The following is a 43,463-nucleotide window of genomic DNA, read 5'->3' on the forward strand; positions in this document are numbered from 1 at the left end:
AAAATAATAAAAGGAAAGAGCTGGCACCTCATCTCATTACCGCAATAACGCAAATGGATCTCCTTTGGTCTTTTCTCTTGTTTTCTCTCTATTTCCCTGCTTTTCCTCATTTCTTGCAGCGGTGCTTCCGAGGGTTTACTTTTGCACTCGATAAGTACGGCAATGGACTGCATAACAGTTTGTTTGCCGAGTAACAATAAAGTAATCAAAACAAAATCAAGGCAATGAAACTCATTATCATCGACCGCAAAGCGTGGGAGCGGCACTGCTCCGAATTTGCAGACTTTATCCACAGTATTGAACAGCTTATCGGCAATCCGCCCGAAACGGACGAATGGCTCGACAATGAAGCCGTATGCCGCAGGCTCGGCATCAGCAAACGTACCCTGCAATCATACAGAGATACGGGAAAAATCCCTTTCTCAATGATTGGACACAAGTGCTATTATAAGGAGAGCGACATCGCAGAGTTACTGAATGCAAACAATGAATGAAATCAAACACAGAATGAACTATGGAAGAGAAAGAAATCATTACACAGCAAGACCCTCAAATGCAGATGTTTGCACAGTTGATGGAGGGAATATTGAAGAAACTGAAGCGTTATTGTTTTACAGCCCGTCCAATGTTAGGCGGAGAGGTTTACCTCACTGGCGAGGAGGTTTGTAGCCAATTACGGCTCAGTACACGCACGCTCCAAGAGTACAGAAACTTAGGAACGCTTCCTTTCTACAAAATCGGAGGGAAGATACTATACAAGCAGAGTGACATACAGACAATGCTTGAAAGGCATTATAATCCAATACCGCAAACAGGTAAGTTATGAGTTAAGTTAAGACATCAGTCGCGACTTAAGTCAAATGGTCAGTTGTGACTTTGGTCAAGAAATTAGTTTCGACCTAAGTTAAAATTAACTTTAGTCAAAAATATGTCAGCTCATAAAGTCAGTAAGTCAAGAGATTAGTCTAAACTTATCTCTTGATTTACTTCTTGAACTTTGAACTCTCGTCTATCAAAAGCGCCCCAGAAAAGTTACTTTATGGAACATAACAAACTATCTCTTTCTTTATACTGGCAAGGTGTGTCTTTGTACCACAAATTGCCATTTGTACCACAAATACCCTTGCCCCGAGGGGAGGGCAATCACTCCAAAGTCGTGATTAGGATGCAATGAAAAAGACGAAACAAAAGAAGCCTGATGGCAGATGTGCCACCTATCCACGATGGGACAGATGGCACATCAGGATACCTAATTCCGAAGACCAGCAGACACTTATCAGGCTCTATCAAAAATCGGGAGCAAAGACGAAGAGCGACTTTGTCCGAGCAAGACTTTTGGGTGAAGCCTTTAAGGTCATCACGGAAGATCCTTCAAAGAAGCCTTACTTGGATAAACTCTCCGAAATCGTCGCCATGATGAATAAGATAGGTGTGCTGTACAACGAAGCCGTGAAAGCCCTCAATACTTATCATTCTGTTGCCACTGCTCAACGAATGCTCGGCAAACTTGAAACCTATTCCCAAGTTCTCATCAGACTGCAACAGCAAGCTGAGCTGCTAACAAAATCCCTTAAGAGAAGGTGAAAATGAATACTAATAAATCATAATACCCGATATTCGTTCCGTACTGCAAATATTCAATCCCTTTTTGGACGGTTGTCAATGTTAGGAGTATAGGCTTTATATGTGTAATCGATAATAAAACGCTTCTAGCAATTCTTATAACAGTTGCGTTGTTTACCTCTTTTGAGAATATTGTTTGATTGCAATAGTGTCCTAAACGTTTTTGGCGGGCGAAGGGTGTAAGATAGCTGTCAAGCGGGTCAATCGCCCCTTGCTATTGCTCATACAGACGAACTCAGGCAGAAGTGTCTCCAAATCAAGCACTGTGTGCATCTTGACAGCTCCTTTAGTATGAGTATAAAGAGCCCAGTCGTACATACTTAGACAGAGGGACATTAGGGTTGAGTCTAGAAGACAAACCTTCGCCTTTAGTCGTTTCTTCATCTGCTTGAGCTCTCCGTGCTATCCCAAATACTGGAAGAGGGCATAAAAGACATCTTCGAAGAATAGGGAAGTCCTATTGGCGTTTTGGTAACTGATATTGGATTTGGAGGAGGCTCGTGAGAGTCCTAAGTGATTGAGATTGCCCGTAGCAGATTGTAGACCCTCTGAGATTTGACGTAGGGACACACTACCCGAGAACTGGCTGAAGAACATAGTCACCAAATGGCTCCACGAGTTGAAGCCCTTTGCATGCTTGTCTGTATCATGCTTCTTGACTAATCGTTGGATGATTTCTCGAGGTATGAGTCGGATTACTTGTGCGAATAGTTTTATATTTGCCATTGAAAAGGGTGGTTTGTGACAGCTTTCACTAGCTGTGCTTTGTTTCAATTACAAACCTTCCCTTTTCTCTTTACCCTGCAAAACGTTTAGGACACTATTGCTTTTTAATCGTATTGATGTGTAGTTCGAGTTAAAAGACACTTTATAATTCATTATTCTGCATTATTATGAGTAACTTTGCGAGTTTAATAATCAAAAAAACAAATACCCGAAAGATATATGTCTCGGTTACCCATCCATAGAAGTTCACAACTCTCAGATTTCGGAGTCTATCTGAAGACTGTCATCTCTCGGACATCGGCATCTTCGGAAAAATACGCTTTTTCTCATACCGACGATTATTATTTCTTTGGCTTCATAGAGGGTGGGCAATGCTGTCTGAATATTGATTTCGAGGAATACACTTTCGGGAAAGGAAGTCTGGCTATCATTCTACCCGGGCAGGTGCATCGTATCATCAACGCTTCCAATCTTTCTGCAAAATTTCTGGTTATCGACTCTGTATTGGTGGATAAGGAGGAAAAACGAACGCTTGAGAGATACGGTCGCCCTCAAATACAACTATCCGACATGTCAGAACAAAAACTATTATTATCATTTCTTGACTGCAAGCTGAGTGGTATGGAAAATCCTTCTGCCAAAGCAGTCGTTCAGCGACTGACCACCGTCATTGTAGGGTTAGTCGTGGAGAACATTGTAAATGTAACGATAGCTCAATCCAAATTGCTGGGGACAGTGACCAGACACAAGGAAATAGTATGGGAATTTCGGGATTTGTTGGAAAGCAATATCCGAAACAACCGTTCGCCATCATTCTATGCCGGGCGGCTGAACATTACCGTTGCCTACCTGAATGAAGCTGTAAATTCTGTTCTGGGGACAAGTGTGAGCCACCATATCCAAAACGAGATTATTTTGTTAGCTAAACGTCAATTGGTCTATACTACAGATTCCATCAAAGAGATTGCACATAGTTTAGGCTTTAACGATTACTCCTACTTCACACGGCTGTTTACCAAGGTTGCAGGCGTTTCTCCCACGCTCTTCAGGAGGACTTACCACGAATAGTGCTATCATTACCATTGTCCGTCTATTGTGACAGCCTGTATCCCACCGTACCTTTGCAGCGAACTTTATTCAATTAAAAAGATACGGATTATAAGGATGAACAACGCTGTAAATATTTTGCGAGAAGGAAGTATGATGAAAGCCCTGACAAAATTGGGGATACCTATTGTCATCGCAATGCTGATTATGGCAATATACAATGTGGTAGATACTTTTTGGGTTGCACGTCTTGGAACTCTTCCTGTCGCCGCGGTATCGGTTGTTTTCCCTATATCGTTGTTATTTCTTGGGATAGGACTGATGTTCGGGGTCGGAGGCGGAGTGTATATATCCCGTCTGTTGGGAGCGAAACAGGTTGTCAAGGCAAGCCAGGTCGCTTCCGTCTCAGTGATTACCTCTGTGATGTTGTCAGCTCTCATTGCCCTTGTGTGCAATGCGTTCCTGCCGGACATCCTACTTTTCATGGGAGCAAACGAGGAGATGATGAGTTTGGCAGAATCCTACGGCAGGCTTTTTATCATCAGTTGTGTCATAGGAACATTGAATGTGTCCATGTCCAATATCATTGTTTCACAAGGTGCGTCGAAGACTTCTGCGTCGGCAATGATCATCGGCTCTATCGCTAATGTTGCATTAGACCCCTTGTTTATCTACACTTTCAATTGGGGTGTGGAAGGTGCTGCATGGGCTACTATTCTTTCAAGAATCGTCACGACAGCTATTTACATCCGTTTCCTTACGAAAGCAGATGTAAAAGTATCTCTTGCCTTGTTCGCTCCCACGATAAGAATATACGCAGACATCATTAAGATTGGTATCTCTATGCTCTTTTTGCAACTGCTCCAGACCCTTTCCATCAGTTTGTTGCAGAAAGCCGCTGTGAAATATGGGGCAGAGGCTGTTGCGGCTGTGGGTATCGTCCTGAAAAACGTCACATTGGGAACAAACGTGGTCTTCGGATTTGTAAAAGGACTCCAACCTATGGCAGGCTATAACTACGGGGCAGGCAATTTTCAAAGATTAAGGGAAGCGGTGTGCTGTTCTCTGATACTCACAACCTCGTTTTGTGTGCTCTGGAGTATTCTTATAGTCATTTTTACCTCTCCTATCATCAGGTGTTTCGGTAAAGACGAAACAATGCAGGAAATAGCAGGAATTGCACTTAGAGCCAATACGATTATGTTCTTCACTTTCGGATTCCAATTTGTGTATTCCACACTATATATGGCAATCGGAAGAGCAAGGCAAAGTCTTCTGCTAAACATCGGACGGCAAGGTTTGTTTTTTATCCCTATAATATTGCTGCTTCCATCGTATTGGGAACTAAATGGAGTGCTTTATGCACAGCCTATTGCCGACGTCTTTGCAACTTTAATGACACTGTTCTTTGCTGTCCGAATTCATAAGGAGATAGGTCATAAATCACATCTCACAACAGAGAATCTGCAATGTTGAACCATAAAAGTTATGGTTCATCCCAATAGTGTCCTAAACATTTTTGGTGGGCGAAGGGTGTGAGATCGCTGTCAAGCGGGTCAATCGCCCCTTGGCATTTGCGGTAAAAACGTTTAGGACACTATTGGTCTAAAATCGCTCTCTTCTTTGTCGACAAAAAGAAGGAAAAGAGTGGCAAAAGGCTAATCACTCAGTTTCGTACCAACGCCACCCTGAAACCATCAGAGCTACTATCTATGAAGCTATGAGCCCATTCCCCAAAAACGTCAGCCATGACAACACGGCTAATTCCTACTGATTTTCATAAGAGAATCATTATCTTTGCAACATAGAACGACGTGATCTTTGAAGCACTGCAGAATGAAGAGAGGTAAAGAAACTTGCTCGTTTCCAACTCGTAACCCTTTTGCCCTACACTCTTTCCTACTCTATTGATTATCTGAAAGATACAAGCTTCTTGAATCTTTTGCGGGCTTTAGATTTCATTAGCCATTCAAAAAGAATAGGACCAAAAACAGGCGTTAGAGGAACATTAAGGATATAATAAATTTGATATTATTCGCCTGCCTTATTGGCAACGTTTAATCTTATGACGAGACAAAATAAGCTTCGTTTAATCGCAAACGTGACTTTTAAAACAAATTCAGATGCTTTAACCATTTTACTGCAATAGCTCGGCAATATCGCTGTTTGGCCTTGGCAGCAATGCTGACTCGACTTAATAGCAATCTTGCCACAGCTCTGCAGAAAATCGATTGTGTACGAAAATAAATGTTATAAATACGTTAAAGAATCATAAAAATCAAGATTTTGAAGGGGGATTTTCGGACTTTCCGCGTTTTAAAAACATATATATAACTCATAAAGATACGGCTTAATTCGTTAAAAAACTTATGAAACAAGTAATCGCCCAACTCTCTCAGGTATTAGAAACTTATCAAGAACGTCCGGCATTCTGTATAGAACACATTTACTATTCGTATCAACAACTAGCAGAAACTATTGCTGCCATTCGCTGGGAATTACAAAGTAGGCCAGAAAAAAACGTCGGTTTAGTGGCCAACGACGACTTACAGACTTACGCATCTATCCTCGCTTTGTGGATGGAAGGCAAGTGTTATATTCCTTTGCATCCCGGGCAACCGCTCGAACGATGCCTTGATATCATTGAACAAATGGACATGACGCTCGTCTTGGATTCAAGTTCTGAGACGCGTTATCAACATGTTGATGTCATCATGACGGCTCAGTTAGATGGTGCGAATGCTACGTTAGAGCAGCCGGTAGCATGCGATGACAGCGAATTGGCCTATATCTTATTCACTTCGGGAAGCACTGGTCGCCCCAAAGGTGTACCTCTTACGCGTGGCAATCTACAGGCGTTTGTCGATGCTTTCTTCGCCATGGGCATCACATTGACACCCGAAGACAAGGGCATGCAGATGTTCGACCTCACTTTCGACCTCTCCGTCATGTCGTATCTGCTGCCGCTTCTAGCCGGTGGATGTGTGTACACAGTGTCTTATAAGCACGTGAAATACATGGCAGCATTTGAACTTCTCGACACCTACCCTATTACTTTCTTCATGATGGTGCCCTCGGTGATACACTATCTACGGCCATACGTTGACGAGCTTAACTTGCCTCAGTTGCGTTATGCCATGTTTGCCGGTGAGGCTTTGATGGACGATGATCTCGCAGCATGGGCTGCCTGTGTGCCTAACGCACGCATCATGAACACCTACGGACCTACCGAAGACACCATCCTTTGCACTTATTACGACTACCATCCCGGCCAGCCCAATAAGACGGTAAACGGTATTGTCAGCATCGGGCGCGGTATGCAAGGGGTTGATACATTCATAGCCGACGACGCAGGCCGGCCAGTTGCAACAGGCGAAAAAGGTGAACTGTGCTTGGCCGGTGCCCAACTGACACCGGGCTATTGGCGTAATGAGGAAAAGAACCGTGAAGCCTTCTTCATGAAAGACGGCAAAAGATATTATCGTACAGGCGATATTTGCGTAGCCGATGAGGATGGCGACATCATGTACTATGGTCGTAAAGACTCTCAAATCAAGATACAAGGATTTCGTATCGAACTCAGCGAGATAGAATGTGTAGCTCGTGACTACTTCGATAACAGCACGGCCGTGGTGGCATTGCCTATGGGTGACGAGCGTGGGGTAAACAGAATAGAACTCGTAGTAGAGTCGGCCGACACGTCGACAGAGCAAGGTCTCATGGAAAGGGTGAAGAAGAAGTTACCCGTCTACATGGTTCCGGCCAAGATACATTATCGCCATAAGTTCCCACTCAATGTGAATAACAAGATTGATAGGAAGAAGTTAAAAGAAGAAATATAAGAGAATCGACAACTCGGAAGTTATCGGGAGTTAAACATCTCTTCGAGACGTTGGAATAATAAACGGAGTTAACAGACACATGTCCGTTTACTTCAAGCAGCTAAGCAGCTTTAACTCCCGACAACTCCTATACATATCTTAAAAAAATCAAGCAACATTATATAAAAATAGACATCAAAATGGAAAGAAACGAGGTATTAGAACAATTACAAGGTATTTTCAGAAGCGTACTGAACGAACCGGAGTTACAACTCAATTTCGACATGTCGACCAATGATATTGACAACTGGGACTCTATTACCAACATGACTATCATCAGCGAAATAGAATCGCGTTACGGCATACATTTTAAGATGCGCGACATCATCAAGTCGAAGAACGTAGGTGATATGTGCGACGTCATCATCCACAACAGCTAAGATAGGTCTATGGAATTTCTTTCGATACCGTTTTTCTGCTGTATGTTTCTGGCCTTCATCTTGTTTTATGCGAAGGCCGAACGACAGTGGCAGAGGGGCGTATTGCTCCTTTCGAGCTGTGTTTTCATAGGTTATTACCACATCGTTTACTTGATTTTTGCCGTTGCTATGAGCCTCGTCACCTTCGTATGGGGACGTTGGTTACATCGCAAAGCAGAGACCAAGCAAGCCCCATACATCTTTATGGGCGGACTGGCAGTACTTGCCGGTACGTGGCTCGTGAGTCGTTATTGGCTACCGGTGTTTCCTTTGGGCATCTCGTTCTATACTTTTCAAGCCATTTCTTACCTCATAGAAATCTATTGGGGAGAAGATGATGAAGAAGATTTATTGGACTTTACGCTGTACATGCTGCTCTTCATGAAATTCTTGTCGGGTCCTATCGAGCGGGCACAAGAATTCATGCCACAATTCAAGAAGGCTCATACGTTCTGCTACGACAAAGTGGTAGCAGGGACAAAGTTGCTTGCATGGGGTGCTTTCATGAAACTAGTGGTGGCCGATCGTGTCGCAACACCACTCAGTACAGTCTTCGATAGCGTGCGCGAAGCATCAGGTATGCAGATTCTACAGGCCACACTCATCTACCCTATCCAACTCTATGCCGACTTTGCAGGATATACCAACATGGCCATCGGACTCGCTCTAATGTTGGGATTCACCCTGTCTCCCAACTTCAACCGACCATTTGCATCTACCTCTACGGGCGAATTATGGCGCCGTTGGCACATGTCTCTCTCTTTTTGGGTGCGCGATTATATCTACATGCCCCTCTCTGCCAGCTGCCGACAATGGGGAAAAACGGGCATTTACTTTGCTCTCTTGGTTACCTTTATCACTATCGGCGTATGGCATGGAGCCGGTTGGACGTTTGCACTCTACGGACTTTTCCAAGGCGTTATCATCATCTATGAGACCGCAGCCCACAATATGCGTGAGCGCGTTAGACAGTGGTTGCCCTCTTGGTTGTGGACAACCATCATGATAGCGCGTACCTATATTCTGTTCGCTCTATCACTCTTGCTATTCCGTATCGCCACGCTGAGCGATACGCTGTATGCTTATCGCCACATGTTCGACGGTATTAACTACTCCATAAAAGAACTTCAACTAGGCATGGCCGACCGCTATTGGATTTATTTTGGAATCGCTACGGTAGTCATGTTGGTTGTAGAATATATCCATCACGAGCGTTGTAACCTCATCGATTGGACCGCTCGTCAACGCCCTTTGGTACGTTGGGCATGCTATTATGTACTGCTGTTGCTCATATTCATATATGGGGCATTCGGTGTAGACAACTTTATCTATATTCAATTTTGATTCATCATGCAGAGAAAATTCTATATTAAGAGCCTGCTGATAGCCCTGCCGTTCTTGCTATTAGTAGGTTATTACGTAGCAGCCGATCCCTTTATGGTACTACGTTCGTACACCGATTACGATCATTCAAGGGTCTACCAAAGCGAAGGAACTATTAGTTGGCTGAAGTACAAACGCTTTCGTGCATTGCGACATTATGACTCTTTCGTCATGGGAACATCGACTACCATGTCGTTCCAGACCACTTACTGGAGTAAATATATACAGGGAAGTCCGTTCAGAATGTTCGGTAACAACGAGACTATAGGTGATATAGCATTGAAATTAGAAGCACTCGACCGACAAGAAGGACAGAAAATTAAGAATATACTCATCGTACTCGAAGCCAATAGTCTGGCTAAACCGCAGCCACAATCGGGTATCATGCACGCTGTTCCACCCGAAGTTTCGGGGCAAAGCGAGTGTGTTTTTCAGGCTATGTTCTTACAATCGTTCTTCACACCGAAATTTTTATTTCCCTATTTGCAGTATCAATTCACTCACCAATATACGTACAAGATGAAAGGAGTGATTGAGCCGACACTGCCAACTCGTGCCACTTACACCAACGACGCCGTCATAGATGCCGACAATCAGATAAAGGCTACCGGCGAGAAGTATTGGACCGACGGACCGGGAAAGCCATTGAAAGAACATACTTACACCGTCCGCACAGCACCACAATATATATATAGTCAACAAAGAGAGTGTCTGCAACGCATCTATGAAATTTGTCGGCGCCATCAAACTAAGTTTAAAATTATTATATCTCCACGTTTAGACAAAGTATTAACCAATCCTTCTGACGTAAAGATACTGGAAGAAATCTTCGGTAAAGAGCATGTATTCAACTTTGCTTCACGCCCTTATTTGGCATGGAGCGACTATCATAACTTCTATGATGACACTCATTTCAGCATCGCTTTGGGCTGCCGGATATTAGATATTATCTATGACAAGAAGATAACTTCTATCAAATAACCCCATAAAAAATACCCATGCAGTAGCTTCTAGCAGCCACTGACATGGGTAAAACTTGAATAAATATATCTAACAGATTTTATGTTGGTCGATCAAGAATGATTCTTAGATTTTACCTACAAGGTCGATTCCGGGCTTCAAGGTTTTGTCACCCTTCATCCAACGAGCCGGACAAACCTCGCCATCGTGGGTAGCTACAAACTGAGCAGCCTCTATCTTGCGAACCAATTCAGCTGCGTTACGACCGATATTGTTATCCTGTACCTCGGCAACCTTGATGAGTCCTTCCGGATTTACAACGAATGTAGCGCGGTAAGCCACTCCTTCATCCTCCTTATAAACACCGAAACCGCGTGTCAAAACGCCACGAGGGTCGCCCAACATAGGATATTCAATGGCCTTAATACTAGGAGATTCATCGTGCCAAGCCTTATGTACGAAGTGAGTATCGGTACTTACAGAGTAAACTTCCACCCCTATTGACTTGAGGTATTGATACTTTTCCTGCAAATCTTCAAGTTCTGTAGGACATACGAAAGTAAAGTCAGCGGGATAAAAGAAGAATACTGCCCACTTGCCTTTGATATCTTCGTTTGATACACTCTTGAAGCTACCGTTGTGATAGGCCTCTACTTTGAACTCAGGAACCTGTGTATTGATAATTGGTGTCATACTTTTGATTTTTATTTTTGTGTTAATTGTGTTGGTTTTGTTTCTTTGTGATGCAAAGATAATCAATCTATCAAGCGATTCAAACAGATAAAATCTATCGGTCGATAGATAAAAACTATCACCAATGATAACACGGTCATTATCAATCGATTATATTTTTAGTCTTCCGATACCATTACTTAAAATTTAATACGTAACTTTGTAAACAACCAACACAGACATAAATATAATATGACACTACAACAACTAGAATACGTGATAGCCGTCTATCGGCACAAACACTTTGCCAAAGCAGCCGATGCCTGCAACGTTACGCAACCTACTCTCAGCTCGATGATTCAGAAACTAGAGGAAGAATTAGGGCTAAAAATATTCGAACGACGCAAGCAACCCATCGTTCCGACGGTACAGGGGATGCCCGTTATTGAGCAAGCATGGCAGGTTTTAGTACAGGCACGACGCCTCAAAGAAACCGTAGAAGAGGAGCGTAACTCACTATTAGGCACTTTCAACATCGGCATATTGCCCACTATCGCCCCTTACTTGATACCTCGTTTCTTCCCACAACTCATGAATGAGCATCCCGATATGGATGTCCGCATCACAGAGATGAAGACAGAAGAACTGAAGAAAGCTTTATTACATGAAGAGATCGATGCCGGTATCGTGGCGCAACTTGATGGCATGGACGATGTCGATGTGACTCCGTTGTTCTACGAAAAGTTCTTCTCTTATGTGGCTAAAGGCGATAAACTCTTCGAAAACAAACTTATCAAGACCGTCGACTTGACTGGTGAATACCTTTGGTTGCTTGATGAAGGCCACTGTTTCCGCGACCAATTGGTGAAATTCTGCGAACTTAAAGAGGCCAATCGTAGCAAGAAAGCCTACAGCCTAGGCAGCATTGAGACCTTCATGCGAATGGTAGAGAGCGGCAAAGGGGTTACTTTTATCCCCGAACTAGCTCTGCCTCAGCTCACGTCGGAGCAAAAAGAACTTGTCCGTCCGTTCGCTCTTCCGGTACCAACGCGCCACATCGTAATGATAACAGGTAAAGACTTTATCCGCAAAACACTTCGCGATACCTTGGCAGAACACATCAAAAAAGCAGTTCCAACAGAGATGTTGAAACTGCGTATAGGCATGCAGACCGTCTAATCGGTCTGTATTTTTGTTTATCTTCTGCTCAATTTACGACCTATCCAACCATCTATTGAGAGTTGTCCGGGACCGGTCAAAAACAACAATAAGTAGACCATGAGGTAAACGAAAGCCAGTTCGCCCTCTGAAATAGAGAAGTGATGAACCGTTGCAAAGGCTACCAACAGTGTGAAAGCCATCGGGATAACGACCAAACGTGACAAGAAACCGAACACAAAAGCAACAGAACAAACCAATTCACCAAAGATAGCAAGTGCCAAAGAGAACTCACTTCCCACACCAATCGGGTCGGGGAACTGAGCCGACATCGCACTGAATGCCATCAATTTCTGCCATCCATGACTAGCCAACAAGAGGCCGAAGATAACTCGCGCCAATAATAATACCAATGACATTTGTGGTGTTTCCTTTGCAGAAGGAAACAAAAAATGCATCAACTTTTTTATTTTTATCTCTCTTTAATTTTATGGTTGAGAAAGGATATACCTCTTAAAAGGCTTCCCTATATTTATTCTCATCTTTATCTTCCAACATACTGAGATAGCTCTGATACCTGCTTGCCGCAATATAATGGTCTTCCACAGCTTTCAACACCGCACATCCGGGCTCATGGGTATGCGTACAATTAGAGAACCGACAGTCTTTCGAGAAGTGGAATATCTCCTTGAAATAACTTGTCAACTCTTCTTTTTCCACGTCAAACGTACCGAATCCTTTTACCCCCGGTGTGTCTATCACATAGCCACCACTGGGCACTTCGAGCATCTCACTGAATGTTGTAGTGTGCATTCCGGTGTTATGGGCATCGCTGATTTCGGCAGTCCGCTGTTTGGCTCCGGGTATTAACCGATTGATAAGTGTCGATTTTCCCACTCCACTGTTACCGCTCAACAGAGTCACCTTGCTTTGCAACAGGGGTAACAAGGTATCTATTCCCTCTCCGGTCTCGGCAGATACGGCTACACACTGGTAGCCAATGGTATCATAAAGTGTCATCATCATCTCCTGATAATGTCGTTCTTCTTCACTCAAAAGGTCATTTTTGTTGAATACAAGCACCACCGGCACGCGGTAAGCTTCTGCTACAGCGAGGAAACGGTCAATAAATGTGGTGGAAGTAGTGGGATAATTAACAGTCACAATAAGCATAGCCAAATCTAGATTGGCTGCGATTATCTGACTTTGTTTCGATAAATTGGGCGATTTTCGGATAATATAGTTACGCCGATCATCAATAGCCGAGATGAAAGCCGTACCCTCTTGATTGGTAATTAACTCCACATAGTCGCCCACGGCTATAGGGTTTGTGGTTCGGATACCCTTTAGTCGGAAGTTTCCTTTAATCTTACTGTCGATGATTTTCCCATCATCAGTCTTCACGGTGTACCAACTACCCGTGTTTTTTATGACTAGTCCGTGCATGCAAATAATAAGAAGTGAGAAATAATAGATGAAAGATTATAAACTCTAATCCACCACTTATTATCCCTCACCCATTCAAATTACACCGTCATAATCTCTTTGGTCTTCTCGGCCAAAGCATCGTCGATGCGCTTGATATACTTGTCGTGAACCTTTTGCAAGTCAGCTTCGGCGTCCTTCTCGTTATCTTCGGACAACCCGTCTTTGATAGCTTTCTTCAGTTTGTCCTTAAATTCAGAACGCACATTACGTACTTCGACTTTCGTCTTCTCGCCAATTTTGTTGCATTGCTTCACTAATTCCTTACGACGTTCGCCTGTTGGCTGAGGTATTCCCAATCGAATAATCTCGCCATTGTTCTCAGGTGTAATGCCCACTTCGGAATCCATAATAGCCTTTTCGATGTCTCTGATGGCCTTACGATCCCAAGGCTTAATCGCAATAGTACGTGCATCGGGGGTAGAGATGTTAGCCACTTGATTCAAAGGGACACGTTGTCCGTAAGACTCTACGCGTATTCCGTCGAGAATTGCCACGTTGGCTCTACCTGCACGAATGTGTGAGAGTTGGTCTTCGAGATACATTGCTGCCATCTCCATGCGCTCTCCCGCATCTTTTAATGTTGCTTGTACGTCAATCATATTATCGTATTGTAAAATTTCTGTTTCACAAAATTAGGTATTAATTCGGATATTCACAAGTGTTAGGTGCTTATTTTTTTCACATCAAGTCGCCTATCTCGTCCATCACCAAAGCCACAATAGCCTCCAATCCCTCTTGATCTTGCTCATCAAAATCGGCAAGAGCGGTACTGTCAATATCCAAGACACCCCAAAATTGGTGGGCAGAATCGTACATCGGTACTACTATTTCGCTGCGCGACAGACTGCTACAAGCAATGTGTCCGGGAAACGCTTCCACGTCGGGAACCACGAGTGTGCGCCCTTCTTTCCATGCCGTGCCACACACGCCTTTACCATACGGGATATTGTAACAGGCCACCGAACCTTGGAACGGTCCCAACTTCAACATGCCATCACCTACTTTTAGATAAAACCCTACCCAAAAGAAACGCTCCGGGAAAGCCTCTCGTAAGGCAGCGGCAACATTGGCTAGCACACCAACTACGTTGGTTTCATTGGCTATCAAACTCTTAATCTGTTGGTAAAGGGTTGTATATTGTGGGGTCATAAATTAATTATATTCGAATAACCGATTATTCGAGACATCGATTAAAACTGTTATAATGCCAACTTACTCAGCTGATTAGTCAGTTCTACAAATTCTGCTATGCTCAATTGTTCTGGACGTTTGGTCATAATATCTTGCTCGAAGAAGGCCTGTTCAGGCTTCTCGGCACCAAACATCTGCTTGATACTTACACGCAACATCTTACGACGCTGGTTGAACACAGTCTTCACCAATCGCTTGAAAAGTTTCTCGTCGCATCCCAAATCGGTCACTTTGTTGCGCGTCATTCTGATAACGGCACTCTTCACTTTAGGAGGCGGATTGAACACATGCTCATCAACGGTGAACAAATATTCCACATTGTACCACGCTTGTATCAACACCGACAAGATGCCATAGGCTTTACTACCCGGTGCCGAAGCCATACGTAGCGCCACTTCTCGCTGTATCATACCCGTACAACAGGGTATTAAATCCTTGTAATCAAGCATCTTGAAGAATATCTGCGAGGATATATCGTAAGGGTAATTGCCCGTCAACACGAACTGACGGCCACCGAATATATCGTTCAAATCCATGCGTAAGAAGTCTTCACCTATGATATTCTCGTGCAACGAGGGGAACTTCTCGTACAAGAAAGCCACCGACTCGCTGTCTATCTCCACAGCTTTTACTTCGCGAGGCTTCTCTACCAGATACTGCGTAAGGACACCCATACCCGGTCCGATTTCCAATACGGGAATATCCGGACACGCATCTACGGTGTCGGCAATGCGCTTCGCGATATTCAAATCGGTCAAGAAATGCTGTCCCAGATTCTTCTTTGGTTTGACTAGTTTCATCTGTCTATGGATTGATGTGTCTGCAAAAATACAAAAACTATGCGATAATCTGCACTGAATCGATATTTATTAGTCCGTTTACTCTTTACCGGTATGCCGACAACAGACATTTGTCTGGTAACTCCTGCTAACTCCTTTTAACTCCCGATTACTCCAAAGTAGAGCATCCATGCGAAACTTTTATCATTTATTTGCCTTACCTTTGCAGCCAAATATAATCTCAGAACGATGAGCAACAACGTAAAAGGATTCTTGGCAGCAACCATGGCTGCCATCTGTTATGGCACTAATCCACTCGGCGCATTACCTTTGTATGCCGATGGCATCAACTCCTATTCGGTCGTGATGTATCGCTATGGGCTAGCCATAGTCATCTTTGCCGTCATCATGTTGGTACGCCGAGAGAACTTCCGTATTAAACTTGGCCATGCCATCCGACTGGCTTTACTGGGCAGCATTTTCGCTTTGTCGTCTATGACGCTCTTCCTGAGCTTCCATTACATGGCTGCCGGCATCGCTTCCACACTGCTTTTCGTCTACCCTATCATGACAGCTATGCTCATGACCTTACTCTTTCACGAGCGCATAACGTGGGGGGCGTCCCTGGCAATCCTATTGGCGTTAAGCGGTGTAGTGCTACTCTACCATGGTGAGGGAGACAGCAAACTCAGCACAGCCGGTTTCCTGCTCGTCATGTTCTCGTCGTTGCTCTATGCCGTGTACATTGTCTCCGTAAACCGGTGGAGCGTGGATATTCCACCATTGAAATACACCTTTTGGGTTGTCTTCTTCGGATTTATCGCCGTCTACCTATTCAGTTTGCTGGCCGGTGCGCCCATTCAGATGCTTCATACAGCCAAAGACTGGGCTTTCGCATTCCAATTGGCCTTGCTGCCCACGGTACTTTCGCTCTTCTTTATGAATATAGCTATTGCCAAAATTGGTTCCACTCCCTCTGCCATCATGGGCGCCTTAGAACCCGTTACAGCCGTTATTATCGGTGTATGCTTGTTCCATGAAACGATAACCCTGCGCCTCTGCCTCGGCATTTTGCTGATTCTAAGCGGTGTCACCGTCATCGTTAAGCAGAAAGTATAGTCCAACTCATCACTCAAAACTCCTCATTTCTCACTCCCAACTCATTTAGTTGTCTACTCGTTAACTCGTCTATTAGCAAATTGCAATCCCATGGCAGTATTGCTGTTTGGCTTTTGCAGCAATGCTGAAAAGATGTGGCAGTAATGCTGCCTAGCCTTTGCAACAAATTAAGAGTTATCTGTCTAGTACGAAAAGACACATACTAAAAGAGCAAATACAATTCGTTCCTATTATGTATAAGTCTGTTTTAGGCGGTAAATATAAGCCGACTTGGGATGCAACACTCCCTCCCTTACCCCATTATCACCTCTCATCGACGATTTAAGGAAATTAGAATGGTATTTTCTTTGTATTTAGACTGAATTCTCTTAACTTTGTGGCTAATAGCAACTAAGAAAACGCAACCAGCTTGAAAAAGACAATAGGAGATATTTCTAAAGTAGCACTGTCGCTGATATTAGGCGGAGCCATCCTTTATTGGATGTATCGTGGATTCGATTTCCACGCCGTGCAAGACGTGTTGTTCCACCAAATGAACTGGGGATGGATGTTACTCTCCTTCCCTTTCGGTGTCTTGGCTCAGGCTTTCAGAGGTTGGCGTTGGCGCCAAACATTGGAACCGGTGGACGAGCATCCGCGCATGTCGACACTCGTCAATTCCGTATTTTTATCCTACGCCGTAAGCCTTGTGGTGCCTCGCGTAGGCGAATTTGCCCGTTGCGGTGTGCTCCATCGCTACGACGGCACATCATTTCCAAAAGCCTTGGGTACCGTGGTGACCGAACGAGCCATTGACTCTTTACTCGTATTGTTGATTACAGCACTTACCCTTATCTTCCAACTCCGAACGTTCGACACGTTCTTCTTGAAGACCGGCACGAGTCTCGACCACCTCATACACAGCTTTACAAGTACGGGATGGATGGTTACAGGTATCTGCTTGGTGGCTGTCATAGCATTGGGAGGGGTCATACTGAAGAAGCTTAGTATATTTAATAAGGTGAAAGAGACAGTAGACGGCATCAAACAAGGTATCATGTCGCTGCGCAAAGTGCGCAATCAGCCACGCTTCATCTTCTTCACGCTGGCCATTTGGGGGAGCTACTTCCTGCACTACTATCTCACGTTCTTTTGCTTTGAGAGCACGGCCGGGCTTGGCATGTCATGCGCATTGGTGACATTTATCGTAGGAAGCATCGCCGTCATCGTACCCACTCCCAACGGTGCAGGGTCTTGGCATTTTGCCGTAAAGACCATGTTGATACTCTATGGTGTGCAAGCTGTCGACGCACTGAACTTCGTTCTCATCGTGCACTCCATACAAACGTTGCTCGTCGTAGCACTGGGTATATATGCATGGTTGGTACTATCGTTCACCAAGAAACATCATGTTGCAAAATAAGCATTATTCATTTAAAAACATAAAGACTATGAGCGAAATCAGAAATCTAGACCCTAAATGTATCTGGGAAAACTTTTATGCACTGACACAAGTACCTCGTCCATCGGGACATTTGGAAAAAATCCAAGCTTTCTTGCTCGACTTTGCTAAGCGTGTAGGTGTAGAGGCATTCCAAGACGAGGCCGGAAATATCATCATGCGTAAGCCCGCTACCCCCGGAATGGAAGACCGTAAAGGCATCATCTTGCAGGCTCATATGGACATGGTACCCCAAAAAGCACCCGAAAGCAATCATAACTTTGAAACCGATCCCATCGAAACACGCATCGTAGACGGATGGGTATATGCCAATAACACCACACTTGGTTCTGACAACGGTATGGGCGTGGCTACCATCATGGCCGTGATGGAGGCGAAAGACTTACAGCACGGACCGGTAGAAGGACTCATCACTGCCGACGAAGAAACCGGTATGTTCGGAGCGAACGACTTGAAACCGGGCGTACTGAAGGGTGATATCCTGCTGAATCTAGACTCTGAATCATGGGGAAAATTCGTTATCGGTAGTGCCGGTGGTATCGATGTGACAGCAGATATGGGCTATCAGGAAGTGGTTACAGACAAGAACGATGCTGCCGTGAAAGTGACTTTGAGTGGTTTGCGTGGCGGTCACTCCGGTTTGGAGATACACGAAGGTCGCGGTAATGCGAACAAACTTATGGTTCGTTTCGTACGTTCGGCCATCAGCGAGTGCGATGCTCACTTGGCTACATGGCAAGGTGGCAACATGCGTAACGCCATCCCATTCAAGGCCGAAGTAGTATTGACATTGCCAAAGGAGAATGTCGAAGCACTGAAAGAACTTGTAGCCGACTGGTGCGAAGAGTTTAATGAAGAATACAAGGGCATTGAGAAAGACATTATGCTTGTTGCCGAAGATGTAGAAACACCCGAAAAGGAAGTGCCTGTAGAGATTAGCGATAACCTTGTGAATGCCATCTACGCGTGCCACAATGGTGTGATGCGTATGATTCCGGCTATCCCAGAAGTGGTAGAGACATCGTCCAACCTCGCTATTATCAATATCGGTGGCGGCAATGCTTCGTTCAAAATTTTGGCTCGCAGTTCTAACGACGAGATGAAGGAGTGCATAGCTGAGACTTTAGAGAGCTGCTTCAATATGGCCGGCATGAAGGTTACAATGAGTGGAAGCTACAGTGGATGGAATCCAAATCCCGATAGCGAGACACTGAACACATTGCTGGACATCTACAAAGAGCAGAATAAGACAGACGGAATCGTACAAGTAGACCACGCTGGATTGGAGTGTTCTATCATTCTCGGCAAATATCCACATTTGGATGTTGTTAGTCTTGGACCTACGATTCGCAGTCCTCACACCGCTACCGAGCGTTGCGAGATTGCCACCGTGGCTCCTTTCTGGAACCTACTGAAAGAAGCTTTGAAGCAAGTAGGAAAGAAAAAATGAGATTATAAATTACAATAAACCTATTAAATAATAAAGACCGGGAAGAAGCAGAAGCCTCTTCCCGGTCTTTATTATAGCAAAATTGCTACAATCTAGCTATAAAAAATAGAGAGACCTGCACAAACACTAGATGTCTATACAGGCTCTGCTAAACAGTCATAGTGGAAAAACAGGGTAAATAATTTCGCATATATATAAATCTCTCCACTTAATGTATACAAAAGTAAAGACTTAAATACAATTTTAATTTACTAATTCGTGTCTATTTTTTTATAATTCGGTCAAAACAAAGGAATTCCATCAAGGTATAGAATTATATTTTTGCAAAATCATTACAAACCATGCCAAAAATTCAAAAAAAAAATAAGTCCGAAAAATAAAGTAATTTAGAGATAGCTGAGAGACTCCACTTCTCCTCGCAACAAAGTATGTCGACGTTTTGTAAGCTCCATTTGCATGGCACACCCACTCAAGTGAGAAACGGTGAAATACATATGCCCGACAAAAAATGAACTCTACCAATATCCACACCACCACTTCTATTAATTATATTTTTCTAATTCAAAGCATCATCTAAGAACTACAAGATTCGTAACATCCTTTTCGTATATTTCACACAGTTTCGTATTCGTAAAGAAAACGAGACTGCCTAAATCGCTATGGAGAAAAAATCATGGGGTTTCCTTGGAAATGCGGACGTTTTAATGTATCTTTGCAAAGTTAAATCAAACTATTAATTCCTATGGACGATTATCACGCGGAAAACTTTAATTCGTTGGCGTGAGGATTTAGCTAGATGCGAATCCCCACACCGGTTATTATTTAATGTGGAGATTGGCAGACATGAGAACCTACTGGAATATTACAGATAACTTGACCGCCATTAAAGAATGGCAACCCAATTGCTGGATACAAGTAACGTGTCCAACAGATGAAGACCAACAATTGTTGGAAGAAGAATTTAACATACCCGACTATTTTCTATCAGATATCAGCGATACCGACGAGCGTGCCCGCTATGAATACGACGACGGGTGGATGCTCATTATCTTGCGTATACCGTATGTGAAGGAGATTCGTTCGCGTACGCCATACACCACTGTGCCCTTAGGTATCATCCATAAGAAAGACGTTACCATCACTGTTTGCTTCTACGAGACCAACATGATGATTGACTTCGTAAGCTATCAGCAGAAACGTAGTGAAGGCTTTACGGACTATGTTGACATGATTTTCAGGCTATTCCTTTCTTCAGCCGTGTGGTATCTGAAACGTCTAAAGCAAATTAATGCACTCATAGAAAAGGCTAAACATAATCTAGACCAAGGAGTGAACAACGAAAGTTTGATAGGTTTGAGCAGATTACAGGATTCACTTACCTATTTCACCACTTCTATTCGAGGAAACGAAAACCTGCTGTCAAAGTTGAAATTCAAGCTACAAGTGGACGAATTAGACGCCGACCTTATCGAAGACGTCAACATTGAGATGACACAGGCACGCGAGACCACGGCCATCTACTCAGATATTTTAGAGTCAACGATGGATACTTATTCCAGCATCATCAACAACAACATGAACACCACGATGCGTACACTGACATCCGTATCTATCATCATGATGTTCCCGACACTCATCGCATCACTCTTCGGAATGAACCTTATCAATGGTATGGAGACCAGTCGATGGGGCTTCTGTATAGCACTTTTTATTTCAATCTTCGTATCAGGGCTCTCTTGGTGGATTCTCCGCTTCAAGCGTTTGCTGTGAGATTGTAGTTAAAAAATATCAATTCTACTAGGAATTTACAATTATTTTATTTAAGTTTGCATGAGATATGTCTTATTAGAAGACATTGTATTAACTGTATCTCATCAACTTAATAGCGACATGATGGACTCTCAAGAAAATGCCCTTGAAGTGGGAAAACAAGAAGAAAAAGTTGCAACGAAGGCCTATACCACCAAACAAGAAGTGATAGAACGGCTGAAAGAAATCGTCGGCAACAACGAAAATCCTACCAAGGACGAACTGGATCACCTGAAAACAACGTTCTATAAACTGCACATTGCTGAGCGCGATGCACAGCAAAAAGCATATTTGGAAGAAGGAGGAGACCCGGAGAAATATCAGGTTTTGCCCGATGAAGCCGAAGAAATATTCAAGGCTGAGATGAGTGTCATCAAAGAACGGAGAGCCGAACTCTTCAAACAACAGGAAGAAGAGAAGCAAGCTAACCTAGAGAAAAAGCTCGCAATCATTGAGAAGATAAAGAATATGGCCACATCACCCGATGAAGCCAATAAGTCATATCAAGAATTCAAAGAGATACAACAACAGTGGAAAGAAATCAAAGCTGTACCAACTGACAAAGCAAATGAGTTGTGGCGAAACTACCAACTCTATGTAGAGCAGTTCTATGATTTACTGAAACTGAACATCGAAGCACGCGAATACGATTTCAAGAAAAACTTGGAATTGAAGACAAAGTTATGTGAAGCTGCCGAGAAATTGGCTGAAGAAACAGACATTGTAAGCGCCTTTCACCAGCTACAAGAGCTACATCAGGAGTATAGAGAGATTGGTCCGGTGGCTAAAGAACTACGCGAAGAGATTTGGACTCGCTTCAAAGCCGCATCAACCGTCATTAATAAGCGCCATCAACAGCACTTCGAAGAGTTGCGTTCTAAGGAAGAAGAGAACCTAAACAAGAAGACTGCACTCTGCGAAAGAACCGAAGAGATATGCAAACAAGAGAATAAGAACGCTGCCGATTGGGAGACACATACCAAGGAAATCATAGCCATTCAAGCCGAATGGAAGACCATTGGATTTGCTCCACAAAAGATGAATGTGAAGATATTCGAGCGTTTCCGTACTGCTTGTGATACATTCTTCAATGCCAAGGCAGAGTATTTCAAGACGATGAAATCACAATTTGCTGAGAATGCAGAGAAGAAAAAAGCACTCGTAGAAAAAGCAAAAGCATTACAAGACAGCACAGAATGGAAGTCTACCAGCGATAAACTGATTGCTCTACAGAAAGAGTGGAAAACCATAGGAATGGTTTCTAGAAAGCTAGGCGACCAACTATGGGAAGAGTTTCTCGGTGCATGTAACAAGTTCTTTGAAGCTCGTAACGCAGCCAATTCGGGTACTCGAAACGAAGAGCATGCCAATCTTGAAAAGAAACATAGCATCATTGAGCAGCTCAAAACCCTGTGCGAAGAGGCCTCCGACAACATCCAAGAGAAGGTACAAAGCCTTGTTGACGAGTATAATAAGGTTGGTCACGTGCCTTTCAAAGACAAAGATAAAGTCTATAAGGAATATCACGACGTGCTGGATAAGCTCTATAAGGAGTTGAATATCACTACTGCCCGCAAACGATTAGACAACTTCCGCAACAACATCAAGAACATAGCGAAGCGCGGAGAAGACGCTTTGGGCAACGAACGTGGCCGACTGATGCATCGCTATGAGGCTCTGAAACAAGAGATTATCACTTATGAGAACAATCTAGGATTCCTCAATAGCACCAGTAAAAAGGGCAATAGTCTCATCGATGAGATGAATCGAAAGGTACAAAAACTGAAAGATGACCTCGAATTGGTGAAGCAAAAAATCAAAGCTATTGATGCTGAAAACAAGGAATAATACTATTCATACAAGCAAAAGCCGAGTCTACAGCAGTACGACTCGGCTTTTTTAGAACCATTATAGAATAACATCTATCAAGTATAAACCTATATCTCATGAAAAAATTATCATTTATTACGTTTTTATTATTGCTAAGCCTGTTGTCTATGCAAGCCGAGCAAAAGTATGTACCTACACCGGAGAACCTCGAAGCAAGAAAGGAATTTGAAGGTTTCCGCTTCGGTATTTTCCTCCATTGGGGGATCTATAGTGAATTCGCACAAGGCGAATGGTACCTCAATAGTCACATCAATAAAGACGAATATGCCAAGGCTGCCTCTTGCTTTTACCCCATTCAGTTCGATGCAAATGCTTGGGTAAAAGCCATCAAGGAGTCTGGTGCCAAGTATATTACATTCACCTCACGCCACCACGACAGCTTCTCTATGTTCCATACAGACGAGACCAAATACAATATTGTGGATGCAACACCTTTCAAACGAGATGTATTGAAAGAGCTATCTACCGCTTGCCAACAGCAAGGAGTGCGTCTTCACGTCTATTATTCTATCCTCGACTGGATTCGCGAAGACTATCCTATCGGTCGAACCGGACTTTATACCGGTCGCAAACTGGCTCCCAACTACGATACTTACTTCACTTTCATGAAGAATCAAATACGCGAAATCCTTACCAACTATGGCAAAGTAGGTGCCATTTGGCTCGATGGTTATTGGGATCATGATAGCGATAGTATTCCTTTTAATTGGCGTATGGAAGAGTTTTATCGCTACATCCATAACATCCAACCGGCTTGCCTCGTAGGCAACAACCACCATATTACCCCGATTGACGGTGAAGATTTCCAAATGTTTGAGCGCGACCTGCCCGGTGAAAACAAAGCCGGACTATCGGGACAAGACATCAGTAAGTTGCCATTAGAGACCTGCGAGACCATGAATGGCATGTGGGGTTACAAGGTATCTGACCTCAATTACAAGACCACCGACCAACTCATAGAACTCTTAGCACGCTCTGCCGGCAAGGGAGCCAACCTTCTTATGAACATAGGCCCGCAACCTAACGGTGAACTTCCGGCTGTCGCGCTCGACCGTCTACAAGGTTTGGGCAAATGGATGAAGCAATATGGCGAAACCATCTATGGCACCAAGGCTAGTGAAGTAGGCGAAGCTAAATGGGGAACAAGCACAGCTAAAGACAATAAGATTTATCTACACGTGTTCGATAAGACGCTGTCAAAACTCACATTCACGATTGATAAAAAGCCCAGAAAGGTCATCGACTTCGTAACACGTCGCCCATTGGCTTGCCAATACAACAAAAAGACCAAGCAAGCTACAGTTACATTCACAGCCGACACAACCCCTGATTACGTCATAGAACTAACAAAATGAACCAAAATTATACTTTAGAAGTCTGCACAGGCAGTCTTCAAAGCGTCATCAATGCCGTCAAAGGCGGTGCCAAGCGAATAGAACTTTGCTCAGCACTCAGCCTTGATGGTCTCACTCCATCGCTGGGACTAGTACAAACCGTACGCACATTATTCCCGCAACTCACCATCCACGCCCTCATTCGTTCGCGCGAAGGCGACTTCATTTACAGCGAAGAAGAGGTACAAGTGATGGAACATGACATTACAGCATTGTTCCCTTATGTAGATGCAATCGTCAGTGGAGCACTCACACCTGAGGGAGATATAGATGTAGAAACCACTCGCCGACTCATCGTGGCAGCCCAAGGTAAGCCGTTCACCTATCACCGTGCATTCGATGTATGCAGGAATCCGATGCAAGCACTCGACCAATTAATGACATTAGGATGCGCCCGTGTGCTTACTTCCGGCCAACAATCTACAGCCGAAAAGGGCATTCCACAATTGCGCGAATACATCCATCACACCGCCGGCAGAATGATTATCCTTCCCGGCGGAGGCGTTAATCCCGGCAATGTACATCGCATTATCGACGAAACAGGAGCCATCGAGATACATGGTTCTGCTTCCGGAATTTCGCCAAATGGCCGAAAAGAAACGCAGGCAGAGATTGTTAGGCAACTGATTTAATCCTCTTCCCCATCAAAAGGAAAGGAATCTGACTATAAGAATAGAAAAGAGGGATTATGGAAATTGCAATCATGCAACCATCCATAATCCCTCTTTTTTTATGCCAACTCGCGACAGGGAAAGCCTTTACAACTTCCCTATCACCTTCAATATTTGCTCACCTATATTAATGGTATATCCCTGTTGAACATATACCACGCGGTTAAAGCTATCGCATATCACGAAGATTGGTAACGAAGATGTTCGTAGTTTCAACTGTTCGCATACTTCTTTCAAAATCTTACCATCTACATCTGTTCCCCAAACAACGGTAGAAGGCAGACGGTCGAACTCCTTAAAGTTGAAACGTTCCATGTGTTCGGCGTCTTGGAACAGCAATACCATCTTTCTTCCCCACTTTTCAAACTGCTCTTTGTAAGCACTGATGTCGCGCAAAGTATGGTTTGTCGGTTCCTGATTCGGAGCTACAATACCTACCATATAATATCCGCGCCCAACGGTAGAAAGCAGACTCTTATCTGTATTCGTAGCCTTATCGTGGTAAATATCCTCCGCATTCAAGCTACCAATCACCTGTATATCATCGCTACTTTCGCGCAGAGCGAAACTTAATTTTGTAGTTTCTCCCTTCTTGACACGGAATACTTCCGTATGAGCCAACACCGCACCACTAGCCATTCTCGAACCGGTGGTCAACATATACTCGCCTTCATCCAAGTCCACACCATTGGCAAAATCACCTTTCCATGTCGCTTCTTCCGGATAAGTGAGCAACTGTGCTTGTCCGTTTTCTATCCGACTCAGCGTGAAGTGGATGTAATATTTGGGATTATCATTAAACTTCGAAGCCTGATAATCAAGCACCAATCGACCTTTCGGAGCCACCACAGCCTCAGTCTTACCACCAAATTCCACATCTACCCAATTGTTTCCGGCATAATATTGCAACTTACCATTTACCTCGTTGATACGAGCCGGCCAGCCTAAACTGCGTGCCACCGACACGAAGAAGATATCACGCCCTAGCTTATCTGTTATCTTATCGCGCCACACACTCATCGGTTGCATGCGCAATCCTTGTGGATTGTGTACCTCATCGATACGGATATTCTTCTCACACCACGCCACCAACTGTGCCACACTCTTCACGCTGGCCATCTTCTCGCGCAAGAAATGCTTGTAAGGCGTAAGCCATTCACTCTCCACACGAGGATTCATCACGTAGCAACAATATATGTCCGACGTATCGGTCTGCTCTACGGCATGGTCACGCAACACATCCAATGGCACGTCGCGCAAATCCTTTTTTGAAATCACCTGCAACAGTTTCTGTGCCATCACCTTGTTCTTTGCACCGGCAAAAAAAGCATCTATCGTAGCATGATTGCCGCGCGACTCGTCTTTCATCGTTGCTTCGTAAGCCTGACGAATAGCGTCTTCCTCAGCCATACGCCGTGTATTCTCTGCCCGCTGAGCCGCTGTCACATCGGGCAACTGTCCACTTGTTGGTGGCGGAACAATATCCAAATCCATCTTTTCGGTCAGTTCCGCGTGTTCCAACACCACTTTGACCTCCGGAGTCTTACCGAACGAAATCTTCTGTACGGCCACCTTACCATCTTTCGACACCCACAAGAGCATGTCACCCTTGCCGGCTGTGAGCGACGCCCTACCCTGCCCATCGGTATGTTTGGTTGCCACCGTGTAGAATTCGGCATAGTTATACACCTTAAATTCCACTTTCGCATTAGCTACACGATTACCTTTAGCATCCACCACGTCTACTTTTACTTCAGCCGTGGGGGCATAGTGGTCTATCACATTGATTTCCGTGTAGTTCGGAGTACGACTCATAACCTCTTCCGGACCGTCGTAATCGCCGAACACTTTGGTATGCATCAACATACCACGCGAGGCACTCTCGTTGAACCACCCCAAGTTTAATACCGGTTCAGGTTCGCATGCACCTAGGAAATACCACTTACCATCGGCCCACGCTTCTACCCATGCATGGTTGTCATCAGTATGTGCCCAACGCGGCGTATAGACCTGTCGAGCCGGTATCCCCACTGCCCTCAAGGCAGCAACAAGAAACGTGCTCTCCTCGCCACAACGTCCATAAGCTGTACAAACCGATGCCAACGGACTACTCGTGCGCGAATCCGACGGTCTATAAGTCACCTTCTCATGGCACCAGTGATTCACTTCTAGAATGGCATTCTTCATTGATAAACCTTTCACACGGTCTTTTAATTCACCATAAAACACCTTGCGACTATGATCCAAATTTTCATTGTTCACACGCACAGGAATCACAAAGTGCTTAAATTCTCGTTCGGGAACAGTCTTTCCCCACGGCATATCGCGCTGTGCCTGCAGCGACATCTCTACATTTTCGCGATAGAAATCGCGCGTATAGTCGGTTTTATCAGGCAACGACATGTAGCGATATAAAAAGTCCATGTACTTTGCCTCTGCTTGTGTGTCGGCTTGGACTGCTACCAAAGGCTTTGCTTGGCAGTCCACAGCTCGCATGCTTCCAGCCGTTGCGGCCGTGGCCATAGCCAATAAGATGAATGTTTTCCTGTCCATATGATAAGATTGTTTTGCGCAAAGATACACAACTTTCCGAGCTTATGCAAACCAAATCATTATAAAAAACAGCCTACCTGCCAACTCGTCTGTTTGTTTACTTATCAACTGCAAAGGCTGGGCAATCTTGCTGCCTCGACCATGCAGCGTCGCTGTTCGGGCTTTGCAGTATTGCTGTTATGTGTTTGCAGCGACCTCACCTCAACCCTCTTCTTGAGAAAGGAAGATTATATAGAGTTATCAAGTAAACGAGATGAATCTTAAACACCATTGTTTCCGATAGGCCGTAAAGGATGAAAGGAGGCTAAAAGGCAAACTCCGACGATAATAACATAGAGCAAAAAAACTCGCAAACCGCCAATATGAATATGCTCAATACTTGCTCCGGGCCACCGAGCAATAACACTTACAACCGCATTCATCACTCCAGCTATCAGCCCGACAGCCCATTCCAACACTTGAGCACAAAGCGGTAGCCAACCGATGAGCAACAACAAACAAGCCATATAGAGCAACAACGTGGCACAAGGAATCACAATGAGATTGGATAACAGGAAATAACACGAGAATCGACCGAAGTAATAAGCCACCAATGGAGCCGTACCCACTTGGGCAGCAACCGATGTACACATCATCGCTCCCACCCAACGCAGCACTGAATTCGCAGGGTTGAGCCAATCGAAGAGTGGCCTATACAGACAGAGGATGGCTGCTACGGAACAGAACGAGAGCTGAAAGCCTACATCCCAAAGGCAAAGTGGATTGGCGGCAAGCATGATGATGGCAGCCAATGCCAGCGTGTTGAGCGAGATGTTGTTACGATGTAACAGCGTCACCAGCGAATAAACGGTCATCATCGTGGCTGCACGTGTCACCGACGGTGGAAGTCCTACTAGCATGGCATACGCCCAAATAGCCACGAGGGCAGCCAGTCTGCCTATCAAAGAACGACCGAACAGCAGTGTCAACACCATGAAAATGATAGACAGATGGAGCCCAGATAGGGCAAGGATGTGTGATGTTCCCGCTACCGAATACTCATGTTTCGTCTGCCTACTGAGCATCGACTTGTCACCAAGGGTCATAGCTACCACTACGGCCAAGACGTCTTGCTGCATGCCAGAAGCCATATATCGGTCGGCTAACAATCGCCTCCATTGCAACAAAAGATTTCTGAAACTTCCCGCTTCATGCCCCGACAGCACATGCAATTGACTCATCTGTACGAAAGCCGTGGCTACATAACCATGCACTCGCATCCATCGCTCGTAATCAAAATGCCCGGTAGAAAGAAAATTTTGCGGCCTCTCCAATCGCGATACGAACTCCACTCGATTACCAACTGCCAACCGCATACTACGCACATTGTCGCCATAGAGCGACGCTCGTACCTTGAGCGACCGCTTGAGTGAATGCCGTTGTATCGTCTGAACATCCATATCGCACATCACTACACGCCTATGAACGGTCGGATTACCTATAACTACAGCCTCTATGTGGCATTTCTCATCAGGCAAAGTCGGATGAAGCCGATGGTTATGGAAAGTTATGAGCCAAATGCCGACGACCATGGTCACCAACACTATCATGACGGTTTGCCACACACGGTAGCGTATCCACCATGCCAACAACACAAATAACAGTCCCACGCTCGTCCATATACGCAGCGAAAAAGTATCGCCCCAATGGTTGCCAATGAGAATACCGAAAATAAAAACGGCTGCTATGCGAACTAAAGGTATAGATTGTAGGTTGGACAAATGGTTCATGTGGTTGTGTTGTTCAGGCTAGTGTGTATCCCTTTTATTCCTATATCCCTGTGGTGTAAGACCCGACTTGGCTTTGAAGAAATTAGTAAAAGCCGACTGGTCGTTGAAATGTAAGGTTTCTGAAATCTCCCCTATCGTAAGCCCAGAACTACGCAAAAGGTTACAAGCTTCCCTGTAAGTGAGTTGCGATAGATGCTCGCTGACCGTCGCACCTGATATTTCTCGCACCGTACGAGAGAGGTAGGTAGGCGTCATATTCAACTTATCGGCATAGAAAACCACCTGCCGTTCCTGTCTAAAATTCATATTAGCAAGATGCATAAAGATTTTAAAAATATTCTCTTTGTGCTTGAAATCGTGCGTGAAGAGTTTGTCATCGTATGGTAATTCGACGATAAACAACAGACAAACATGTACCAACGAGCGAATTATCTCTACTTTATAGAGATGCGAATACCTAATGGCTGTACGGATTTGATGAAACAATCTGCTTAGATCAGCAACTTTCTGGTCATCTAGATGATATACCGGTGCTTGTGTCAAAAAGGTTTCCGGCATCATCACATCAGAGTCGTTGCTCACCGAACGCATGCCAGCGTAGAACGCACTATCAATCATCAAGCCCTCTAAAACGGTGTCTGAATCGTTGGAAAGGCAGTGTACCAATTGGAAAGGAGCCACAACTAACAGGTCGCCGGCATGCAATTCCACACTGTTATCGCCTATCTCTACCGACAGACTCCCCGACCTCAACAACAATAATAGGTAGAAACTGATTCTTCCTTCAAAGAAAGCCATCGTACAATCGGGCGTGGCAGCCGTAGAAAAAGCGGCTACATCCTCGCCATAAACATCGGAAATATGGTATTGTTCGGCTATTTCCGACAAGCCAAAAAGATGCTTCAAAACCATGACAGTCCTATGATGTGTACATCACAAAGTTACAAATTGTTTCGATATTCACAAAAAACAAGCAGAAATTTATAAAGACCGATACTGCATTTCGAGCTAACTTTGTATAAGATAAACTGCACTCGGCAATTTAAGAATAAATTCTTATTGCACTCGTTTGCACTATCTTTGTGATAGATTACTACTTGACAAAAACATTAAGGATTTAAAAACGAACAATCTATGATAACAACAATGGTACTCATACAGCTTGCTATCGTATTGGCACTGATATTTATCGGTGCACGAGTTGGCAGCATCGGACTCGGTATCTATGGCATGGTGGGCGTATTTATACTCGTCTTCATTTTCGGACTCAAGCCGGGTAAACTACCTATTGACGTGATGCTCATCATCGTTTCGGTCATTACGGCTGCTGCATCATTGCAAGCTGCCGGTGGATTAGACTATCTCGTGGGCGTGGCAGCACGCTTTCTACGCCGTCATCCACAACAGATTACGTACTACGGACCACTCACTACATGGCTCTTCTGCCTTGTTGCCGGCACAGCACACACATCTTATTCGCTGCTACCTATCATCTCTGAAATAGCCAAGAATTCCAAAATTCGTCCTGAACGCCCGTTAAGTGTGGCCACCATCGCGGCTTCACTAGGTATCACTGGAAGCCCTGTCTCGGCCGCAACAGCAGCCATTATCAGTACCGACTTGCTGGGTGGGCGTGGCATCGAACTCAAAGATATACTCATCATCTGTATTCCTGCATCGCTCATTGCCATTCTTGTATCGGCCTTTGTACAAAACTTTGTGGGTAAAGAGTTGGAAGACGATCCCGAATATCAGCGCCGAGTGCGCGAGGGAATCATCAATCCCGAAGCCGATTTACGCAAGATGGAAGAGATGGAAAGCCATCCGTCGAAATATGCACGACGTTCTGTATGGGCTTTCCTTTTAGGAGTTGTGCTCGTCGTCATATTCGGTTCAGCTCCTTCATTGCGCCCCTCGTTCATGGTAGACGGTGTGAAGAACACACTCGGCATGCCCGAAACTATTGAGATTATCATGATGTCTGTGGCCGCACTCATCCTGCTCTTCGGCAAAGCCAACATTAAAAAAGCTGTAGAAGGTAACGTTTTTGCGGCCGGAATGAATGCCATGGTATCTATATTTGGTATTGCATGGATGGGCGATACTTTCTTCAATGGCAATCTAGAGTTCTTCAAATCTCACATCGCAGAGGTGGTTACGCAGTATCCTTTCCTCTTTGCCATCGCCTTATTCTTCATGTCTATCATGTTATTCTCGCAGGCAGCAACCGTCAGAACGCTTTATCCGCTCGGCATCGGACTCGGTATCAGTCCGCTGGCGTTGGTAGCTATGTTCCCAGCGGTAAATGGTTACTTCTTCATTCCCAACTATCCTACTGAGGTAGCAGCCATCAATTTCGATCAAACAGGAACTACCCGCATCGGTAAGTATGTGCTTAATCACTCGTTCCAGTTATCGGGTTTCATCACTACTTTCGTATCCATAGGCGTAGGTTATCTCATTATGCAAATGCTATAATGCTATCTTTTAACTTTATAAACCCGGCGTCAAGCCACAATCTCTAATCATTATGACAAAGAAAATTTATTCATTGGTAGTGCTATTTGCACTGTTTATCAGTTTATCAATGGCTGCCAAGCCTAAGATTCGTATCATTGCTACGGGCGGAACGATTGCCGGTGTCAGCGCTTCGGCAACTTCTTCGGCTTACAGTGCAGGCCAAGTAGGCGTTCAAACTCTTATACAAGCCGTTCCACAAATGCTAGATTTGGCCGATGTCAGTGGTGAGCAATTGGTCAATATCGGTTCACAAGACATGAACGATGAGGTTTGGCTGAAACTCGCCAAACGCATCAATCAATTACTAAACAACGAAGGTTACGACGGCGTTGTGGTGACTCACGGCACAGATACGATGGAAGAGACGGCTTATTTTTTGAATCTTACTGTGCATAGCGACAAACCTGTCATCCTCGTAGGATCTATGCGACCCTCCACAGGCATCAGTGCCGACGGCCCGGGTAATCTCTATGCCGGTGTAGCTGCGGCAGCAAGTGCCAATTCAAAAGGCCGTGGTGTAATGTGTTGTATGAACAATCTGCTGCTCGATGCAAAAGAAGTCATCAAGACACATACCACGGATGTAGCCACATTCCAAGCTGCCAACTACGGCAAAGTGGGATATGTATATAATGGTGAAGCCATTTACAACAGCTCGGTAGACAACATCCACACCACCAAGAGCGAATTTTCGGTAGACAATCTCGACAAGTTACCGCAGGTAGGTATCGTCTATGGCTATGCCAACTGTTCTCCGCTACCCATGCAGGCATTCGTAGATGCCAACTTCGATGGTATCGTTTTGGCCGGTGTAGGCGATGGAAACTTCTATAAAGACGTGTTTGATGTAGCATTGAAAGCACGTGCTAAAGGTATCAACGTCGTACGTTCATCTCGTGTTCCTACCGGTCCTACCTGCCTAAATGGTGAGGTTGACGACTCCAAATACCATTTCATAGCTTCTCTAACGCTCAATCCTCAGAAGGCACGTGTACTCTTGATGCTGGCTTTGACCAAGACCAAAGACTGGCAGAAGATTCAGGAATACTTCCAAAAGTATTAATCTCAAACTGCACAAACTTAGGAGTTAGAAGGAGTCAATAGGAGTTTAAATCTCTTGGAGACTTGAAGTCAACCGACAAATATCTATTAATTTTCCTCTGTTACTCCAACGCCTAGCAGGCGCTTAAACTTCGATAACTCCTAAGTTGAGTTTCTTTGAAAAATTTAAAACACAAATTTAGCACCTTATGAAACAATATCTATCAATTGTAGCTGCACTATGTATCTCGATGGGTGCGGCAGCACAAGGCAGCAATACAGGCATGGGCGGACAAGACGGGAATTATCAATCCTTGGCCGAACGAGTACTGAAACTGGAAAAGAAGACCGATGCTTTCAACGTATACTTCAACTATGCGGCTTCAGGAAGCGCCACAGAGACAAACGGTGTATGGGGAACGGGATTCGCCAACAAGCAGTTACGCTTGGAAATCAAGGGTAATATCACCGACAAACTGTTCTATCGCTTCCGCCATCGCTTGAATAAAAGCGATGCAGCCAAGAGCAAAGACAACTTTGCCAAAGCCACCGACATTATGATGGTAGGCTATAGTTTCAACGACAAACTGACCGTTCAAGCCGGTAAGATGTGCCAGATATGGGGGGGATTTGAATTTGATGAGAACCCTATGTACATCTATCAGTACTCTGATATGGTTGATAACATGGACAACTTCACCGCCGGAGTGGTGTTATCTTATAAACCTGTACCCACACAAGAGATTGCCGTAGAAGTCTCTGATGCCGATAACGACAAGTTTGCCGACTACTATGGCGGTAATGTTGTAGCTACTGCGGGTCCTTCATTACGCGAATTAAAGGCCGTTACAGGCAGCAATAATCCCCTTACCTACATTGTCAACTGGAACGGAAGTTTCTTAAACGACGTGCTACAGACTCGTTGGGCGTGGGGTATTCAGACGCAGGCACGCCATAAATATTCGCGCATGATAACCTTGGGACAGAAGTTGAATCTCCCCAAATTCCAATGGTACTTCGACTATATGGGCGCGTTCGACGGCCTAGACCGACTTCGTATCGCCAGTGGAGAACTGGGTAGTCTGCTCCAAACTGGCTCCGAACAGTCCGGATACTTCAGCGATGTGCACTATAACTCGTTCATCAGCAAAATCAATTGGCAGTTTGCTCCACAGTGGAACCTCATGCTCAAGGGTATGTACGAGACTGCTAGCGTCTCTAAGATAGAAGAGTATAAGAACTATCGCAAATCGTTTGGATACATGGGCTCAATCGAATATTACCCCGTACACCAGCAAGATTTCCGCCTGTTCTTAGCTTATATAGGGCGTAAGTTCAATTATAGTGAGAAGTCAGGTTTGGCCGACTACAACACCAACCGCATCGAACTAGGCTTCATGTACAGAATTAAATGTTTCTAATGAGAAAGAGATAACTGGAGTAAATAGAAGATAACTGGAGACAACAGAAGTTAGCAGACAATAGTAAATAGACTCTAACAAATATACATTTGTCTGCTAACTCCATACAACGATAAGTTGTTTAACTCCCGATAACTTTATTCTTACTCCTACAAAAAACAATAATATGGAAGAAAAATTCAGAGTAGAGTCCGACCTTTTAGGCGAACTGAAGGTTCCGGCAGACGCTTATTATGGCGTACAAACACAACGTGGTATCAACAACTATCATATCTCACGCAAAAAAATGCGCGACTATCCCGACTACGTCATCGCCATCGCGTACGTTAAACTGGCTGCCGTGCAGACCAACCATAGCCTCGGTGTCATCAACGACGAGATTGCCGGAGCCATCTCACAGGCTTGTCGAGAGATTATAGACGGAAAGTTACACGAGAACTTCCCCATTGATATGATGCAGGGAGGAGCTGGAACATCGGTCAACATGAATGCTAACGAGGTAATAGCCAATCGTGCATTGGAGATTATGGGGCACAAGAAAGGGGAATACCAATACTGTTATCCCAACGACCATTGCAACTGTGGACAGTCTACCAACGACGTTTATCCCACCACAATTCGCCTTGCCATCATTCGCATGAATAAGAGTTTGGTAGCCAGCCTCACCGGTCTTATCAGCGCATTGCGCTACAAGGGCGACGAATACAAGGATACCATCAAGATGGGACGCACGCAGTTGCAAGACGCTGTACCTATGACGGCAGGGCAAGAATTCAATGCTTACGCCAACAACTTGGAAGAAGAAATACTGAACCTAGAGCGTAATGTGAAGCTATTACACGAAATTAACATGGGCGGTACGGCCATCGGAACCGGTCTGAATGCTGTTCCGGGCTTCGCAAAGCTATGCGCAGCCAATCTAAGCAAGCTCACTGGCGAGACATTCATCTCTGCATCCGACCTCGTAGAAGCCACTCCTGATACAGGAGCATACGTTAGTTACTCATCGGCATTGAAGCGGTTGGCCGTGAAACTGTCTAAGATATGCAACGACTTCCGCCTCATGGCATCGGGACCCCGATGTGGTTTGCACGAAATCAACCTACCTGCGAAGGCTCCCGGTTCTTCTATCATGCCCGGAAAGGTGAACCCCGTCATCCCCGAAGTGACCAACCAAGTATGCTTTAAGGTCATCGGTAACGATACAACCATCTCGTTTGCAGCCGAAGCAGGCCAGTTAGAACTCAACGTCATGGAGCCTGTGATTACCGAATGTATGTTTGAAAGCCTCTGGTGGTTGCGTAATGCCATCGATACATTGACCGAAGAGTGCGTGCTCGGCATCACTGTGAACCGCGAACGTTGCTACGAAATGGTGAAAAACAGCATCGGTATCGTTACTGCTTTAAATCCTTACATCGGTTATAAAACCAGTACCAAGGTGGCCAAAGAGGCACTCGAAACCAATCGTTCAGTCTACGACATCGTATTAGAGCAAGGCATTATGACCAAAGAACAACTCGATTTGGCTCTCGATCCCAAAGAAATGCTCAAACCACATAAATTTGAATTGCCTAAAAAATAGAATATAAGTTGAAAATAAAACGATTTCCCAGTGAAGTCACCCCCGATAAAGAAGATGGTAAAAGCTCCTTTATCGGGGAATTTTAATATATATGTCTCGTCGCCAAGTGAATTACCGGCAACATGCTACTTACTTTATCAACTTGTTGATTTTGCACTTCTATTTTAAGAGGACTGTTACATATAGATACAAAAATCCCCATGCAAACAGACTCATCTCATTGCATGGGGACTTATAGAAGGAATTGCTCTCTTACTTATGCTGCTTGTAATAATCCAAGCCAAGCTGTACATTCTTCTTCAAAGCATTGGAAGAGTAAGTAGCACCAGACACTCCATCAACGTCCATCTTAGCTGCTTTGCTGACAGTCTTGCCTGTATAAGATGCCAACAGAGCCTTGGCACGATTGAAATACTTGGGAGTCTCGTGGTTGGGAAGGGCTTCTATCTTCACCACTTTATTCTTACGAATATAGATTTTAAGGGGCGTCATACTCCTAAACCCTTTCACATTCTTGCCCAACAATTGCGTATTGACTACGGCTGTATCCTTATCTTGGGTGATAATATCGTTACCCGGAATGGCACTTATCAACAATATGATCGCCAAAACCGCCAATGCAGAGGTTATCCAAGTTATCTTTTGATTCTTCATTACCTATAATTTTTAATACCTATTTTTGTTAAATCTAGATTGCAAAGTTAACGGAATATATCCAAAGAATCGCAACAAAACACGTCGGTTTATGTTTTTTTTACCAAAGAAAACGCTATCTTTGTAAAAACAGGACCATCATACATCACTATGCTTAAAGCTTTCATAGCCTTCCTTATAGCACTCATAGTACCCGATGTTTACATCTGGATTCACTTCATAGGTACAGATGTTGCATGGTGGATAACGCTGCTTTATGCACTGCCGACAGTGGTCTTAATAGGTTCTTTCATTGCCGGCAATCTAGGATTCTATCACAATACGTGCCTGCGTATCTTCTTTTCGCTGAATCTATGCATCGTATTACCGAAATTGGTATTCGCTCTTTTATCATTGATATTACCCACGTGGCTAAGTCTAACCATTGCCTTGGCCTTGGTGGCAAGCATTGCTTACGGATTCATTGCGGGTTGGCGGCGACTCACAGTGCGTAGAGAGACTATCAAGTCTGAACTTCTACCGCCATCGTTCGACGGATTCCGCATCCTTCATTTCTCTGATTTGCATGCCGGGACATTCCTCAGAAGTCACTCGTTCATTCAACATCTCGTACAAGAAATCAACCGTTTACATCCCGACCTCATTGTCTTTACAGGCGATTTGGTGAATGTGAGCGCCGATGAAGTGATGCCATTCATGCGCGATCTACGTCAACTACACGCTCCATACGGTGTCTATTCGATTCTAGGAAACCACGACTACTGCGAGTATGGCAAAGACCATACGCTCCAAAATGTGGAACGCAATCAGCGCATGTTGCGCTACATAGAAGAGAAAATGGGCTGGCGACTGCTGCTCAACGAGCACGTATTGCTCGAAAAAGCATCCGATAAGATTGCTCTTATTGGTGTGGAAAACACCAGCCGACCACCATTTCCCTCTTATGGAGACCTACAGCGAGCCATGCAGGGGCTTCCCGACAGCATGTATAAAATACTCTTAAGTCATGATCCTACGCACTGGCGACGCAACATTGTAAGCCAAACCAACATCGCACTCACGCTGAGTGGGCACACGCATGCTGGACAAGTGAAGATAGGACGACTCTCCCCGGCACGGTTCGCATACCGAGAATGGGGTGGTATATACAAAGAAGCCCAGCAGACACTCTATGTATCGCTGGGCTTAGGGGGGACAATGCCGTTTCGATTGGGGGCATGGCCAGAAATTAACCTTTTAGAGTTGAAGAGCTCTAAAAGATAATGATGCAAAGCTAATAGATAAGGACTAAGACTCTATTGAGCCACTCGAATGCGCTTACCCGTCAACTTCTGTATATCTTTCAACTGTTTCCTTTCGTCATCGCAGCAGAAACTGAGAGCCAAACCCTCATTTCCTGCACGGCCGGTACGACCTATACGATGCACATAAGTTTCCGGAACATCGGGGATATCGTAGTTGATAACCAATGGTAGTTCGTTGATATCAATACCACGGGCAGCAATGTCGGTGGCCACCATTACACGTGTTTTACCGGTCTTAAAGTTGCCTAAGGCCGATTGGCGAGCCGACTGACTCTTGTTACCATGGATGGCTTGACTCTTGATACCTGCTTTTACAAGCTTACGGACGATATTGTCGGCACGATGCTTGGTGCGAGAGAACACGAGTACGGAGCGTTCGTCGCGCTCATGGAGCAGTGAGATAAGTAGCGCAGTCTTCTCTTGTTTCTCTACGAAATAGAGTCGTTGGTCGATGGTATCGACGGTAGAAGAGACCGGTGTCACCTCTACACGGGCGGGATTGTGCAATATCTTGCGCGTAATCTCCTGTATTTCTTGTGGCATGGTAGCCGAGAAGAGCATGGTCTGCTTCTGTTTCGGCAGCATGGGCAATAGCTTCTTGATGTCGTGGATGAATCCCATATCGAGCATACGGTCGGCCTCATCGAGCACGAAATAGCGTATACTGTCGAGTCGAAGCAATCCTTGAGCTTTGAGATCGAGCAGTCGGCCGGGTGTAGCAACGAGTATATCAATGCCTCGGCGCAGCATGTCGACCTGCGGTTGCTGCCCCACTCCACCAAAGATAACACCATGTCGCACGCCGGTATGACGTGCATAGTCGGTCAAGCACTCTTCTATCTGTAGAGCCAACTCGCGAGTCGGCGTCAATATAAGCGCACTAATGCCACGACTTTTCTGCGAAGTCTGACTGATATGTTGAATAAGTGGGATGGCAAATGCCGCTGTTTTTCCGGTTCCGGTCTGTGCGCATCCTAATATATCGCGCCCTTGTAATGCTACCGGTATGGCTTTCTCCTGAATGGGAGTAGGTTCTGTATATCCTTTTTCTGAAACGGCCTGCAATATAGGCTCTACAATCTTTAAATCCTGAAATGTCATTGTTTGTTTTTGAAAGAAGTTGACGAGTAGACCAGTTGACAAGTTAACGAGGTATCAATCATATTGTCCATTCGTTCACTTATAAACTCATAAACTAGTTTACTCGTTTACTTGTCTATTCGTCAACTCTTATTTAATATCTTCTCCTGTCGTTGTTGAAGTTACGACGGGGACGCTCCTCACGGGGCATAGCCTCTTTTACGTAAATAGTACGACCATCGAACTCTGTCTCATTAAGTGCGTCGATAGCCTTGCGAGCATCGTCGTCGTTGGACATTTCTACGAAGCCGAAGCCTCTAGAACGTCCTGTTTCGCGATCAGCGATGATTCTTGCTGATGTAATTTCCCCAAACTCTGAAAAACGGTTGCCCAAAGCTGCATCGTCTGTGCCGTAGCTTAGGCCTGAAATGTAAATGTTCATTTTTAATAAATGATGTTTTAAATAAATACTGGAAATCGGAGTTAAGAGAATAATTAAAGGAGCTGCTGCTTACTATTTAACTTGTAAAAGGAAGAGCGTTACGATAATAAGCCGAAACTCAAATTCGCAACAAAGGTATGGTAAATAATCTATAACAAACTATAACCAACCGCTTTTCTATACAAAAATAACCTTTTTTATATTTAAGAGTGGGGCTATTAGAGTCTAAACTCGTCTACTTGCCAACTTGTAAACTCTTCAACTACCAAACTGCAAGGCCGTAGCAATATCTCTGTTCGGGCTTGGCAGTAATGCTGAAAAGCCGAGACAGCAACACTGCCAAGCCTCTGCAATAAATCAATGGTGATTCCACGACGCCTTCATAGTCAAAATAAACGACGCTTTCCTTTGCCTTTCCAGTAGATTACACTATCTTTGCAAGTATGAATCCACAAGAGACTAACAGTATCAAATGGAGTGAAAACGTGTTGATTGCCGATGCCGATTACATCGACAAAGTGGTCTTTAACCTCACCGTAAACTTCGAACGCATGATTGGACGACGCATTCCAAAGGCCGATATGAGTCAATGGGGTGTATGTATAGCGCTGGATGGAGGAGTCCGTCCGGGTGAGAATGAAATACAAATGGTTCTCATTCATGACGAAAATCAACTGCAAATGGACAACTTTCAACCTTCTGATTATGCCAAAGAGTTGGATGGGCGTGCTTTCAAAGACGAGAAGTTAGGCGAGTTCAGTGTCAATACCATCGCTGCAGGAAAGATGACTTCTAAAGACGAGGCGATATTAGACGTGCTCTGTCTAGCATTGGAACGCCCGGAAGTGAAGCGTATCATGGTCATCCCTAACGCAGAACAAGGCGAGCTCTATGCTACCATTCGACAGACACTGCGCCAAATAGACGACGAAAAGCGCATCACCATCTTTGCCATGCAACCCATGGAAGGTGGCAATTTTAGGCAAGAAATATTGGGATACAGCCTCATGAGCGCACTGGGAATCAAGGCCGACGAAGTAAAGAGCTATTAAACAGATAGTCAATTAAGAATCACAAAAACAACAAAATAAACACTATGTCAAGAGTATTAATGATTGGAGCAGGTGGCGTAGCTACCGTGGCAGCATTCAAAATAGCACAGAATGCTGATGTATTCACCGACTTCATGATTGCTAGTCGGCGGAAAGAGAAGTGCGACAAAATAGTAGAAGACATCCATAAAGCTGGATGGAACATGCCCATAGAAACGGCTCAGGTAGACGCCGACGACGTGGAACAGCTCAAAACACTTTTCAACAGCTTCAAACCGGAGTTGGTTATCAACCTCGCTCTCCCCTATCAAGACCTCACCATCATGGACGCTTGCTTGGCTTGTGGGGTGAATTATCTCGATACAGCCAACTATGAGCCAAAGGATGAAGCACACTTTGAGTACTCTTGGCAGTGGGCTTATAAAGATAAATTTGAAAAGGCAGGCCTCACAGCCATCCTCGGTTGCGGATTCGATCCGGGTGTAAGCGGTATCTATACGGCTTATGCTGCCAAACATCACTTCGACGAAATCCATACACTTGACATCGTTGACTGCAACGCCGGAAACCATCATAAGGCCTTTGCAACCAACTTTAATCCCGAAATCAACATCCGTGAGATTACACAAAAGGGACTCTATTACAAGGATGGGCAGTGGATTGAGACCGAACCATTGGCTGTACATAAGGCGCTGACTTATCCAAACATCGGCCCTCGCGAGAGCTATTTGATGCACCACGAAGAGTTGGAGAGTTTGGTATTGAACTACCCTACCATCAAGCAGGCACGCTTCTGGATGACTTTCGGGCAACAGTATCTCACTTATCTTGACTGTATTCAGAACCTAGGCATGAGCCGTATTGACGAAATAGAATACGAAGCTCCGTTGGCAGATGGTTCAGGTAAGACTGCAAAAGTAAAGATTGTACCTTTGCAATTCCTCAAGGCTGTATTGCCAAATCCACAAGATCTCGGAGAAAACTACGATGGTGAGACCAGTATCGGTTGCCGTATTCGCGGTATCAAGGATGGCAAAGAGCTCACTTACTACGTTTACAACAACTGCAAACACCAAGAAGCTTACAAGGAAACAGGCATGCAAGGCGTTAGTTACACGACCGGTGTACCTGCCATGATTGGTGCCATGATGTTCTTCAAGGGTCTATGGCGCAAGCCCGGTGTGTGGAATGTAGAGAACTTCGACCCCGACCCATTCATGGAAAAACTCAATGAATGCGGCCTGCCTTGGCACGAAGTATTCGGTGGGGAGTTGGAATTGTAATTTCAAGGAGTTAAGGAGTTAGAGGAGTAATTGGGAGTTAAGCCAAATGCTTATACTCCCACAAGCTTATAAAAGTCAATGAATTGTTCTTTTCAAGACATTATTGCATGGCGCGAAGCACATAAGTTTGTGCTCTCTGTTTATCAAGTAACTTCCTCTTTTCCTAATTCTGAGAAATTCGGACTCACTTCTCAATTCCAGCAAGTAGCCGTTTCTATCCCGGCCAATATAGCCGAAAGATATCGCAAACTCAGCAAAGCCGACAAGCTAAGGTTTCTAAATATAGCTCAAGGTAGTTTGGAGGAATGCAGATACTACATACTGTTAGCGAAAGATTTAAAATACATATCACAGCCACAACACGACAGTCTATGTATACAAATAGAAACTACTAGTAAATTGCTTAATGGATATTGTAAGGGTATTATCAATCACTCTTTCGACAAAAATATATAATGCATGAGATAATAGTAGACGCTACAAAAATTCTTCGCAAGACTCTGTAACTCCAACAACATCAAGACTGTAACAAAATAAATATCAAGGAGATTACGCCCATAAGCATTTGGCTTAACTCCATAACTACAATTAACAACATAACTCCTTTATTATGTCAAAAGAAGAAACAACAGACGCACTGAAAGCTGCACAAGAGGGGAAACTGAAAGCGCTTCAGGCTGCTATGTCAAAGATAGAAAAAGATTTCGGTAAGGGTACCATCATGCGCATGGGCGACCAACAAGTAGAACATGTAGAGGTCATCCCTACCGGTAGTATCGGACTAGATGTGGCTCTCGGCGTAGGTGGATACCCACGCGGAAGAATCATCGAAATCTACGGACCGGAAAGTTCTGGTAAAACAACATTAGCCATCCATGCCATCGCTGAGGCGCAGAAAGCCGGCGGTATCGCAGCATTCATCGATGCCGAACACGCTTTTGACCGCTTCTATGCAGAAAAGTTGGGCGTGGATGTAGAGAACCTTTGGATTTCTCAACCGGACAATGGAGAGCAAGCTTTAGAGATTGCCGACCAGTTGATTCGTTCATCTGCCATTGATATTTTGGTCGTTGACTCGGTCGCTGCACTTACTCCTAAGTCGGAAATCGAGGGAGATATGGGCGATAACAAGGTGGGCTTGCAAGCTCGTTTGATGAGTCAAGCACTGCGAAAACTTACGGCTACCATCAGCAAAACAAATACTACCTGCATCTTTATCAACCAGTTGCGCGAGAAGATTGGCGTGATGTTCGGCAACCCGGAGACCACAACAGGTGGTAATGCACTGAAGTTCTATGCGTCGGTGCGCCTAGATATTCGTCGCAGCACAGCCATCAAAGACGGCGACCAACAGATTGGTAACGAAGTACGTGTTAAGGTTGTGAAGAACAAAGTGGCTCCTCCTTTCCGCAAGGCAGAATTCGAAATCATGTTCGGAGAGGGTATTAGCAAGATTGGAGAGATTGTAGACCTTGGCGTTGAATACGGTATTGTGCAGAAAAGTGGTAGCTGGTACAGCTACAACGGTTCAAAATTGGCACAAGGTAGAGATGCTACCAAGGCGTTACTCCGCGACAATCCGGAACTATGCGAGGAACTTGAAGGCTTAATCAAACAGGCTATTGCCGAGAAACAATAAGTTTGTAAAATACAAAATG

Annotated in this window: 41 protein-coding genes; 27 read left to right on the plus strand and 14 right to left on the minus strand. The window is 44.6% G+C overall.

Annotated features, from left to right (window positions below):
• The 4 genes from HMPREF0671_RS12525 to HMPREF0671_RS07590 form a co-directional block, all read left to right on the plus strand.
• On the plus strand, positions 1-194 hold a 194-nt coding region (locus HMPREF0671_RS12525), incomplete at its 5' end, for a hypothetical protein (RefSeq protein ID WP_232223180.1).
• A gap of 30 nt (positions 195-224) precedes the next feature.
• Positions 225-494, plus strand: a complete 270-nt coding sequence (locus HMPREF0671_RS12040; RefSeq protein ID WP_084589741.1) for a helix-turn-helix domain-containing protein — start codon at positions 225-227, stop codon at positions 492-494.
• Between the two features lie 20 nt (positions 495-514).
• On the plus strand, positions 515-826 hold the full coding sequence (locus HMPREF0671_RS07585) for a helix-turn-helix domain-containing protein (RefSeq protein ID WP_036899002.1): 312 nt from the start codon (positions 515-517) through the stop codon (positions 824-826).
• Between the two features lie 344 nt (positions 827-1,170).
• Positions 1,171-1,584, plus strand: coding sequence for a hypothetical protein (locus HMPREF0671_RS07590; protein WP_036899005.1), 414 nt, complete (start codon positions 1,171-1,173; stop codon positions 1,582-1,584).
• Between the two features lie 192 nt (positions 1,585-1,776).
• Here HMPREF0671_RS07590 and HMPREF0671_RS12695 read toward each other — a convergent pair whose 3' ends face one another.
• Together HMPREF0671_RS12695 and HMPREF0671_RS12700 are read right to left on the minus strand one after the other, a co-directional pair.
• Positions 1,777-2,007: a hypothetical protein gene (locus HMPREF0671_RS12695; RefSeq protein ID WP_052052924.1), complete on the minus strand. Its 231-nt coding sequence runs from the start codon at positions 2,005-2,007 to the stop codon at positions 1,777-1,779.
• An 18-nt stretch (positions 2,008-2,025) separates the two neighbouring features.
• The gene (locus tag HMPREF0671_RS12700; RefSeq protein WP_052052926.1) at positions 2,026-2,349 is read right to left on the minus strand and encodes a DUF4372 domain-containing protein; all 324 of its coding nucleotides are present in this window, start codon (positions 2,347-2,349) and stop codon (positions 2,026-2,028) included.
• Positions 2,350-2,568: 219 nt separating this feature from the next.
• On the opposite strand from HMPREF0671_RS12700, the gene HMPREF0671_RS07600 reads away from it, so the two are divergent.
• From HMPREF0671_RS07600 to HMPREF0671_RS07625, 6 genes are all read left to right on the plus strand, one after another.
• A complete protein-coding gene (locus HMPREF0671_RS07600; protein WP_036899008.1) occupies positions 2,569-3,417 on the plus strand; it encodes an AraC family transcriptional regulator in 849 nt (282 codons plus the stop codon).
• Positions 3,418-3,513: 96 nt separating this feature from the next.
• Positions 3,514-4,872: an MATE family efflux transporter gene (locus HMPREF0671_RS07605; protein WP_036899012.1), complete on the plus strand. Its 1,359-nt coding sequence runs from the start codon at positions 3,514-3,516 to the stop codon at positions 4,870-4,872.
• Between the two features lie 893 nt (positions 4,873-5,765).
• The gene (locus tag HMPREF0671_RS07610) at positions 5,766-7,238 is read left to right on the plus strand and encodes an amino acid adenylation domain-containing protein (protein ID WP_036899015.1); all 1,473 of its coding nucleotides are present in this window, start codon (positions 5,766-5,768) and stop codon (positions 7,236-7,238) included.
• Positions 7,239-7,417: 179 nt separating this feature from the next.
• A complete protein-coding gene (locus HMPREF0671_RS07615; RefSeq protein ID WP_036899018.1) occupies positions 7,418-7,657 on the plus strand; it encodes an acyl carrier protein in 240 nt (79 codons plus the stop codon).
• A gap of 9 nt (positions 7,658-7,666) precedes the next feature.
• Positions 7,667-9,040 carry an MBOAT family protein gene (locus tag HMPREF0671_RS07620; protein WP_036899021.1) on the plus strand — a complete coding sequence of 458 codons (1,374 nt, stop codon included), beginning with the start codon at positions 7,667-7,669 and terminating at the stop codon, positions 9,038-9,040.
• Positions 9,041-9,046: 6 nt separating this feature from the next.
• Positions 9,047-10,060, plus strand: coding sequence for a hypothetical protein (locus HMPREF0671_RS07625; RefSeq protein WP_036899023.1), 1,014 nt, complete (start codon positions 9,047-9,049; stop codon positions 10,058-10,060).
• Positions 10,061-10,165: 105 nt separating this feature from the next.
• Here HMPREF0671_RS07625 and ahpC read toward each other — a convergent pair whose 3' ends face one another.
• Positions 10,166-10,732 (minus strand): alkyl hydroperoxide reductase subunit C, encoded by a 567-nt coding sequence (gene ahpC, locus HMPREF0671_RS07630; RefSeq protein ID WP_036899026.1) that lies wholly within the window; start codon positions 10,730-10,732, stop codon positions 10,166-10,168.
• A gap of 231 nt (positions 10,733-10,963) precedes the next feature.
• Between ahpC and HMPREF0671_RS07635 the strand changes: the two genes are divergently transcribed.
• Positions 10,964-11,890, plus strand: coding sequence for a hydrogen peroxide-inducible genes activator (locus HMPREF0671_RS07635; protein ID WP_036899029.1), 927 nt, complete (start codon positions 10,964-10,966; stop codon positions 11,888-11,890).
• Between the two features lie 17 nt (positions 11,891-11,907).
• Here HMPREF0671_RS07635 and HMPREF0671_RS07640 read toward each other — a convergent pair whose 3' ends face one another.
• The 5 genes from HMPREF0671_RS07640 to rsmA all read right to left on the minus strand — a co-directional run bounded on the left by HMPREF0671_RS07640 (position 11,908) and on the right by rsmA (position 15,348).
• A complete protein-coding gene (locus tag HMPREF0671_RS07640; protein WP_369793954.1) occupies positions 11,908-12,288 on the minus strand; it encodes a DoxX family protein in 381 nt (126 codons plus the stop codon).
• Between the two features lie 94 nt (positions 12,289-12,382).
• Positions 12,383-13,315 carry a ribosome small subunit-dependent GTPase A gene (gene rsgA, locus HMPREF0671_RS07645; RefSeq protein WP_036899031.1) on the minus strand — a complete coding sequence of 311 codons (933 nt, stop codon included), beginning with the start codon at positions 13,313-13,315 and terminating at the stop codon, positions 12,383-12,385.
• A gap of 80 nt (positions 13,316-13,395) precedes the next feature.
• Positions 13,396-13,956: a ribosome recycling factor gene (frr, locus tag HMPREF0671_RS07650; RefSeq protein WP_036899033.1), complete on the minus strand. Its 561-nt coding sequence runs from the start codon at positions 13,954-13,956 to the stop codon at positions 13,396-13,398.
• 79 nt (positions 13,957-14,035) lie between these two features.
• Positions 14,036-14,506 (minus strand): GAF domain-containing protein, encoded by a 471-nt coding sequence (locus HMPREF0671_RS07655; RefSeq protein ID WP_036899035.1) that lies wholly within the window; start codon positions 14,504-14,506, stop codon positions 14,036-14,038.
• A 50-nt stretch (positions 14,507-14,556) separates the two neighbouring features.
• Positions 14,557-15,348, minus strand: coding sequence for a 16S rRNA (adenine(1518)-N(6)/adenine(1519)-N(6))-dimethyltransferase RsmA (gene rsmA, locus HMPREF0671_RS07660; RefSeq protein WP_036899038.1), 792 nt, complete (start codon positions 15,346-15,348; stop codon positions 14,557-14,559).
• A 228-nt stretch (positions 15,349-15,576) separates the two neighbouring features.
• On the opposite strand from rsmA, the gene HMPREF0671_RS07665 reads away from it, so the two are divergent.
• The 7 genes from HMPREF0671_RS07665 (at position 15,577) to HMPREF0671_RS07695 (ending at position 25,062) form a co-directional block, all read left to right on the plus strand.
• Complete coding sequence (locus tag HMPREF0671_RS07665) at positions 15,577-16,446, plus strand: DMT family transporter (RefSeq protein ID WP_036899041.1); 870 nt, start codon at positions 15,577-15,579, stop codon at positions 16,444-16,446.
• 409 nt (positions 16,447-16,855) lie between these two features.
• Positions 16,856-17,848 carry a lysylphosphatidylglycerol synthase transmembrane domain-containing protein gene (locus HMPREF0671_RS07670; protein ID WP_036899044.1) on the plus strand — a complete coding sequence of 331 codons (993 nt, stop codon included), beginning with the start codon at positions 16,856-16,858 and terminating at the stop codon, positions 17,846-17,848.
• A 28-nt stretch (positions 17,849-17,876) separates the two neighbouring features.
• Positions 17,877-19,337: an aminoacyl-histidine dipeptidase gene (locus HMPREF0671_RS07675; protein ID WP_036899098.1), complete on the plus strand. Its 1,461-nt coding sequence runs from the start codon at positions 17,877-17,879 to the stop codon at positions 19,335-19,337.
• Positions 19,338-20,180: 843 nt separating this feature from the next.
• On the plus strand, positions 20,181-21,107 hold the full coding sequence (locus HMPREF0671_RS07680) for a magnesium transporter CorA family protein (RefSeq protein ID WP_036899101.1): 927 nt from the start codon (positions 20,181-20,183) through the stop codon (positions 21,105-21,107).
• Between the two features lie 120 nt (positions 21,108-21,227).
• Positions 21,228-22,994 (plus strand): DUF349 domain-containing protein, encoded by a 1,767-nt coding sequence (locus HMPREF0671_RS07685; protein WP_036899104.1) that lies wholly within the window; start codon positions 21,228-21,230, stop codon positions 22,992-22,994.
• Positions 22,995-23,092: 98 nt separating this feature from the next.
• Entirely contained in the window at positions 23,093-24,391 is a 1,299-nt protein-coding gene (locus HMPREF0671_RS07690) for an alpha-L-fucosidase (protein WP_036899047.1), read from the plus strand.
• Positions 24,388-25,062 (plus strand): copper homeostasis protein CutC, encoded by a 675-nt coding sequence (locus tag HMPREF0671_RS07695; RefSeq protein WP_036899050.1) that lies wholly within the window; start codon positions 24,388-24,390, stop codon positions 25,060-25,062. Before HMPREF0671_RS07690 ends, HMPREF0671_RS07695 begins: the two co-directional genes overlap by 4 nt.
• 126 nt (positions 25,063-25,188) lie before the next feature.
• Here the strand turns inward: HMPREF0671_RS07695 and HMPREF0671_RS07700 are convergent, their stop codons facing one another.
• The 3 genes from HMPREF0671_RS07700 to HMPREF0671_RS07710 form a co-directional block, all read right to left on the minus strand.
• Positions 25,189-27,654, minus strand: coding sequence for a transglutaminase family protein (locus HMPREF0671_RS07700; protein WP_036899054.1), 2,466 nt, complete (start codon positions 27,652-27,654; stop codon positions 25,189-25,191).
• A 260-nt stretch (positions 27,655-27,914) separates the two neighbouring features.
• Positions 27,915-29,423 carry a ComEC/Rec2 family competence protein gene (locus HMPREF0671_RS07705; RefSeq protein ID WP_052052930.1) on the minus strand — a complete coding sequence of 503 codons (1,509 nt, stop codon included), beginning with the start codon at positions 29,421-29,423 and terminating at the stop codon, positions 27,915-27,917.
• A gap of 18 nt (positions 29,424-29,441) precedes the next feature.
• Positions 29,442-30,335: an AraC family transcriptional regulator gene (locus tag HMPREF0671_RS07710; protein WP_036899056.1), complete on the minus strand. Its 894-nt coding sequence runs from the start codon at positions 30,333-30,335 to the stop codon at positions 29,442-29,444.
• Positions 30,336-30,557: 222 nt separating this feature from the next.
• Between HMPREF0671_RS07710 and HMPREF0671_RS07715 the strand changes: the two genes are divergently transcribed.
• From HMPREF0671_RS07715 to aspA, 4 genes are all read left to right on the plus strand, one after another.
• A complete protein-coding gene (locus HMPREF0671_RS07715; protein WP_036899058.1) occupies positions 30,558-31,901 on the plus strand; it encodes an anaerobic C4-dicarboxylate transporter family protein in 1,344 nt (447 codons plus the stop codon).
• Positions 31,902-31,950: 49 nt separating this feature from the next.
• The gene (gene ansB / locus HMPREF0671_RS07720) at positions 31,951-33,006 is read left to right on the plus strand and encodes an L-asparaginase 2 (protein ID WP_369793958.1); all 1,056 of its coding nucleotides are present in this window, start codon (positions 31,951-31,953) and stop codon (positions 33,004-33,006) included.
• 187 nt (positions 33,007-33,193) lie between these two features.
• The gene (locus HMPREF0671_RS07725; RefSeq protein WP_036899064.1) at positions 33,194-34,405 is read left to right on the plus strand and encodes a porin; all 1,212 of its coding nucleotides are present in this window, start codon (positions 33,194-33,196) and stop codon (positions 34,403-34,405) included.
• Positions 34,406-34,571: 166 nt separating this feature from the next.
• Entirely contained in the window at positions 34,572-35,990 is a 1,419-nt protein-coding gene (aspA, locus tag HMPREF0671_RS07730) for an aspartate ammonia-lyase (protein WP_036899067.1), read from the plus strand.
• Between the two features lie 252 nt (positions 35,991-36,242).
• On the opposite strand, the gene HMPREF0671_RS07735 is transcribed toward aspA, so the two are convergent.
• A complete protein-coding gene (locus tag HMPREF0671_RS07735; protein ID WP_036899071.1) occupies positions 36,243-36,644 on the minus strand; it encodes an FMN-binding protein in 402 nt (133 codons plus the stop codon).
• 150 nt (positions 36,645-36,794) lie between these two features.
• On the opposite strand from HMPREF0671_RS07735, the gene HMPREF0671_RS07740 reads away from it, so the two are divergent.
• Positions 36,795-37,907 carry a metallophosphoesterase gene (locus tag HMPREF0671_RS07740; protein ID WP_084589742.1) on the plus strand — a complete coding sequence of 371 codons (1,113 nt, stop codon included), beginning with the start codon at positions 36,795-36,797 and terminating at the stop codon, positions 37,905-37,907.
• A 32-nt stretch (positions 37,908-37,939) separates the two neighbouring features.
• Here the strand turns inward: HMPREF0671_RS07740 and HMPREF0671_RS07745 are convergent, their stop codons facing one another.
• Complete coding sequence (locus tag HMPREF0671_RS07745; RefSeq protein ID WP_036899074.1) at positions 37,940-39,049, minus strand: DEAD/DEAH box helicase; 1,110 nt, start codon at positions 39,047-39,049, stop codon at positions 37,940-37,942.
• A 133-nt stretch (positions 39,050-39,182) separates the two neighbouring features.
• Positions 39,183-39,470, minus strand: coding sequence for an RNA-binding protein (locus tag HMPREF0671_RS07750; RefSeq protein WP_036899077.1), 288 nt, complete (start codon positions 39,468-39,470; stop codon positions 39,183-39,185).
• A gap of 443 nt (positions 39,471-39,913) precedes the next feature.
• Here HMPREF0671_RS07750 and HMPREF0671_RS07755 point away from each other — a divergent pair, with 443 nt between their 5' ends.
• From HMPREF0671_RS07755 to recA, 4 genes are all read left to right on the plus strand, one after another.
• Complete coding sequence (locus HMPREF0671_RS07755) at positions 39,914-40,522, plus strand: DUF6621 family protein (protein ID WP_036899080.1); 609 nt, start codon at positions 39,914-39,916, stop codon at positions 40,520-40,522.
• Positions 40,523-40,566: 44 nt separating this feature from the next.
• Positions 40,567-41,805 (plus strand): saccharopine dehydrogenase family protein, encoded by a 1,239-nt coding sequence (locus HMPREF0671_RS07760; protein WP_036899083.1) that lies wholly within the window; start codon positions 40,567-40,569, stop codon positions 41,803-41,805.
• Positions 41,806-41,883: 78 nt separating this feature from the next.
• Positions 41,884-42,261, plus strand: coding sequence for a four helix bundle protein (locus tag HMPREF0671_RS07765; RefSeq protein ID WP_036899086.1), 378 nt, complete (start codon positions 41,884-41,886; stop codon positions 42,259-42,261).
• A 154-nt stretch (positions 42,262-42,415) separates the two neighbouring features.
• Positions 42,416-43,444 carry a recombinase RecA gene (gene recA / locus HMPREF0671_RS07770; RefSeq protein WP_036899089.1) on the plus strand — a complete coding sequence of 343 codons (1,029 nt, stop codon included), beginning with the start codon at positions 42,416-42,418 and terminating at the stop codon, positions 43,442-43,444.
• The last annotated feature ends 19 nt before the right edge of the window (positions 43,445-43,463 follow it).

The sequence above is a fragment of the Prevotella sp. S7 MS 2 genome, assembly GCF_000762865.1.
GTDB lineage: Bacteria > Bacteroidota > Bacteroidia > Bacteroidales > Bacteroidaceae > Prevotella.

Coding starts and splice junctions, on each gene's coding strand:
- HMPREF0671_RS07590 (WP_036899005.1), top strand. CDS start 1,171: ATGAAAAAGACGAAACAAAAGAAGCCTGATGGCAGATGTGCCACCTAT.
- HMPREF0671_RS07765 (WP_036899086.1), top strand. CDS start 41,884: ATGAATTGTTCTTTTCAAGACATTATTGCATGGCGCGAAGCACATAAG.
- ahpC (WP_036899026.1), bottom strand. CDS start 10,732: ATGACACCAATTATCAATACACAGGTTCCTGAGTTCAAAGTAGAGGCC.
- HMPREF0671_RS07740 (WP_084589742.1), top strand. CDS start 36,795: ATGCTTAAAGCTTTCATAGCCTTCCTTATAGCACTCATAGTACCCGAT.
- rsmA (WP_036899038.1), bottom strand. CDS start 15,348: ATGAAACTAGTCAAACCAAAGAAGAATCTGGGACAGCATTTCTTGACC.
- HMPREF0671_RS07715 (WP_036899058.1), top strand. CDS start 30,558: ATGATAACAACAATGGTACTCATACAGCTTGCTATCGTATTGGCACTG.
- HMPREF0671_RS07685 (WP_036899104.1), top strand. CDS start 21,228: ATGATGGACTCTCAAGAAAATGCCCTTGAAGTGGGAAAACAAGAAGAA.
- HMPREF0671_RS07695 (WP_036899050.1), top strand. CDS start 24,388: ATGAACCAAAATTATACTTTAGAAGTCTGCACAGGCAGTCTTCAAAGC.
- HMPREF0671_RS12700 (WP_052052926.1), bottom strand. CDS start 2,349: ATGGCAAATATAAAACTATTCGCACAAGTAATCCGACTCATACCTCGA.
- HMPREF0671_RS07620 (WP_036899021.1), top strand. CDS start 7,667: ATGGAATTTCTTTCGATACCGTTTTTCTGCTGTATGTTTCTGGCCTTC.
- HMPREF0671_RS12040 (WP_084589741.1), top strand. CDS start 225: ATGAAACTCATTATCATCGACCGCAAAGCGTGGGAGCGGCACTGCTCC.
- HMPREF0671_RS07735 (WP_036899071.1), bottom strand. CDS start 36,644: ATGAAGAATCAAAAGATAACTTGGATAACCTCTGCATTGGCGGTTTTG.
- aspA (WP_036899067.1), top strand. CDS start 34,572: ATGGAAGAAAAATTCAGAGTAGAGTCCGACCTTTTAGGCGAACTGAAG.
- HMPREF0671_RS07665 (WP_036899041.1), top strand. CDS start 15,577: ATGAGCAACAACGTAAAAGGATTCTTGGCAGCAACCATGGCTGCCATC.
- HMPREF0671_RS07755 (WP_036899080.1), top strand. CDS start 39,914: ATGAATCCACAAGAGACTAACAGTATCAAATGGAGTGAAAACGTGTTG.
- HMPREF0671_RS07690 (WP_036899047.1), top strand. CDS start 23,093: ATGAAAAAATTATCATTTATTACGTTTTTATTATTGCTAAGCCTGTTG.
- HMPREF0671_RS07640 (WP_369793954.1), bottom strand. CDS start 12,288: ATGTCATTGGTATTATTATTGGCGCGAGTTATCTTCGGCCTCTTGTTG.
- HMPREF0671_RS07710 (WP_036899056.1), bottom strand. CDS start 30,335: ATGGTTTTGAAGCATCTTTTTGGCTTGTCGGAAATAGCCGAACAATAC.
- HMPREF0671_RS07625 (WP_036899023.1), top strand. CDS start 9,047: ATGCAGAGAAAATTCTATATTAAGAGCCTGCTGATAGCCCTGCCGTTC.
- rsgA (WP_036899031.1), bottom strand. CDS start 13,315: ATGCACGGACTAGTCATAAAAAACACGGGTAGTTGGTACACCGTGAAG.
- HMPREF0671_RS07760 (WP_036899083.1), top strand. CDS start 40,567: ATGTCAAGAGTATTAATGATTGGAGCAGGTGGCGTAGCTACCGTGGCA.
- recA (WP_036899089.1), top strand. CDS start 42,416: ATGTCAAAAGAAGAAACAACAGACGCACTGAAAGCTGCACAAGAGGGG.
- HMPREF0671_RS07680 (WP_036899101.1), top strand. CDS start 20,181: ATGAGAACCTACTGGAATATTACAGATAACTTGACCGCCATTAAAGAA.
- HMPREF0671_RS07585 (WP_036899002.1), top strand. CDS start 515: ATGGAAGAGAAAGAAATCATTACACAGCAAGACCCTCAAATGCAGATG.
- HMPREF0671_RS07750 (WP_036899077.1), bottom strand. CDS start 39,470: ATGAACATTTACATTTCAGGCCTAAGCTACGGCACAGACGATGCAGCT.
- HMPREF0671_RS07635 (WP_036899029.1), top strand. CDS start 10,964: ATGACACTACAACAACTAGAATACGTGATAGCCGTCTATCGGCACAAA.
- HMPREF0671_RS07655 (WP_036899035.1), bottom strand. CDS start 14,506: ATGACCCCACAATATACAACCCTTTACCAACAGATTAAGAGTTTGATA.
- HMPREF0671_RS07725 (WP_036899064.1), top strand. CDS start 33,194: ATGAAACAATATCTATCAATTGTAGCTGCACTATGTATCTCGATGGGT.
- HMPREF0671_RS07705 (WP_052052930.1), bottom strand. CDS start 29,423: ATGAACCATTTGTCCAACCTACAATCTATACCTTTAGTTCGCATAGCA.
- HMPREF0671_RS07745 (WP_036899074.1), bottom strand. CDS start 39,049: ATGACATTTCAGGATTTAAAGATTGTAGAGCCTATATTGCAGGCCGTT.
- HMPREF0671_RS07700 (WP_036899054.1), bottom strand. CDS start 27,654: ATGGACAGGAAAACATTCATCTTATTGGCTATGGCCACGGCCGCAACG.
- HMPREF0671_RS07610 (WP_036899015.1), top strand. CDS start 5,766: ATGAAACAAGTAATCGCCCAACTCTCTCAGGTATTAGAAACTTATCAA.
- HMPREF0671_RS07615 (WP_036899018.1), top strand. CDS start 7,418: ATGGAAAGAAACGAGGTATTAGAACAATTACAAGGTATTTTCAGAAGC.
- HMPREF0671_RS07605 (WP_036899012.1), top strand. CDS start 3,514: ATGAACAACGCTGTAAATATTTTGCGAGAAGGAAGTATGATGAAAGCC.
- HMPREF0671_RS12695 (WP_052052924.1), bottom strand. CDS start 2,007: ATGAAGAAACGACTAAAGGCGAAGGTTTGTCTTCTAGACTCAACCCTA.
- HMPREF0671_RS07600 (WP_036899008.1), top strand. CDS start 2,569: ATGTCTCGGTTACCCATCCATAGAAGTTCACAACTCTCAGATTTCGGA.
- frr (WP_036899033.1), bottom strand. CDS start 13,956: ATGATTGACGTACAAGCAACATTAAAAGATGCGGGAGAGCGCATGGAG.
- HMPREF0671_RS07675 (WP_036899098.1), top strand. CDS start 17,877: ATGAGCGAAATCAGAAATCTAGACCCTAAATGTATCTGGGAAAACTTT.